32 protein-coding genes and 5 pseudogenes (1 of these 37 running past the window's edge) are annotated in these 57,671 nt (G+C 71.6%); 29 read left to right on the forward strand and 8 right to left on the reverse strand.

Going from position 1 to position 57,671, the window contains the following annotated elements; genetic code table 11:
• Window positions 1-118: 118 nt before the first annotated feature.
• Entirely contained in the window at window positions 119-4,105 is a 3,987-nt protein-coding gene (gene eccCa / locus ABZT12_RS32485; RefSeq protein ID WP_356391231.1) for a type VII secretion protein EccCa, read from the reverse strand.
• A 542-nt stretch (window positions 4,106-4,647) separates the two neighbouring features.
• Between eccCa and eccD the strand changes: the two genes are divergently transcribed.
• From eccD to ABZT12_RS32535, 10 genes are all read left to right on the forward strand, one after another.
• Window positions 4,648-6,042 (forward strand): type VII secretion integral membrane protein EccD, encoded by a 1,395-nt coding sequence (gene eccD / locus ABZT12_RS32490; protein ID WP_356391233.1) that lies wholly within the window; start codon window positions 4,648-4,650, stop codon window positions 6,040-6,042.
• 103 nt (window positions 6,043-6,145) lie between these two features.
• On the forward strand, window positions 6,146-7,717 hold the full coding sequence (eccB, locus tag ABZT12_RS32495; protein ID WP_356391235.1) for a type VII secretion protein EccB: 1,572 nt from the start codon (window positions 6,146-6,148) through the stop codon (window positions 7,715-7,717).
• 116 nt (window positions 7,718-7,833) lie between these two features.
• Window positions 7,834-8,178, forward strand: coding sequence for a hypothetical protein (locus ABZT12_RS32500; RefSeq protein ID WP_356391237.1), 345 nt, complete (start codon window positions 7,834-7,836; stop codon window positions 8,176-8,178).
• A gap of 50 nt (window positions 8,179-8,228) precedes the next feature.
• The gene (locus ABZT12_RS32505; protein ID WP_081546522.1) at window positions 8,229-8,534 is read left to right on the forward strand and encodes a WXG100 family type VII secretion target; all 306 of its coding nucleotides are present in this window, start codon (window positions 8,229-8,231) and stop codon (window positions 8,532-8,534) included.
• Between the two features lie 130 nt (window positions 8,535-8,664).
• Window positions 8,665-9,096, forward strand: coding sequence for a type VII secretion system-associated protein (locus ABZT12_RS32510; protein WP_356391239.1), 432 nt, complete (start codon window positions 8,665-8,667; stop codon window positions 9,094-9,096).
• 28 nt (window positions 9,097-9,124) lie between these two features.
• Window positions 9,125-11,806: an AAWKG family protein gene (locus ABZT12_RS32515; RefSeq protein WP_356391241.1), complete on the forward strand. Its 2,682-nt coding sequence runs from the start codon at window positions 9,125-9,127 to the stop codon at window positions 11,804-11,806.
• A 34-nt stretch (window positions 11,807-11,840) separates the two neighbouring features.
• Complete coding sequence (locus ABZT12_RS32520; protein WP_356391243.1) at window positions 11,841-12,290, forward strand: YbaB/EbfC family nucleoid-associated protein; 450 nt, start codon at window positions 11,841-11,843, stop codon at window positions 12,288-12,290.
• A gap of 57 nt (window positions 12,291-12,347) precedes the next feature.
• Window positions 12,348-12,683, forward strand: coding sequence for a hypothetical protein (locus ABZT12_RS32525; RefSeq protein WP_356391245.1), 336 nt, complete (start codon window positions 12,348-12,350; stop codon window positions 12,681-12,683).
• A gap of 16 nt (window positions 12,684-12,699) precedes the next feature.
• On the forward strand, window positions 12,700-25,599 hold the full coding sequence (locus ABZT12_RS32530) for a hypothetical protein (protein WP_356391247.1): 12,900 nt from the start codon (window positions 12,700-12,702) through the stop codon (window positions 25,597-25,599).
• A 129-nt stretch (window positions 25,600-25,728) separates the two neighbouring features.
• Complete coding sequence (locus tag ABZT12_RS32535) at window positions 25,729-26,892, forward strand: type VII secretion system-associated protein (RefSeq protein ID WP_356391249.1); 1,164 nt, start codon at window positions 25,729-25,731, stop codon at window positions 26,890-26,892.
• Between the two features lie 78 nt (window positions 26,893-26,970).
• Here the strand turns inward: ABZT12_RS32535 and ABZT12_RS32540 are convergent, their stop codons facing one another.
• Together ABZT12_RS32540 and ABZT12_RS32545 are read right to left on the reverse strand one after the other, a co-directional pair.
• Window positions 26,971-30,375, reverse strand: coding sequence for a right-handed parallel beta-helix repeat-containing protein (locus ABZT12_RS32540; protein ID WP_356391251.1), 3,405 nt, complete (start codon window positions 30,373-30,375; stop codon window positions 26,971-26,973).
• 529 nt (window positions 30,376-30,904) lie between these two features.
• On the reverse strand, window positions 30,905-31,444 hold the full coding sequence (locus ABZT12_RS32545) for an RICIN domain-containing protein (RefSeq protein WP_356391253.1): 540 nt from the start codon (window positions 31,442-31,444) through the stop codon (window positions 30,905-30,907).
• A 632-nt stretch (window positions 31,445-32,076) separates the two neighbouring features.
• Here ABZT12_RS32545 and ABZT12_RS32550 point away from each other — a divergent pair.
• The 4 genes and pseudogenes from ABZT12_RS32550 to ABZT12_RS32565 all read left to right on the forward strand — a co-directional run bounded on the left by ABZT12_RS32550 (window position 32,077) and on the right by ABZT12_RS32565 (window position 34,531).
• The gene (locus ABZT12_RS32550) at window positions 32,077-32,526 is read left to right on the forward strand and encodes a hypothetical protein (protein WP_356391255.1); all 450 of its coding nucleotides are present in this window, start codon (window positions 32,077-32,079) and stop codon (window positions 32,524-32,526) included.
• Window positions 32,527-32,593: 67 nt separating this feature from the next.
• Window positions 32,594-33,625: pseudogene (locus ABZT12_RS32555) on the forward strand (ISL3 family transposase); the annotation flags it as partial.
• 46 nt (window positions 33,626-33,671) lie between these two features.
• Window positions 33,672-34,007: pseudogene (locus tag ABZT12_RS32560) on the forward strand (hemerythrin domain-containing protein); the annotation flags it as partial.
• A 362-nt stretch (window positions 34,008-34,369) separates the two neighbouring features.
• Complete coding sequence (locus ABZT12_RS32565) at window positions 34,370-34,531, forward strand: hypothetical protein (RefSeq protein ID WP_356391257.1); 162 nt, start codon at window positions 34,370-34,372, stop codon at window positions 34,529-34,531.
• A 111-nt stretch (window positions 34,532-34,642) separates the two neighbouring features.
• Here ABZT12_RS32565 and ABZT12_RS32570 read toward each other — a convergent pair whose 3' ends face one another.
• Window positions 34,643-35,494, reverse strand: coding sequence for a LysR family transcriptional regulator (locus ABZT12_RS32570; RefSeq protein ID WP_356391259.1), 852 nt, complete (start codon window positions 35,492-35,494; stop codon window positions 34,643-34,645).
• Window positions 35,495-35,562: 68 nt separating this feature from the next.
• Between ABZT12_RS32570 and ABZT12_RS32575 the strand changes: the two genes are divergently transcribed.
• The 3 genes and pseudogenes from ABZT12_RS32575 to ABZT12_RS32585 all read left to right on the forward strand — a co-directional run.
• Window positions 35,563-36,456 carry an EamA family transporter gene (locus ABZT12_RS32575; RefSeq protein ID WP_356391261.1) on the forward strand — a complete coding sequence of 298 codons (894 nt, stop codon included), beginning with the start codon at window positions 35,563-35,565 and terminating at the stop codon, window positions 36,454-36,456.
• A 74-nt stretch (window positions 36,457-36,530) separates the two neighbouring features.
• Window positions 36,531-37,799 carry an alpha/beta fold hydrolase gene (locus tag ABZT12_RS32580; protein ID WP_356391263.1) on the forward strand — a complete coding sequence of 423 codons (1,269 nt, stop codon included), beginning with the start codon at window positions 36,531-36,533 and terminating at the stop codon, window positions 37,797-37,799.
• Window positions 37,706-37,960 (forward strand): annotated as a pseudogene (locus ABZT12_RS32585) (hypothetical protein); the annotation flags it as partial. The gene ABZT12_RS32580 and the pseudogene ABZT12_RS32585, both read left to right, overlap by 94 nt.
• Before the next feature lie 127 nt (window positions 37,961-38,087).
• Here the strand turns inward: ABZT12_RS32585 and ABZT12_RS32590 are convergent.
• Window positions 38,088-38,438 carry a DUF6233 domain-containing protein gene (locus ABZT12_RS32590; protein ID WP_356391265.1) on the reverse strand — a complete coding sequence of 117 codons (351 nt, stop codon included), beginning with the start codon at window positions 38,436-38,438 and terminating at the stop codon, window positions 38,088-38,090.
• 361 nt (window positions 38,439-38,799) lie between these two features.
• Here ABZT12_RS32590 and ABZT12_RS32595 point away from each other — a divergent pair, with 361 nt between their 5' ends.
• The 3 genes and pseudogenes from ABZT12_RS32595 to ABZT12_RS32605 all read left to right on the forward strand — a co-directional run bounded on the left by ABZT12_RS32595 (window position 38,800) and on the right by ABZT12_RS32605 (window position 40,986).
• Window positions 38,800-39,984, forward strand: a complete 1,185-nt coding sequence (locus tag ABZT12_RS32595) for a PP2C family protein-serine/threonine phosphatase (RefSeq protein ID WP_356391267.1) — start codon at window positions 38,800-38,802, stop codon at window positions 39,982-39,984.
• Between the two features lie 222 nt (window positions 39,985-40,206).
• Window positions 40,207-40,359 (forward strand): annotated as a pseudogene (locus ABZT12_RS32600) (aldehyde dehydrogenase); the annotation flags it as partial.
• A gap of 237 nt (window positions 40,360-40,596) precedes the next feature.
• On the forward strand, window positions 40,597-40,986 hold the full coding sequence (locus ABZT12_RS32605; RefSeq protein ID WP_356391269.1) for a transposase: 390 nt from the start codon (window positions 40,597-40,599) through the stop codon (window positions 40,984-40,986).
• 428 nt (window positions 40,987-41,414) lie between these two features.
• On the opposite strand, the gene ABZT12_RS32610 is transcribed toward ABZT12_RS32605, so the two are convergent.
• The gene (locus ABZT12_RS32610; RefSeq protein WP_356391271.1) at window positions 41,415-41,765 is read right to left on the reverse strand and encodes a putative quinol monooxygenase; all 351 of its coding nucleotides are present in this window, start codon (window positions 41,763-41,765) and stop codon (window positions 41,415-41,417) included.
• Window positions 41,766-41,925: 160 nt separating this feature from the next.
• On the opposite strand from ABZT12_RS32610, the gene ABZT12_RS32615 reads away from it, so the two are divergent.
• From ABZT12_RS32615 to ABZT12_RS32640, 6 genes are all read left to right on the forward strand, one after another.
• Window positions 41,926-42,300, forward strand: a complete 375-nt coding sequence (locus tag ABZT12_RS32615) for a MerR family transcriptional regulator (protein WP_356391273.1) — start codon at window positions 41,926-41,928, stop codon at window positions 42,298-42,300.
• A gap of 377 nt (window positions 42,301-42,677) precedes the next feature.
• Window positions 42,678-42,941 carry a TM2 domain-containing protein gene (locus ABZT12_RS32620; protein WP_356391275.1) on the forward strand — a complete coding sequence of 88 codons (264 nt, stop codon included), beginning with the start codon at window positions 42,678-42,680 and terminating at the stop codon, window positions 42,939-42,941.
• A 646-nt stretch (window positions 42,942-43,587) separates the two neighbouring features.
• A complete protein-coding gene (locus tag ABZT12_RS32625; protein ID WP_356391277.1) occupies window positions 43,588-45,180 on the forward strand; it encodes an alpha-galactosidase in 1,593 nt (530 codons plus the stop codon).
• Between the two features lie 24 nt (window positions 45,181-45,204).
• Window positions 45,205-46,683: a glycoside hydrolase family 76 protein gene (locus ABZT12_RS32630; protein ID WP_356391279.1), complete on the forward strand. Its 1,479-nt coding sequence runs from the start codon at window positions 45,205-45,207 to the stop codon at window positions 46,681-46,683.
• Window positions 46,684-47,124: 441 nt separating this feature from the next.
• Window positions 47,125-50,367 (forward strand): ABC transporter permease, encoded by a 3,243-nt coding sequence (locus ABZT12_RS32635; protein WP_356391281.1) that lies wholly within the window; start codon window positions 47,125-47,127, stop codon window positions 50,365-50,367.
• Window positions 50,368-50,432: 65 nt separating this feature from the next.
• Entirely contained in the window at window positions 50,433-53,246 is a 2,814-nt protein-coding gene (locus ABZT12_RS32640) for a hypothetical protein (protein ID WP_356391283.1), read from the forward strand.
• 72 nt (window positions 53,247-53,318) lie between these two features.
• On the opposite strand, the gene ABZT12_RS32645 is transcribed toward ABZT12_RS32640, so the two are convergent.
• Window positions 53,319-54,272: an ABC transporter ATP-binding protein gene (locus ABZT12_RS32645; protein WP_356391301.1), complete on the reverse strand. Its 954-nt coding sequence runs from the start codon at window positions 54,270-54,272 to the stop codon at window positions 53,319-53,321.
• Window positions 54,273-54,501: 229 nt separating this feature from the next.
• A complete protein-coding gene (locus ABZT12_RS32650) occupies window positions 54,502-55,233 on the reverse strand; it encodes an ABC transporter ATP-binding protein (protein WP_356391285.1) in 732 nt (243 codons plus the stop codon).
• A 380-nt stretch (window positions 55,234-55,613) separates the two neighbouring features.
• Here ABZT12_RS32650 and ABZT12_RS32655 point away from each other — a divergent pair, with 380 nt between their 5' ends.
• The 3 genes and pseudogenes from ABZT12_RS32655 to ABZT12_RS32665 all read left to right on the forward strand — a co-directional run.
• On the forward strand, window positions 55,614-55,931 hold the full coding sequence (locus tag ABZT12_RS32655; RefSeq protein ID WP_356391287.1) for a helix-turn-helix domain-containing protein: 318 nt from the start codon (window positions 55,614-55,616) through the stop codon (window positions 55,929-55,931).
• Window positions 55,932-56,230: 299 nt separating this feature from the next.
• The gene (locus ABZT12_RS32660) at window positions 56,231-56,626 is read left to right on the forward strand and encodes a hypothetical protein (RefSeq protein ID WP_356391289.1); all 396 of its coding nucleotides are present in this window, start codon (window positions 56,231-56,233) and stop codon (window positions 56,624-56,626) included.
• Between the two features lie 653 nt (window positions 56,627-57,279).
• A pseudogene (locus ABZT12_RS32665) lies at window positions 57,280-57,671 on the forward strand (right-handed parallel beta-helix repeat-containing protein) (its annotated part continues 694 nt past the right edge of the window); the annotation flags it as partial.

Raw genomic sequence — 57,671 nt, forward strand, 5'->3', positions numbered from 1 at the left:
GGTTGGGGCGGCCCCCCCCCCCCGCCCGGCCGCCCCACCCCCGGGGTGGGGGCGCGGGGGGGGGGAACAGGGCCCCCCGGGGGGGCCCCCGGCGGGGGGGCCGGGCCCCTCCGCGGTGTCAGTCCTCGCCCAGCAGAGCCGTCTGCACCTGGAACGTCTTGCGGCGGGTGATGCGCAGCGCCCGGCCCGGCACCAGGACTCGGGGCTTGACGCTGCCGAACAGATACCCCTCGGACGGCGGGCAGGACAGCAGCAGGCCCGGGGTGTTGATCTCCAGCATCCGGCGCAGGACCGAGTCGCCCAGGCCCCGTCCGGCGCCCGCGGCGGACCGTGTCACCACCAGGTGGAAACCGACCTCGTAGCCGAGCGCCAGGAAGTCCAGCAGCGGTTCGAAGGGGCTGCGCCCGAGCGGCGCGTTGATCAGGTCGTAGTCGTCGACGAGGACGAACAGGGTCGGCCCCTGCCACCAGTCCCGCAGCGGCATCCGGGACGGCGCGATGTCCGGACCCGGCATCCGGCTGCGCAGCGCGCGGGCCGCGCCGTCGGCCAGTTCCCGCAGTTGGTCCACGGAGACCGCGTGGCCGAGCCGGTACTCCTGCGGCACCGCCTCGACGAGTTCCCGGCGGTAGTCGACGACGAGGACCCGCACCTCGGCGGGGGTGTAGCGCTCGGTGATGCCCTTCGCGACCAGCCGGAGCAGGTTGGTCTTGCCGGTCTCGGCGTCACCGACGACGACCAGGTGGGGGTGCTCGGAGAAGTCGTGCCAGGCGGGCGCCAGCTTCTCCTCCTCCACACCGAGCGCGACGCGCAGATCGCCCTCGGCGGGCGGCAGTCCGGCGGCGGAGAGCCGTGCCGGCAGCATCCGCACGGGAGGCGCCGGTGGCCCCGCCCAGTGCTCGGCGACGGACCTGACGACCTGCGCGACGCCGTCCGCCAGGTCCTCCTGGTGCCGCACGCCGTCCAGCCGCGGCAGCGCGGCGAGGAAGTGCAGTTTGGTCTCGGGGGTCAGGCCGCGGCCCGGGACCCGGGGCACCGAGCGGGCCCGCCGGATGTCGATCACCGACTCCATCGGGTCACCCATCTTCAGTTCCAGGCGGGTGCCCACCTGATCCCTGACCTGAGCGGCGAGTTCGACCCACCGGGTGGTGGTGACGATGAGGTGCACACCGTAGTTCAGGCCGCGCAGCGCGAACTGCGACAGGGTGGCCACATGGTCGAGGAAGTCCTGCCGCAGGGTGCCCCAGCCGTCCACGACCAGGAACACGTCGCCGTACGGCTCGTCGGGGAACTCCCCGGCCGCCCGCCGCTTGCGGTACGTCGACATGGAGTCGATGCCGTGTTCCAGGAAGAACCGTTCGCGTTCGGCCAGCAGCGAGGCCACCGCCCCGACGGTCCGGCCGATCCGCTCCCCGTCGACATGGGCCGCGACACCGCCGACGTGGGGTAGCCCGGCGAGCCCGGTCAGGCTGCCACCGCCGAAGTCCAGACAGTAGAACTGGACTTCGCGCGGGGTGTGGGTGAGGGCGAGGGCGGTGATCAAGGTGCGCAGCAAGGTCGACTTGCCGCTCTGCGGGCCGCCCGCGATCGCCACATGGCCGCCCGCCCCGGACAGATCCACTTCCAGGTGGTCCCGGCGCTGCTCGAACGGCCGGTCCACGATGCCGATCGGGACCCGCAGACCGCCCCGCGCCACCGCCGACGCCCCCGACCCGCCGGCCGGGACCGTCAGGCCGCGCTCGGCGTCCGGCGCCGTCGGTGGCAGCAACTGGTCCAGGGTCGGCGGCAGTCCGAGCGGCGGCAGCCACACCTGGCGGGCCGCGGGACCCGAGTCGCGCAGCCGCTCCACGGCCGTGGCGAGCAGGCTCCGAGCGTTCGCCTCCTCGGCGGCGGCGGCCTCCGCCTCCGCCCGCACCACGGACTCGGGCAGCTGTCGCGGCGCGATCCAGCCGACGCTCCAGGGGGTGACCTGCCCGGCCACCTGCGCGCGGGCCAGGGCGCCGCGCCGACGCCGGTAGGTCCCGGAGACGTACGCGGCCCGGAACCGGGTCAGCGCCTCCACCCCGCTCTTGAGATAGCCGCTGCCCGGCTGGGAGGGGAGCTGGTAGGCGTCGGGCACGCCGAGCACACCCCGGCTCTCCATGGCGGAGAAGGTGCGCAGACCGATGCGGTAGGAGAGGTGGCTCTCCAACTGGTGCATCCTGCCTTCGTCCAGACGCTGGGAGGCCAGCAGCAGGTGGACGCCCAGGGACCGCCCGAGACGGCCGATCATGACGAACAGCTCCATGAACTCGCTGTGCGCCGCGAGCAGTTCGCTGAACTCGTCGACGACGACGAACAGGCTCGGCAGCGGCTCCAGCGGGGTGCCCGAGGCGCGCGCCTTCTCGTACTCCAGGGCGGAGGTGTAGTTGCCCGCGGCCCGCAGCAGTTCCTGACGGCGCATCAGTTCGCCGTGCAGGGCGTCCTGCATGCGGGAGACGAGCGCGACCTCGTCGGCCAGGTTGGTGATCACCGCGGAGGTGTGCGGGAGTTCCTCCAGGCCGAGGAAGGTCGCGCCGCCCTTGAAGTCGACGAGCACGAAGTTGAGGGTCTGTGAGGAGTGGGTCAGTGCCAGTCCGAGGACGAGGGTGCGCAGCAGTTCGCTCTTGCCGGAGCCGGTGGCGCCGATGAGCATGCCGTGCGGGCCCATGCCGCCCTGCGCGGACTCCTTGATGTCGAGTTCGACGGGCGCCCCGTCCGCGCCGACCGCGATCGGCACGCGCAGCCGCTCGGTGGCCCCGGAGCGGGCGGCCCAGTAGTCCGCCGGATCGTGCTGGTGCAGGTCGGCGATGCCGAGCAGTGAGGTCAACTGGACGTCGGAGGCGAGCGGTTCGGTACTGTCGGTGGCCAGACTCAGCCGGTACGGGGCGAGCAGCGCGGCCAGCGTCCGGGCCGCCGCCGGGCCCATCCGGTCGGGGCGGCCGAGGGTGGTGGTCTGCTCCTGGCGGCTGCGGTCGGTGCGCACCAGGCGCAGTTCGGGGTCGGTGAAGTCCAGGCGCAGTGTCGTACGGCCGGGCCGCCAGGTCAGCGCGCCCGACAGGTCGACGACGACACTGTTGCGGAAGCCCTGTCCGTCCAGCCGGTGCCCGGCGGGGACTTGGCCGCCGTCCACGACGATCACGGTGAACGGTTCCTCGCGCCCCGGCACCGCGTCCGGGTCGAAGGCGGGCCGCTCCTGGAACTCGGCGCCGAGCAGGTTCTCCAGTTCGGTGACCGACGGCGCGACGAGGCGGACCGGTCCCGCGCCGTCACGGTCGTGCCGGTGCTGGGAGTGCGGCAGCCACTTCAGCCACTCCCAGTCGGCCCGCCGCTCGTCGGACACGCACAGGGCCACCCACAGGTCCTCCGGGGCGTGGAACGCGGCGAGTTGGGCCACCAGGGCGCGGGCGGCCGACCGGATCCGGTGCTCGTCGCCTCGGGTCAGCACCTTCGACCAGGCGCGCAGATAGACCGCGACGGGCTGGTCGGGGACGGTCGAGTAGGCGCGGATGAACCGCCGCAGGGCGTTCGCGCTCAGTGGCTCCAGGTCCTCGACCGGCTTGGTGGAGACCGGGCTCAGCCGCACCCCGAGCCGCTGGTCGCCCACGGCGATCCGCACCTCGGCGAAGTCGTCGTCGGCGGGGCGGCGTTCCCACAGCCGGGTGGTGCGCACCATCGACCAGAGCACGGCGGGGTCGGGATGGCGCCAGACCAGAGCCTCCCGCTGCTCGGTCACCGCACGGCGGACCTTCTTGCGCACCTGCGCCAAGTACCGTAGGTAGTCCCGCCGTTCACCCTTCGTACGGCGCTTGCGCTCACCCCGGCCGCGCATCATCTGGCCGACCAGCATCGCCACCATGGACAGCATCATCATGCCCATGGCTATGTAGCTGAGGGCGGAGTTCTCGCCCGGCCGCAGGAACATCACCAGCATCGACGCGGACATCATGCCCATGGGCAGGAAGGTCCAGACGGCGGACGAGTCCGCCTGCGTCTCCGGCAGGGTGGGCGGCTCCTGGAGCGCCAGTTCGCCCTGGGGCATGTCGGGACCGCGACGGCGGGCCGGCCTGCGGAAGAGTTCGACGGACAACGGGATGACGCTCCTTCGGTGGGGGTCCGGAGGGTTCGGGTCCCTCGACGTGCTCCCGCCCTCGGACGGAGTACGGCGGACGCCGGGCGGACACCGGGCGAATCGCCGCACGGGCTCCGCCGCCCGGCCCTCGCCCCGCCGGCCGCCTCTCGCGGCCGGGAGCGTCTCCACGAACCCCACGGGGATCCTAGGCGGCCCCGAGTGCGTAAAAAGTGTTCGTCCCCGGAGGGGGAGCACGGCGGCCGTGACCGGCTCCGGCGGGACACGCACCGCCCTCCCCGGCCCCGCGACGGCGCCGGCACGGCCGTACGGTCCGGGCACAGCGACCCTCGTCGCCGGTCAGTTTTCCCTCACACAGGCCTGCCTACGATCGCCCCGGTGCTTGCGGGGCGGACGGCCGGACCGTCAGTAATCGGTGTCCCCGCCCGCCCCGCCCCGTCCGGATCCGCCCGCACGACGGGCCGTCGAAGAACTTCGGGACCCCAACAGCCCTGCGTGTCCCAAGAGTTGCTGAAGAAGAGCCGAAGAAGAAAGGCAGGAGTGTGAGCGACAACGCGCTGGCCGGTCTCTGCCGCGTGAACATACGGACGTCCGAACGGTCCGTCGATCTCGCCGTGCCCTCGGACGTCCCGATCGCCGATCTGCTGCCCGTCGTCATCGGCTACGCCGGCGACGACCTGGAGGAAACCGGACTCGAACACGGCGGCTGGGTGCTCCAGCGGCTCGGCGGCACACCGCTGGACCTGGAGGCCACCGCGCACTCCCTGCAACTCCGCGACGGCGACACCCTCTACCTGCGACCGCGCGTCGAGACCCTGCCCGAGGCGCACTTCGACGACCTGGTGGACGGCATGGCCGCCACCCTGCGCGAGCGCCCCCACCAGTGGTCCCAGGACGCGACCCGCTGGCTGCTGCGCGCCCTGCTGGTGTGCTCGGTGGCCGTCGCCCTGGCGATCCTCGTGCTGCCCGGCGCCCACGTCGCCGTACGCGCCGTCACCGAGGCGCTGATGGGCGTGGTCCTGCTCGCCGGGGCCGCCGCGGCCAGCCGTGCCATGGCCGACAACGGCACCGCCACCGCGCTCGCCGTGATGGCCGGACCCTGCCTGGGCGCCGCCGGCTGGCTGCTGCCCGTACTGGGCGCGGGGGACGGCTCCGCCTCGACCGGCAGCCGACTGCTGTCCGCCGCCGCGGCGTCGGCGGCGGGCTCGGGACTTGCCCTGATCCTGATCTCGGGGCCGGCCCGCTTCTTCCTCGCCTCGGCCGTGGTCGCGGTCGCCGTCTGGCTGGCCGGACTGCTCATGGTCCTCGCCGGACTGCCGGCCGCGCACGCCGCCGCGCTCATCGCCGTCGTCGCCACCCTGCTCGGCGCGAGCGTCCCCGCCGCGTCGTTCTGGCTGGCGGGACTCCGTATGCCTCCGCTGCCCACCAACGCCGAGGAACTCCAGCAGGGCATCGACCCCGAACCCGGCGAGCGCCTCGTCGTCCGCACGATCCGCGCCGAGGGCTGGATGACCGCGCTGTACGGAGCGGTGGGGGTGATCTGCGCGGGCGCCCTCACCGCCCTGGGCGGTGAGCCCACCACCCAGGCCCGCGTCACCACCCTCGTCCTCGCCCTGCTGCTCACCCTGCACAGCCGGGGCATCGGCAACGCCGTCCAACGCGTGTCGGTGCTGGTGCCCGGCCTGTGGGGCGCGGCCGTCCTGGTCCTCTCCCTCGCCCTGCGCTCCGGCACCACGGACCGGCTGCTGCTCGTCGTGCTGCTGTCCGGCCTGGCCGCCGCGCTGGCCACGCTCTGCTGGGCGCTGCCGGGCCGCCGCCTCGTCCCCCACTGGGGCAGAGCCGCGGAACTGCTGCACTCGGCGTCGGCGATCGCCCTGCTGCCCCTGGTCCTCTGGGTGCTCGGCGTCTACGGCCGGATGCGCGGCGTCCTCGGCTGACCGGCCGGAGCGCGTGGAGCGGTCCCTGGGCGCGCGCCATGTACCGGGTGCGCGCGGCAGGTGACGACGACAGAGCCAGAGACGAGAAGGAAGGGAGGATCCGGTGCAGTCCAAGCGCGACCAGGTCGAGGCGCACGTCTTCATGATGAGCCGCCTCACCTCCGGCATGCTGCTCACCGATCCGGACGCGCCGGAGAGCCCGATGGGCCGCACCAGCCGCGGTGCCGCCTGGGGGCTGCTGTTGGGCGCCCTGGGCGCCGCGGGCTGTGTCCTGTTCGGGGTGATGTCACCTGGCGGCGACGACTCCTGGAAGAGCGCCGACGCCGTCATCGTCCGCAAGGACACCGGCACCCGCTACATCTACCAGGACGGTGTCCTGCACCCGATCCGCAACTACGCCTCGGCGCGGCTGATCGGCGGCTCCGACCTCGCCACCCGCATGGTCTCCGGCGCCTCCCTGGACGGCACCCCGCGCGGAACCGCCGTCGGCATCACCGGCGCCCCGGACGACCTGCCCGCCGCCTCGGACGTCAACTCGGGCCCCTGGCTGGTGTGTTCCGGGAGGTACACGGCCGACGACGGCAAGCGGTCGGCCACTACCACCCTCGTCATCGGCTCCGAGCCGCCCGAGGGTGACGGGCTCACCACCGGACAGGCACTCCTGGTCATCTCCGCCGGCGGCGACCGGTTCCTGGTCTGGCACGGCCGCCGGCTGCCCCTCGACACCGTGCACGGCGCACAGCGCGCCCTCGGCTACGGTGACGCCACCGCCCGCAACGTCTCCGCCGAGTTCCTCAACAGCCTGCCCCTGGGACGGGAGTTGGCGCCCCTCGCGGTGCCGGGACGGGGCACGGCGGGCCCGTCGCTCGACGGCCACGCCACCCGCGTGGGCCAGGTGTTCACCGTGCAGGTCCCGGACGGCCCGGTCCGCTACTACCTGCTGACCGGGCAGGGTCTGCGCCCCGTCGACGCCACCCAGGCGGCGCTCGTACTGGGCGATCCCCGTACCAGGAAGGACAGTTACGGCGGTGAGCCGCCGGCCGCGGTGGCGCTGGCCACCGACACCCTCGACGCCCATCTCGCCCGCTCCGGCACCGGGGACACCGATTCCGCGCAGTGGCCCTCGGGCCCGCCCCGGCTGGTGGAGCCCGCCGGACGGCAGGACCTCTGCGTGAACGTGGAACCCACGGACGGCGGCCCGGTGACGAGCGTCGCCGTGGTCTCCACCCTGGAAGCCTCGCCCGCCGTGGCACCCGAGGGGGTGCAGGCCGCCTGCTCGCCCGTGGACGCCGTCGCGGTACGGCCGGGCGCCGGAGCCGTGGTGCGCGCGCTGGGTGCGGGGGGCGGGGAACTGGGCGACACCACGTACCTGGTGACCGACACGGGAGTGAAGTACCGCATGCCCTCGGGGCAGGCCGTCACGGATCTCGGCTACGGCGGGACGCGGCCGGCGGCCCTGCCCTCGACGCTCCTGGAGATGCTCCCGACCGGCCCCGACCTCGATCCCGACGCGGCCTCCGGAGCCACCGCCGCACACACCACACAGGCCGGGGGCTGCACCGGCGGCCCAGCGCGCGACGACGCCGCCGGGACGCCGAGGGGACCCGCCGACGGCACCCCCACCGGTCACGCCGCCACCTCCGCCTCCGGCCTCGCCGCGGGCGGGGAGGAGTGACCACCAGCGGCCCCCGAGCCACCCCGGCCCGTCCCGGACCGTCCCGCCGAGGCGGGACCGGGAGACAGCACGACCGACAGCATCCGACCGCCGCACCCAGTGGAAAGAGGTAACCCGTGAGCACACCGATCCAGCAGTCGTCGCAGTCGTCGACACTCCTCGGCATCAACGCCCTCACCAGCGCCCACGCGGGCATCCAGCGCTGCAAGACCGACGTGGACACCACCGCGGGCGGCCTGGCCACCAGTTACAGCTCCGCCTCCGAGGACGGCCGGGAGTTCCAGAAGCTGCTCCAGCAGTGGGACGGCCAGGCGCAGATCATCCTCAACAAGCTGCAAGGCCTGATCAACAACCTGAACACGACGATGCAGCACCACAACTCCACCCAGTCGGCCAACACCGACATGGTGCGCACCTCGCAGAGCACGTCGGACTCCGCCTACAGCCAGCTGACCGGCTGACCGGTCGACCGGCCGACCGGGAAACCACCCTTACGACCCGAGGAGTTGCCATGAGTGCCGACGGTGTCATCCACGTCGAGTACAACCACGTCGAGCAGGGCGTGGAGGACCTGATCCAGCAGACCAGGGCCATCGAGACCACGCTGGACAACCTGGAAGCCGAGCTGGGAGAGCTGAAGGCCACCTGGCAGGGCTCCGACGCCCAGGCCTACACCGACGCGCAGCGCGACTGGAACAACGCGGTCATCGCCATGGAGCAGCTGCTGATGTCCCACGCCACGCTGCTCGGTGAGGTCTCGAACAACTACCGGCAGACCGAGAACAGCCTCACCCAGATGTGGAGCGAGCTGTCCTGACCTGCGGGCCGGGCCGCACCGCCGGCGGTCGTGTCGCACGCCCGCCGTGCCGCACCGCCGTCCGGCGGGGCGTCCCGGCCACAGCGGCGCGTCAAGCAACCCGGCAAGCAACCCGGAAGGGAGAAGAGACATGGCAGACCTCACGCACCTCGACGCGAGCCAGCTGACCTCGTTCGTCGAACACGAACTGACGACCTTCAGCGGAGACCTCACGAAGATCCGCGACGACTCGGCCGACCAGCCGCCCATCGAGTCGCTGTTCACCATCCACTCGGCGCTCAGCGCCACCCCCGACAGACAGCTCGCCATCGGCCCCATGGGGACCGCCGGCACGGTGCACGGTGACACGCTGCGGACCAACACGGTCGCGCTGGCGAAGAACGTCGACCAGGTCTTCGTCAAGCAGAAGAAGCTCTTCAACGACATGGAGCGGGACCTCAGGGACACCGTGACGACCCTGCTCAACACCTCCGGGTCCTCGTTGCAGGCCCTGGCCACCGACCGGTTCATCTCGTCCATGGCCGACGTCGGCCAGGACCTCGGCGGCACCGGCTCCGCCTGACCCCCACCCACCAGGAGTTCCCAGCACCATGGCAGACGAAGGCAAGTGGGAGCAGGCGGTCTACCTGATGACCGGATGGAAGGTTCCGGCCAGGGGCACGGTCACCAGCGACCTCCAAGGCAAGGCCGGCCTCAACGGCGGCAGCGGTGACGACGGCGTCGACACCCCCTGGTTCTCCGTGACCATCTCCAACGTCGGGAAGACCGACGCGACGGCCGCCGCCCAGCGGCTGGCCGCGCAGGGCGGGAACTACGTGCTGTTCTTCGCGGGCACCGGCGACGCGGGTCCGATGGAGAACGCGAAGTCCCTCAACCTGTATGTCGCGAAGGTCACTTACGCGTGGCAGACCGGCAGCGGCGTGAGCGGGACCAACTTCCACAAGTACGCCAACGGTGTCGCGTCCGCCCTGGACCAGCTCCAGGCCTCCCCCTGGAAGACCACCGGTTTCTCCTTCGACGGACTGGCCGTGACGGAGACCGACTCCGTCGACCTGGGCACCTTCTCCTACCGGGCCAAGTCCCTCGACCGGGCGAAAGTGTTCTTCGAGGAGCACCAGACGCGGCTCGACGGCTGGGTCAACGCCATGGGACGGGACGACGCGGCCTGGCAGGGCAACGCGGCCGGCGTCTTCGTCAACCTCCTCGACACCCTGCGCAAGCAGTACAAGCACTACGACGAGCAGTTGGCGCCCAACGGCTTCAGCACCCAGAGCGCGAGCGTCGTCGACGGCTATGCCAGCAAGACCTTCCAGGGCAACGGTCTGATCGAGGCGGAGCACGCCCTGAGCACGGCCGTCAAGACGCTCAGGGACGCCTGGACGAAGTGGCACGGCGACCAGAGCGGCACCGTCACCGGAAAGGCGCCGGACGGCTCCGCCAACACCCCCGCCGGCCACTGGAACCCGGAGGACGTGATGCGTGACGTCCTCACCGAGATCAAGCAGTGGCTCGACACCAACAACGCCGGCAAGGTGGTCACCCACTCCAACACCTACGGCACCGCGTACGGCGGCACCGACTACTGGTACGACCTCATGGAGGGGTTCAAGGAGAACGTACCGGCGTACGGCAGCCTCACCGACCCCGCCAACTGGGCGAAGATCGGCCAGGAGGCCGTGGCCCGCTGGAACAACGGCGTCACCGCCCATCTGGACCCCGCGGCCGACACAGCGACGACCACCCTCAGCGGCGCCTGGTCGAAACTCATGAACACCGACTGGGACCCCGGCTACGGCTTCGAGGAGGCGCCGTCCGCGACCCTCACCACGACGGGCGGCGGCAACGACGGCAACAGCGACTCCGGCTTCGATGTCAGCGACATCGCGAACATGCTGAACAACCAGAACTCCTCCGTCAGCAACGCCCTCAACGACATCGCCTCGTCCACCAACGACGCGCTGAACGGCGTGGGCTCGTCCACCAGTGACGCGCTCAACGACCTGATGTCCGGGGGGAGTTCGGGCAGCACCGGCACCGGCGGCGGCAGCGTCGGCACCACCGACCTCAACAGCGACCTCAACGACATCCTCGGCACCGACGGCCTGTCGGGCGACGGGACGGGAACCGACAGCACCGGCGGCAGCGGCAGCACCACCGACCTGGGCAGCTCGCCCACCTACACCTCGCTGCTCAACAGCGCGCTCAACGGCACCGGTTCGTCCAGCTCCGGCAGCACGAAAATCAACGCGGACGGCAGCATCACCGTCACCAACCCCGACGGCAGTACGAGGACCACCAGCCCGGACGGCACCGAGGTCACCAAGTACCCCGACGGCAGCACCCTCACCACCGACCCGGACGGCCGGACCACCCTGGTCGACGCCGACGGCAGCACCTCCACGCAGAACGCCGACGGCTCCGTGACCACCACCTATCCGGACGGCAGCGAGGTCACCCTCGACCCCGACGGCTCCTACACCGTCCAGAACGCCGACGGCGGAGTCAGCGACCTCGACCTGAAGCCCGGCCAGACCGTCACCAACCCCGACGGCAGCACCACCTCCCTCAACTCCGACGGCAGCATCACCACGAAGTACCCCGACGGCCTGGTCAGCACCCTCGAACCGGACGGCACCTACACCGTCGACGCCCCCGGCACCGGCGGAGTCGACACCTCCTCGCTGTCCCCCGACGGCTCGGGCACGACGGTGACCTCCGGCACCGGCCTCAACAGCTCCGGCACCTCGACCGGCACCGGCCTGAACGGCGCACTCGACAACCTCCTCAACGGCACCGCGTCCCCCACCGACTCCCTCACCACCGCGACACAGGACGGCGACTTCCTCTACGACGACGTCCCCTACACCTCGTCGCTCTCCGGCGCGCTCGGCGGCGGAGTCTCGTCCGGTGCCGGCCTCACCGGGTCCTCCGGTCTCAACCCCGGAGCGCTCGCCGCCGCCTCCCGCATGGGGGGCCTCAACGGCGAGATGACCGCGGCCGAACGCGTCCGGTCCGGCTACGCCGACGCCGACGCGGGCAGCGGCATCGCGCGCACTGCCGCCGCCCGGTCGGCCACGACCACCGAACAAGCCGCGGCCCGGGCCACCACCAGCTCGGGGATGCCGTTCATGCCTCCCGGCGCCGGCGCGGGACAGGGCGGCCAAGCCACCCAGAGCGAGGGACGCAACCGCACCACCTGGCTGTCCGAGGACGAGGAGATCTGGGGCACCGACGAGGACACCGCCCCCGCGGTCCTGGGCCGCGACGACTGAGCGCCACCGAGCGCGGAACCGAAGGAGACAGACCATGGAATCCGTCGAGGAACGGCTCGCCAAGGCCATGCAGGCCCTGGAGTCCACCAGGGCGGCGGTCGCCGACGCCGAGCGGAGACTGCGCGAGGCGTCCGTCACCGTGACGTCCAAGGACCGCTCGGTGGAGGTCACCGTGGGCGCCCAGGGAGACGTGCGGAACCTGCGGTTCCACGACGGCACGTACCGGTCGATGGCCCCGGCACAGCTCTCCGCCGTACTGCTGGAGACGATCGGCCAGGCCCGCGCCCGGATGGCCCGCCAGGTGACCGACACCTACCGGCCGATCTCCGAGAGCGTGCCCCGGCTGCCGGGGATGCCGGGCGCGGAGATCGACTGGGAGCTGCTGTTCGGCTCCGCCGACGACGAGGACGGCGGCGCGGCCGCCCGACGTAAGCAGGCAGGCAGGCTGCGCGACGAGATCGTGGAGGACCCGGCGCAGCCGTGAGGCGGACCGGGCGGCCCCGGCAGACAGCGCGGGCCCGAGAGACGAAGGAGAAGCACCATGGCGAGCTCGTTCGAGGCAAACCCCTATCTGACCCGCAGGGGCGCCCAGCTACTGGCGGACATCGCTGACCACGCCCACGCCGTGGTCAGCGACCTGGAGCACTACCGGAACACGCTCACCGGCTGGGCGGGCGTCGACGACGACTACGCAGGGCAGGTCGGCCCGCAGATCAAGCGCAACTACCGGCAGACCCTCGGCTCCGGTCAGCAGGTGACCGAGGCCATCGTCTCCGTCGTCGGCAACACCGCCGGCTCCGCGAAGCACGTCGAGCGCGCACAGGACGAGGCGTACGACGGCATCGCGGCCGAAGAGGCCCAGTACGGCAGGCACTGAGAGCGGGATGTGAACCATGGGTGATCTGAGGGTCTCGGAGGCGATGAACGGTGTTCTGATCGCGTTGATCGGTACGGGGCTGCCGCAGGCGAGTGAGACGGGGGCGCGGGTCTCCAGCCAGAAGCTGGCCGAATTCGGGCGCCGGATGCGGGAGTTGGAGCAGGACATCGGCTACTCGGTGGCGCACATCGGTGACTCGTTGCCGGGCGACGCGGGCCGTGAGTACGTGCGGGCGATGTCGGTGCTGACGGGCGCGGACGGCGGGACGAACTACCTGCGGGAGTACGAGCGGAGTCTGCGGGACGTCGCGGCGGGCCACCGCGACCAGTCGCTGAACATCCAGGAGAGCAAGTGGCAGATCATCGCGGAGCTGATCCGTCTGGTGATCGAGCTGACGATCCTGGCGGCGACGGCGTGGATCAACCCGGCGGCGGCGGGTCAGGCCGCGGCGGCGAAGGCGCGGAGCTCAGCGGCCTTCCTGACGGCGCTCGACCTGTTCCTGCGGCGGACGCACCTGATGCCGAGTCTGAGCGAGGCGCTGGAGGAGGCCTTCCAGACGTTGGTGGTGCGGCTGGGGCTGATGGCATTCAACGGTCCGGACATGCGGCCGTCGGGGGTGGACTGGCGGGCGGTGTGGCAGAGCGCCGCCTTCGGTGGTGCGGCGGGCTGGCTGTCGGGCCCCCTGCGCAACCTTGCCAACCGTTTCAACGGGATGTTCGCGAAGAGCGGGAGCCGGGGGCTGTTCAAGGACCTGTCGGGGGACGTCACGTCGAAGTCCGGGCGGGACCTCCCGAGTGGCGGGAGCGGCACGGGCAATTCGCCCCATGCGTTCGGGGAGTGGCTTGCGTCGTCGCCGCGGCGGGTGTCGGAGTTCGTGGCGGACGGTCTGACGGAGGCGTTGCCCGAGACGCTGCTGGCGATGGCGTTCTTCGGGACGCCGTTCTCGTGGAGCGCGTTCGCGACGACGTTCTGGACCTCGGCCGTCAGTGAGCAGACGTCGGATGTGCTGGGCGAGGGCGTGACCCACGCGGTCGGGAACGTCCGCGGAGCCTACGACGACTCGGCGCTCCGGGCGAAGGACACCGGAGGCGTGACCGGCGCGGCGGTCCCCACCAGCTCACGTGGCACCTCCTCCACGACGGGCGGCACCATCACCGCCACCGGGAACGGCAAGACCCGCCAGGCCCTGGGCACCGACGTGAACGCCCTCGACGTCCTCGACCGGATCGGCGCACCCGGCGTGACCGCCCCGACCACCCCGACCACCGAAACCACCGGGACCACCGGGACCGGCACAGGCCGCACCGGTGTGACGGACACCGAGTCGGCGCACACCCCCCGTACGACGGGAGGCTCGGGCACCCGGCCCGTCACGGAGCGCGCCGTGCCCGACGAAAACCTGGGCACCGACCGACCCGACGTCGCCACGGAGCCGATGGCCGAGGACGGCACGGCGTCCGGCACGACCGCGCTGCCCACGACCACGACCTCTCCGGGCAGCTCGATCGGGACCAACACCCCTTCCACGAACGCGACTTCGCCCACGGCCGGCACCAACCGGGCCATGAACACGCCGGCGCCCGAGGCGAACCGCGCCGATACGGCCTCCCTCGACAGCCGTCGAGCGGCGGCCCCGGAAGCGGCCCGGACCGCCGGCGCACCGCCCGCCGACGCGAACCGCCCGTCCACCACGTCCTCCCCGGCCACCGGCCGCCGTAGCCCCGCCGCCGAGTCCGCGCGGACCACCGAGACCGCCCAAACCTCCACTCCCGCCGCGACCTCGGAGAAGGGCCGCGCGGAGGACCGTTCCGTGCCGCCCGTGGCCGGGACGGCACGGCCCACCACGGCCACCGGATCATCCCCGTCGAGCCGGCCCACGACCACCGGGTCGCCCACCCCCGACACCTCCGCGCAGCTGGAAGGCGTCACCCCGCGCGAAGAACTCTCCGCGGCCTGGGCGGCGAACGCGCCGGCACCGGACGACATCACCACCGCCCACAACATCGTCCGTACGCACCAGAGGCTGACGGAGTTCGAACCCGCCGAGCGGCCCTCCTTCGCCGACCTGGACGCGGGCCAGCTGGCCGTCTACGCGGTCGCCCTCGACCTGAGCACGCACGGTGACATCGATCGCGCGGAGACCCTCTCCCGGCGGCTCGCCCAGGGGCGGCCGAGGGCGGAACGCGGCTACCTGCCCGGCGGCACCCGACAGGGAGAGCACGGACGGCCGGGCGAAGGCACGTCCGGCGGAACGAACCGCCACGAGCGCGTCTTCGGGCCCCGGGGCCCCCGCTCGGCGTCGGGATCCAGCGCCGCTGGGTCCGTCGAGCCCGCCCGGCGCACCGCGACGATCACGACGACCGCGTCGAACACGACACCGGCGGCCGTCCCCACGGTCCCCACCGCCACCACGTCGACCTCGACCACCTCGACGACCGCCCCAACCTCGACCTCGACCTCGACGGACGCGGCACAGCCGCGCTCCCGTCGTCTCCCCCTCCCACCCCGAGCCACCGCGAACCAGCCGGGCACCCGGGCGACCGGTTCCATGGAGCAGGATCGGTCCGCGGAGTCCTCGCGGACCGGCGCGGGACAGCGCCCGGCCGTCTCGACCGCCTCCTCCCTGCCAGCCACGAACACCGGCACATCGGCCGACGCGGCGTCCGGCGGACGGACCCGGCCGAGGCAGCAGCCCAAGGGGGTTCGCGGCCCCGACGTGGCGGGCCGTGACCGGAGCGCGCCGGCGAGTGCCACCAGGCGCGGGCCGGACACCTCACTGCCGGGCCACGCTCGCCGCGAGGTGTTCCGCACGGTCGACGTCGACGACCGCCCGTTCGAGGTGCTGCGGGTGGAACCGGACGGCGACTGCTTCATGACCGCGACACTCGCCGGCCTCTCCCGCCAGCTGCCCGGCTCCCCGACGGCCAGCCTGACGGTACGGCAGCTGCGCGACCACGTGGGCGACTGGCTCGCCGGGAGCAGCGCGGCGGCGGTGGCGCGGCGCGCCGAACTCGACTCCGGCCCCTCTCCCGTCCGGGTGATCATCAACGACCTGAGCCTCCCGCAGCTGGAACACCTCCTCCAGCGCACGGCTCCCCAGCCCACCCCAGAACAACTGGCCGCGATCGACCGCGACTTGAGCCGGCCGCAGTTCGTGCGGGAGCTGCTGCGCCAGTTCCCCGACCCCGCCGACCGGGCGGTCATCGGTGACTTCACGGCGGGTATGGCCGCCGCCCTGCTGCCCGACTTCACGCCGGATCCCACGCAGATCCGCCCGGCGGACCGCCGGCGACTCGTCGCGGAGCTGCGGCTGACGTCCCTGCGGGAGCAGGCGGCCCGTGAACTCGCCGCGGTCACTCCCCGCAGCCAGGCCCTCTACACGTCCCTGATCAGCTCGTACCCGGGCCTCCAGCGCATGTTCCCCCAGCTCCAGGACCTACAGACGCTCACCCCGGGCGCGGTCGCCGAGAGCGCGGCGCGCAACGTCGACATGTGGACGACCCCGTTCTACGACCAGGTGCCGCAGCTCACCGCCCTGGCGCTGGATCTGAACATCACGCCGGTGCAGCCGGTCGAGGGCCTGGACGACCTCGCCTTCGCCAACCCGCTGAACCCGTCCGCCGCACGCTCCCTGCACGTCTTCTACGAGGGAGGCAACCACTACTCGGCGATGAACCCGGTCGACGGGCCGGTCCCGGTCGCGTCCCCGGTGATGATCACCGACAACGAGCTGACCGGTGACAGCCCCGTGGACGACCTGCCGCCCGCCGCGCCCTGGGCCCCGCCCGCGCGCCCCGGCCGGCCGACCGCGCTCACCGCCATGCTGCGCGACAAGGGAGCCAGCGACAACCTGCTCGCCCGGTTGAACGACCTGTCACCGGACGCCGCCGACCGGCTCGGCCGGATGGCCACCCGGACACGTGCCACAACCGATCCCGCCGCCACCGACCAGGGGCCGCCCCCGCCGCCCGGCGCGGTGCTCGGTGCCGGTGCCGCCGCCCGCAGGCGCCGCGACGCCGCCAAGGCGCGGAAGCCCTCCTTCCTGTCTGAACCCCTCGTCCTCACCTTCCCCCAACGCGTGACCGCCATCGGGGCGGACCAGGCACGGGAGCTGGACACCCTGGTCGAACTGGCCGCGGAACAGGCGCTGATCAACGTGGCGACGGGAGTGCCGCTGCCCGTGCTCGGCATCAACACGGAGCCCGCCCGACGAGCCCGGTTCGTGCTGCCCGGCACCGGGACGAGGGACGAGGGCGCGGCACGTGAGCAGTCCGCCGAACGCTATGTCCGCGACCGGCTCGCCGAGGTCCTGCGGAACAAGCAGCCCGCGTACCGCAGACACCCGGTCACCGCCGACGACTTCCGCATCGAGACGGGCGCCCGGGCCCGGAGCAGGTCGCAGGAGACGGCACCCTCCACCACCGCGCAGCCCCGCCCCGCGAACACCGTAAGGATCACGCTCGACTACAGCCCGCCGCTCAACCCGGCACAGGAGGAACTCGCCCCGGAGGTCCTGCACAACGAGTGGGCCTATCTGGCGGGGGCGGTCAACCCCCGGCGCGAGGCGGCCCTGCAGATCGCCCTCACCGTCGTCCGTACCCATCAGCGGGTGACGGGCTTCCAGGTGGAGGCGGAGCCCGAGTTCGGGGACCTGCCGCTCTCCCACCGCGCGGTGTACGCCGTCGCGGCCGCCCTCGTCCGTGACCCGAACGACGTCCCGGCCCTCGAAGAACTGGCCCGGACGCTCGCGGCCAACCAGCCCCCGCCGCAGCACACCCCCCGGCCGGGGCCGCCCGCGCAGGGCCGTTCGCGGTTCGAACGGCCGCCCGGTGACCAGGCGCTGCCCGCCCCGCCGCCCGTCTCCGGCGGCACCACGTTCGCCACCACCGGCCGGCAGCACGTGGCGTCGCCCGTCAGCGTGCCCACCCCGGTCCGGCCACTCGGGCACCCCCGTGTGCTGGCGCTGCCCCTGGCGGTGATGACGCCCGCCGAGCGTCGGGCGGCGCTCCTCGGCATGACCGACGACGAGCGGGCCTGGCTCGCCACGGACCGCCAACTGGTCAACGATCTGCGGAAATCGCTGACCCGCGGGGAGTTCGCGCGGACCGCCGCGGCCCTCATGGTCGACGTGGCGCCCGGCGTGGACCAGCCGGTCTCCGCGCGCCGGGAGGCGCACCGCCTGTTCGCCGCGCTGCTGCGGGACCCGGAGACGGCCGAGCGGGTCCTGACCAGCGGCGCGCGCGTCACCGTGATCCCCAAGGACGTCCCCCTGACCGCCGTGGCGCCGTTCACGGCCCTGTCCGGGCGGACGCTCTCCGGCGGCCGGGTCTGGGACGACGTACGCGGCACTTCGGGTAAGAACACCGCGATCAGTGAGGAGAACCTCCTCGGCGAGACCTCCCCGCTGCCGGACAGCGAGTACGCCGACGGCTACTCGACGGCCGCGCACGAGCTGGCCCACATCGTCCACACCTACGGACTCTCCACCGCGGACCGTGCGGCGATCGACCGGTCCTTCCGGAACAAGACCGCGAAGGGCCCCGACACCGAATGGCCGGACGGCATACGCCGCGACCTGCGCGGCCGGGTCACCGACAACTACTCCGCCACCGACCCCCACGAGTACTTCGCCCAGCTCAGCAACGCCTACCTCGGCGTCAACACGGGCACCGACGCGGCCACCGGACGCCCCCGCAACAACGGCACCGACTACGTCCGCGCCCACGAGGGCCCCCTGCGCGCCCTCCTGGAACGCCTCTACGGCACCCATCCGGTCCTCCTGCGGACAGGCCCCGCCAACCCGGTCCACACGAACCGCGAGGAGAACGAGAAGTACGAAGCCGTCCGCCACCTCTACCCCGACCTGCCCCCGCTGCGCGAGGAACCCCCGCCGGCCGACACCCCCGTCGGTGAACTGGTGCGCTGGAACGGCCCGTTGACCGAGGCACAGACCGAGAGCGTGCGGAAGCGGGTCGCCGAACTCGGGAGAACCTCCCGGCTGAGCGCCGTCCGTATCGTGCGGGACCGGCTGACGAAACGCGCCGCCCGGCTGGAGGGCACCCGGTTCCAGGACGAGGCCCGGCACCTCAAGGAATGGGTCACCGGGGAACTCGGTCACGCCTCGAACGGGACCGGGATGAAGTCCCCGCCCAGGACCGTCAACTTCTTCTGGGTCGGCCGCCCGCTCTCGCCCGCCGCCGTCGCCAACGTGCTGGCCTGGGCCGAGACCGCCCGCACACACGGCTGGACCGTACAGATGTGGACGGACACCACCCCGGTCGTCATGGCAGGCGACAGCGCGGAGAAGCCGTCGCTGAGCACCTGGAGCACCGAGACCGGCCAGGCCTTCGAGGAGGCCGGCATCAGGTTCCGCTCGGTCCGTGACCTGTTCCCGCCCGACCGGGCGCCCGCCGACGGCGACGACGGCTTCACCCTCGTCAACCAGCGCCTGAAGAAGCTGCGTTCCGTCTACGACCGGGCGCGCACGACCCCGGCGGCGTTCCCGGTCGCCTCGGACGCCGCGCGGCTCGGCATCATGCTGTACGAGGGCGGCACCTACGCGGACGTCGACCTCGAACCCGGCACGGTGGACCTGTTCTCCCAGCCGCGCAAGATGGGCCGCTCCGACATCCCGCTCATCGGCCCCATGTTCCGTGACCAGGCGAGCTTCCGGGAGCAGCGCGCTGAGTTCGCCGAGCAACTGCGGCTGCGTCCGGACGAGTTGAGCATGGTGGACGTCGCCTCGTACGCCATGACCCATGGGCGGTTCGGCAACGCCCTGATGTCGACCGTCCCCGAGTCGTCGTTCTTCCGACGCGTCATCGACGCGATCGACGAGTCCATCGTCACCTGGAACGCGGAGGAACTGGCGGCGGGCGGGGCGTTCCTGACCGGCCCCCTGACCTTCACCAGGGCCGCCTACGAACAGAGCGCCACCTACGGTCTCGGCGAGGTGGACGGGTCCGAGCACGGTGTCGCCATGGACCCCTTCGAGGTGGAGCGCTGGGCGCACAGCGGCTGGCTCACGGACGAGAGCGAGAACCAGGTCGACCGCGCCCCGGCCGGCGCCCCCGTCCCGGGCCAGCTGCCGCCCCCGCTCCCGGAGAGAAGCGTCTCCACGCTCTCCGGCGGGCGGACCCACGCCGGGCCGGCCGTCCGGACCGGGCCCGGCTCCGCCGTCCCGGCCGACCCGGACCTGGACCCGACGGCCGCCACGCACGAGCCCGACGACTCCGACGACAGCTATGACAGCGACGACAGCGACGACAGCGACGACGAAGTGACCTTCACGGTCGGGGCGCGCCGCTCGTCCACCGCACCCCCCGCCGCCCTCATCCCGCAGGCCGTGGCGCGAGCCCACCGGCAACTGCTCGCCGACGGCACGATCGCGGCTATGTCGCCACAGGACCGGGCGGAGCTGAAGGCCAACACCATGCTGATGGACGTCCTCGCCACCGAGTTCACTCCCGCCCAATTCGGCCGGTTCGCCGCGGAGTTGATGGTCGAGGTCCCGCCGGGCACGCACCGGCCGGTCTCGGCACGCGCGGTCGCGCACGACCTGATCTCCCGTATGCTGCCGAACCCGCGGATCGCCAGGACACTGCTGGGTCGCGGGGCGCGAGTGGTGGTACTGCCACGGGACACGCCGCTCACCGAGCTGCCGTTCGCCCACCACCTCCGGGGCGGGACGACCCGGGACGGCCGTCCCTGGGACACCGTCAGAGGCGCACGGATCGGAGCGCACGCCGTGATCCCCGAGGAGAACCTGCTCGGGGAGTACCAGAGGACGGCCCCCTACCCCGACGGGTTCTCGTCCGCCGTCCACGAGATGGCCCACCTCATCCACGTCATCGGCATGGACGACGCCTCGAAGCGGCTGATCGATGACGCCTATGTCGCCCGGCGCGCCGAGGGCCCCGACCGGTCCTGGCCGGACGGCATCCGCCGGGACGTGCTCGGCAACCCGGTGGACAACTACTCCTCCACGGACGTTTTCGAGTACTTCGCCCAGCTCAGCACCGTGTATTTCGGCGTGAACAAGGGGCTGGACAAGGCCACCAGACGGAAGAAGTCGAACGGCGCCACATGGGTGGTGGACCACGAGCACGGACTGCGCCCGCTGCTCGAAGACGTCTACGGGCCCGTCGACGTCGCCGGGATCACCGTCCCGGTCAACCCCGTCGACCGCACCGTCCTGGAGGAACAGGGGTACCAGGGCGTACGCGCCCTGTTCGGCGGGGAACCGGACCGCTTCGACGAGCGGAGCGGCCTGGCCGCCGTGAACGACGTACTGCGGCAGGACGCCACGAGACCCCCGGACTCCGGACGCCTCCTGCGCGAACTGCCGCGAGCCACACCGCGGGAGCGAGCGGACCTGCTCCTCGGTATGGCCCCGGAGCACCGGCGGTGGCTGTCCCTGCACCACGAACTGGTCGACGACCTAGCGCGGTCGCTGTCCGCCCGGGAGTTCGCGGCCACGGCGGCGCTGCTCATGGTCGACGTCCCGGAGAACGCGCGGGACGCGGAGGAGACAGGAGCCCGGGCCCGGACGGTGCTCAGCCGCCTGCTGGCCGACCCGGGGGTGACGGCCCGGCTCCTGAAGGGCGGCGCTCACGTCACGGTGCTCCCGGACGCGGTGGCCCTGACCGACCTGCCGCAGTTCAAGCATCTCCGGGGGCTGCCGCCCGTCGCAGGACACCACTACGAGAACGTCACGACGCTTCAGGGAGTGCTCGGTACGGTCGTCCCCCAGGCGCTCCTGTTCGGCTCGGGAACGCCGGGTTCACCGGCAGAACTCGCGCGGGGCCTGGGCGAGGTGGCGGGCGCCCTGGCCCGCGCCGTCCATCTGTACGGGCTCACCTCCGAGGACCGTCTCCTGGTGGACGCCGCCTTCGACGCGAGGAAGGCCCTCGGACAGGACGCGCCATGGCCGGACGGGATCCGCCGCGGCCTGGACGGGCTGCCCACGGAGAACACCTCCTCGGAGAACACGAACGGCTACTTCGCCCAACTGACGAGGACCTATCTGCGGATGAACCGGGGCACCGACCCGGGGACCCTGCGACAGCGGGAGAACGGTGCCGCCTGGGTCGCGGCGAACGAACCCGGCCTCATGCCCCTGCTGAAGCGTCTGTACGGACCGCAGCACGACTTCTCCGCCGGCGGAACCGTCCCGGCGGCCGTCGCACAGCAGCCCCGCCCGTCCGCCACCGCCGGGCGGGACGCCGAACGATCACGTACCGCCGTGGCGGAGGAGAACGCGAGCCACCGCGGCGTGAGCGCCCTCTCCGGCGACCGGTTCGCCGACTCAGCACCGCGGCCCGCCCCCGTACCGTCCGCGATCTTCGTGCCCTCCGCGGTCTCCGCGACGCCGGGCACCCCGACCCACGCCGGGGCGCTGGGGGAGGACAGCAGCACCACGGCGGACGTCTCCGGCGGCACCGTCTTCGTCGCCGGAGCCACGTACCCGGAGGAGAAGCCCCTGACCGTCCGCTTCCCGCAGGGTTCGCGCACGATGGCGGACGGCGAGCACGGAGCGCTGCGCGGGCTGGCCCGGCGGGTGGCACGGGAGGCGCTGCGCGACCACGCCGCCGGACGGACACCACGGGCGATCCGGGTACGCGGCCGGGGCAACGGCTCGGCCGACTCCGGAGCCACCGGAAAGACGAGGGCGAAGAACACCGCACGGACCCTGGAGGCCTATCTCGCGGCCGAGTTGCGGACCCTTCAGACGGACGTCCGCCGCCCGCTCACCACCGGCGACCTCACTCTCCTGCACGGCTACGAGGACACCGCCGACCGACGCCGCATGGACCCGGCCGAGCGCCGCACCGCGATCGTCACCCTCGGCGACGAGGGACCCGACGGCGTCGAGTGGACTCCGCTGAGGGAGTCCGGTCGACGGGACCGTCACGAACTCGCCGAGACGCCGACGCGCGTCCTGTTCGGCAGGGGCGACAAGACCGTGTCGGACCGTGGCCGTCAGGACATACAGGATCTGGTGGACCGGATCGCCGTACGGGCCCTGCGCGAGCGCGGGCGGGGGGACGGGCCGACCGTGATCCGGGTGGCGGGCCGCGGCAACGGGCGGACCACGGCCGCGGCGACCGGAGCACTGCGGGCGGTGAACACGGGGGCCGCGCTGGAACAGGCCCTGGCCCGCAGGCTGGCGGAACTCCAGAGCGGAGCGGCCGACCCGCTGACGATCGACGACTTCACGATCGAGAGCGTCTACGACGATGCCCCCAGGGAGCTGTACGAGGACCCCCTGACCCATCGCCTGGCGACCATCACCGTCGACTGGCCGGCCCGGAAGGACGACGAGACCCAGGACCGCGACGAGGCCACGCACGAGGAGGAAGCCCCGCCCTCGGACACCGCCGAGGCAGTGGCGATCCGCGAGAGGCAGCGGGAAGAAGAAACCGGGGAGGAGACCGGGGAGAAGGCCGCGGAAGAGACCAGGAAGGAAGGAACTACGGAGGAGACGGAGCCCCGCGACGCGACCGACCGGGACTCCGCCGTCGGTTTCGACGCCATGCGCAGGCACCTGGCCGACCAGTGGTCACAGGGCGCCCCGAGCCCGGACGACATCACGATGGCCCACAACATCGTCCGGACGCATCAGAAGCTGACGCCTTTCGCAACGGAGACCGAGCCCTCCTTCGCCACCCTGGACCCGGGGCAGCTGGCCGTCTACACGGTCGCCCTGGACCTGCGGACGTACGACGACGAGGACCACGCCGAGGAACTGTCCAGACAACTGGCCCAGGGCCGGCCCAGAGCCGAGCGCGGCTACCTGCCTGGCGGTAGCGGCAAGGGGCCCGGCCGGCAGTCGAAACGACCCCATACGTCGGGCACTTCGAGCGCGAGGGCAGGCAGCACGAGGGGCACACACAGTGGTGGTGCCGCCAACTCCTCGATGGCGAGTGGATTCGGCGGTCACGGCTCGGGCTGGGGACAGGCGTCGGCTCACGCGCCGTACGGAGCCGTGGAGGCCGGCTCACCGGGCAGGAACTGGAATGCGTTGTCCGATGAAGAAGCGGTCAAGTATTTCGCGCGTGCGCCGAAGGAATTCCTCGACAACAACCTGGTGCTCTCGCGCTTGGACGAGGGGATGCAGGCGCGGTCGTCGAACTCCCCTTCCGATGTGGCCAGGTTCATCAATTGGATGAACGGTCAGGACCGGCACTGGTTCGTACTGACCAGGGACCCTCGACGGTCGGCGACAGAGGGTCAGCCGGTGTACCTGTTGACTCCGGCGGTGGAGAAATACGCGGAGCAGTTCCACGGCATGGACGCGGAGTTGCGGACGCTACTGAGGAATTTCCGCGTTCCCTCGCTGCGCGCCCCGGAAACGTACGTGACGGCGCACTTCGTTCCCTATATGACGGGATCCGCGGTGAATCCCGAGAGGAGTGTCGGCCACACCCAGATACCGGTGCTGGGGAGTGGGGCCGCCGGCGGCGCCGATTTCGTGTTCACTCCCTCGATGAACGGCTGTGCCCTGGTGGTGACCGAGAGCGAAGTGTGGGGCAACTTCACCGTGTGGCACTACCAGTCGCCGAACAGCGCCAGCAACGTGGAAGCGGCCGAGCAGTTCCGCCGTACGAAGCGGACTTTCGAATGGTTCGGGCACGAGCAGTACATGGGCACGATGGACGGAGCGATGCCCGAAGCCACGAACCTTATGTGGCGTGGGCGGGACGGATGGCAGATCCTCAGCCAGGACAATCACACGCCGTTCTTCAGCGGGAATTCGGCGACCCTCCTGAGGGTCCAGGCGAAGCCACTTTCCACCGGCCGCGGGTGGATCGACGTGGCCACGATCTACCGGTCGCTGGCGAACGACCTCCTGGGCGCGGTCAGAAAGGGCGATGGAGAGCACGTTCGACAGCTGGTCCGGGACGAGACGAATCTCAATCTCATCTCCGCCTACGAATTGGTGAGGACCCAGGCGGAGTCCGACGAGGCGGTCCTGCGGAACACCTCCACCCCGCAGACGCTGATGCTTGCCGCCCAAACGATTCAGGCCGGTCATCGAACGACGGACGAGAGCGTCGCTCACCTTCTGGGGCAGCAAAGGCTCAAGGAGGGCAAGTCGAAGTCAAAAATCTTCGGCCATCGGAAGAAGGCGGACGACTCGCAGCAGGGGCATCGTGATGCGGTACGGCAGCTCATTGCCGAGGCGTCCGACGGGAGGTGGCTCGGCAGCCTCTCACGGGAGGCCGCCACCATGGCGAACCAGACCTTGTCCCTGCCCTCCCCGGGTACAGCCTTCGACAACGACTACCCCCCCACTCCCGGCGGGGCGGCGGTGCAGATGGTCAGAACCGGTGACCCCACCTCCGCTGACGAGTACTGGCCCGGACCGGCCCCGACCTTCGCCTTCTCGCCCCCCTCCGTGCCGTCACACGGCTACTCACCGGCAGGGACGACTCAGCAGGGCTGGGCGAGGTCTCCGCAGGCCTATCCCCGACCAGGGTGGGGAGCGGCAGGGGGCAGCAACTTCGTTCCGGTCATGGGGAGTTCGGGCGGTCGGGTTTCGGGAGGGACGGTCTACACGGGCTATTCGGCCGCGATGCCGCCTGGTTCCGCCTCCGGTTTCGGGCTCGGTCCGGTTCCCGGGGGTTCGAGTGGTCCGAGCTCCGGGGCACCGGTGCACACGGCGTACTCCGCTGCGGTGCCTTCCGGCTATGGATACGGATACGGATACGGATACGGGTACGGCTACGGTCCTGGGCCGGTTCCGGGGGGTTCGGGCGCTCCGGTTTCCGGAGGAGTGGCGTACACGGGGTACCCCGGCGTCATGCCCCCCGGCCACCACTTCGGTGCACCACCGCAACAGCAGGACGACGAGCCGACAGGGCCCTACGACGAGGATTCGCCCGTGATCCCCTCCCGCGGACCCAACTGGTGAGTGACTGCCGGGACTTGCGAGCGGCCCGCGACCTCGGCAACCCCTTCCCCCGGGTGCCGCTCCTCGGCCGGCTCGATCGAGGACGACTGACGAACCCCCACCGCGACGATCACCGTAAGGACACAGTCGATGACGAACAATGCCGCACCGGCCGAGGACGCGGCCCTGCCGCAGGACGGCCTCCCGGCCCCGCTCGCCCCGCCCGGCCCCACCCCGCAGGACCCGTCCCCCGACCCGGCCGAGGCACCCGGGGAACCCGAGGACACCCGGCCGCCGGTGCTCAGCCGTCCGGTCACCGCCGATGACCTGGCCCAGGGCGATCACGAGACCGGTGACAACCCCGAGATCGCGGGAGCGATGCCCCCGCCGCCGCGCCACGTGGTCGAGGCCGCCGAGGACACCCCCGGGCACTGGTTCGCGCTGGCCGACCCCGCCTGGACCGGGGCCTGGCCGCCACCGGCGTGGACCGTGGTGGGGGAGTGGCGCGCGGACGACCTCGGCCAGCTCGTCGAGTGGCGGCACAACCCGGACTACGTGCGTTCCCCGGCGGCCCGAGGCTGGTCGCGGCCGACCGACGCGATCGATGCCGCCGTCCAGCGGGCCGCCGCGGGCTACGGCCAGGACGACGAGGTGCCCGAACTGCTGGCCGGGGCCGAGGTGGCTGTCTTGGTGGGGCCCGGCGGGGAGCCGGTGGCGGCGGTCGCCCCGGACGGCACCCCGGTGGTCCTCGCCTTCACCTCGGAGGCACATCTGACGAACGCGGGACGCCTCGCGTACGAGATCCTCGACGTGCCCGCGCTCGCCGACCGGTTGCCCGAGGGCCATCAGATCTATCTCAACGCCTCCGCGTCGGTGTCCATGTGCGTCGAACCGGAGGCCCTCGCGCGGGCGATCGAGCGCGCCCGCCAAGAGACCGACGCTCCCGGGGCCGGTGAGCAGGAGCCCGCCGCCGAGCCGGACGGGGGGCTCGACGCCGGGCTCGGCGAGGGGCTCAGCGAGGGGCCGGACGAGCAACCTGAGACCAAGCCGGAGGATAGGCCGGAGCCGGAGGGAGGGCCGGAATCTGTGCCGGACGAGGTCATCGCCGCGGCGACCCGCGTCGACACCAGCGGCTCCACGCCCGCGTCCGCACTCGCCCCGGCGTCCGCGGCCACGGCCCTCGACCCGGAGACCCGCTCCGACGGGACCCCCGAGCCGTCCGACGTTCCCGCGCCCGTTCCCGCCCCCGCTCCGGCCACTCCGACGCTCGCCGAGAGCGCGGCGGCGGCGCTGATGGCGACCGCCGATCACTGACGGCGGGCCCTGCTCGCAGCACGCTGAACGCCGTGGCCCCCCGAACGAGGGGCCACGGCGTTCAGCGTGCTGTCTGCTTCAGTGCCCCGGCAAGGCGCCGGCGGGGAACGGCGTCCCGGCGGACGGCGCCCGCACCGACCCGTCGGCCAACTCCCCCTCCGCCCCAGGCAGGTCCTCCGGCAGCAGCGTCTGAAGGTCCTCCAGCCCCGGTGTGGCCATCGAGCCGAGGCGGCGGGCCTGGCTGGTGGTCATCGACTGGAGCAGCTGACGTGCCGTACGGGCGTTGCCGAAGGAGCGGTCACGGGGGAGGGCGGCGAGGTGCCCGCGCAGGGCCTCGACGGTCTCGGGTCCGCAGGTGTAGCCCGCGTCGGACGCCTGGGTGCGGACGATGGTGACCAGTTCCTCCGTGGTGTAGTCCTCGAACCGCACGTGCCGGGAGAACCGCGAGCCGAGCCCCGGGTTGGAGGCGAGGAAGCGGCGCATCTCCTCGGTGTAGCCGGCGACGATGACCACCACGTCGTCCCGGTGGTCCTCCATCAGCTTGAGCAGGGTGTCGACCGCTTCCCTGCCGAAGTCGGAGGGCGCGTTCTCGGGCGTCAGCGTGTATGCCTCGTCGATGAACAGCACACCCCCCAGGGCCTGTTGGAAGATCTCCCGGGTCAACTGGGCGGTGTGGCCGACATACCGGCCCACCAGATCGGCGCGGGCCACCTCGACGAGCTGGCCGCGCGGCAGTACGCCGAGGGAGTGCAGCAGGTCCGCGTAGAGCCGGGCCACGGTGGTCTTGCCGGTGCCGGGCGGGCCCGCGAAGACCAGATGATGGCTGAGCTTGGGGGCCGGCAGGCCGACGGCCTCCCGTTGCCGGGCCGCCGCCAGCACGCTCACCAGGTCGCCGACCTCCCGCTTGACCGCGTGCAGGCCCACCATGGCGTCCAGCCCCGCGAGCAGGGTCTGCGAATCGGGTGCCGCGTCCTGTGCCGCACCGGACCCGTCCGCACAGACGTCGGCGGGCAGCAGCAGCGCCAGATCGCTCTCCGCCGGGTCCACCATCGACGCGAGCCGTACGGCCTGCCGGTCGATCATCTCCTCGAACACCCGGCGTGCCTCACGGCCGTTGCCGAACGAGGCGTCGCGGGGCATCCGCCGGTAGAGCCCGGCGAGGGCCTCCCGGGTGGTCGGGTGCAACTCGTACCGGTGGGCCGCGCACATGTTCTCCGTGATGGTGACCATGTCCGTGTCGGAGTAGTCGAGGAACTCGATGCTGCGCGTGAAACGCGAGGCCAGGCCCGCGTTCGCGCCGAGGAACGCCTCCATGTCCGCGGTGTACCCGGCGACCACCACGACGACGTCGTCCCGGTGGTCCTCCATCAGCTTCACCAGGGTGTCGATCGCCTCACGGCCGAAGTCGGCGCCGGAACCCTTGCTGTCGGAGAGGAGCGTGTACGCCTCGTCGACGAACAGCACCCCGCCGAGCGCCTCCTTGAATGCCTCCGTCGTCTTGATGGCCGTACCGCCGATGACCTGGGCCACCAGGTCGGCCCGCGAGACCTCGACCAGGTGGCCGGAGCGGAGCACGCCGAGCGAGGCGAGGATGCCGCCGTAGAGCCGGGCCACGGTGGTCTTGCCGGTGCCTGGCGGGCCCGCGAAGACGAGGTGGCGGCTCATCGGCGGCACCGGCATGCCCAGCTTCGCGCGCCGCTGGGCCAGCTGGTTGAGGTGGACCAGGGTGGAGACCTGCTGCTTGACGCCTTCCAGGCCGACGAGCGCCTCCAGTTCGGCCATCGGCCCCGAGACGGGGGCGCCCTTGGCGGCCCCGCCCGGCACGCTTCCGGCACCGGGGCCCGCCGGTGTCTCCCGGCCGCTCCCGTCGGAGACCCGCGTGCCCCAGGCGTCCGGGGTGGCGTTGTCGAGGCTGGACAGGTCCTCGACGGAGAGCCGTTCGCCGGTGCGGGTCTGGCGCAGCCCGGAGCCCCGGTTGTCGCGCACGGTACACCCGGTCGCGGAGACCGCCTCCGCGGTGTCCACCCGGATGCCGTCACCGAGTCCGCCGGACGCCTCGCACTGCCCGATGACGGCCCTGGCGCCCGGGGACAGCAGGATCCCGTGGGCTCCGGAGCCGGTGATCCGGCAGCGGGTCGCGGCCAGTTCCGCCCCTTCGGAGACCACGATCCCGGAGCCCGCGCTCTCCTCGACGGCGGTGTCCCGTACGGTCACCCGGCCGCCGGACGCCACGGTCACGCCCGTCTCGCCCGGCGTGAGCAGCCGGCCGTCGCCGAGGTAGAGGCTGCCGCCCTCGCCGATCAGCACAGCGGAACCCTTCGCGCCCTCGATCCGGCAGCCCTCCAGCCTGCCGCGTCCCCCGTCGTCCACCTCCACGCCGTGCCCGCCCGGGGAGGAGATCAGGGCCCGGTGCAACAGGGGGTTGGCCCCCGAGCGCACGGCCACGGCGACCCCCGCCGCGTCCGCCACCTCCAGCCGGTCGAACTCGGGGGCGGAGTCCTCCGTGATCAGTACGGCGGCCCGCGGGTCGGCGCAGTCGCGCACCGAGGCCCGGTCGAACACCGGCGTCGCGCCACCGCTCACCCGGATCGCGGACCCGGCCGCGGACAGGAACTCGCACTCCTCGAACGTCCCCCGCGCCCGCTCGTCGACCACGAGCCCGGCCTCGGCGGTCCGGACCGTACGGCAGCGGCGCAGCGTGGGATCGCTGCCCGAGGACACCACGATGCCGGCCGCCGAGGTCTCGGTGACGGTGACGTCCTCCAGGACGTTGCGCGCGGCCGAGGTGACATAGACGCCGGTGGTGACGTCCCGTACGGCGGTGCGGAGCACCGTGGTGCAGCTGAGCGCCTCCAGGGCGATGCCGGGCTTGTCGGTGGAGGAGATCTCGCAGTCCTCGACCGAGCCCCGCGCCTCGCCGTTGGCCAGGACGCCGTTGCCCCGCGCGTCCCGCAGCCGGCAGCCCCGGACGGTCGTGCGGGAGCGCTCGCCGAGAACGATCGCCGAAGACCCCAGGTGTTCGATCTGGCAGTCCTCGACGACACTTCCGCCCGGCGCGATGTCCACCACACCGGCGCCCGCCGGATTGGTGACGCGGCAGCCCCGCATGGCCAGCGAACCCCCCATCCGGGCCAGTACGGCGGCCCAGCCGGAGCCCACCACCGTGCAACGCTCCATGGCGACCTGGCCACGCGGCGCGTCGACCACCGGTACGTCGTCGTCGCCCCCGCGCAGCAGGAGGCCGGTGAGCATGACCTCCTCGGCCAAGAGGGTCACCGCGCTTCCGTGGCGCGGGCAGATCTCGACGCTGTCCCGCTCGCCCTCGGCGACGATCGTCACCCTGGTCCGGATACTGAGGTTCTCGGCATAGCGCCCGGGGGCCACACTGACCACGGCGCCCGTGCGTGCCTGCGCCAGGGCCTCGCCGATCGTACGGTAGCCGTCCGGGCGTTCCGGGCAGACCATGAGCACCTGCCGTGACACTGTCCAACCTCTCTGAGCCACGTACGCGCGTGCGCGGACGACGCGGCACCGACGACTGTGGTTCACATCCCCGGGCCGGTCGCGGCGCCGGGTCGTTGGATCGTAGGCAGAGAGGTGTGCGTAAGAACTGACCTCGCGGAGTGGGAGCGGAGCCGAGGGGCGGCAACGGAGCGTCCGGCCGGAGTGCCGGGCCCGGCACTCCGGCGGAGCGTCCCGTCGTCCCGCCGTCTCAGTCGCGGGCGGTGGTGAGCACGGTCCGGTGGCTCCGCCCTCCTCAACGCGCACAGCACCGTGGTCGACGGCACCGCCTTCTACCAGGACGCCGCAAACGCCTGGGTGTTCTGGCTCGGCGCCCTCGTCACCCTCCCGTCCCTGACGCTCTCCCTGTTCATCCCCCGACTCCGCGACCCGAGTCCGACGACGCGCCGCGGGGCTAACGGCGGCGAACTCCGTCGCGGGTATCCCGAGGGAGCTCGCCGCAGCTTGTCCAGCGCCCAGTCGCTATCGGGCGGAACTATGGCGACAGGCTCTAACCCTGGCGCCAGAGCTGGTTGTTGACGGCACCCAGGCAGTCGTAGATCTGGATCGTCGTTCCGTTCGTCGCCTGACCGTCCCGGAGATCGAGGCAGAAGGTGTGCCCTCCGGAGTGGTTCGCGCTGACCACCGTGAGGAAGCCGGGGACGTTCGGAGAGACCACCAGCTGCCACCGCTCGGAGACATCGCCGCCGCAGACGTGGTGCTTGACGGTCTGTGTATTCACCGAGTTCGCGAAGTCCAGGCACAGGTTGCTCTGGACATTCCGCAGGTTGAAGAAGCCGCCGCCGACCGACACCGGCAGCCAGTTCTGGTTGGGATCGGTGTTGTTGGCGAGGCAGTCATTCTCCACCACTGGGGCGTTGTCCAGCAGCGAGCCACCGGCGACCTCGGCACACTTGTTGGTCCCCCTGTTGATGAGTGTGAAGGCGGCCCCGATATTGAGCGGCCGTACGACATCTGTCGGCCCGCCGGCCGCTTGAGCACTGCCGCCCATGGCCAGGCCGGCCGCGAGGACCATCAGCCCGGCCAGCATTGCGCTGACTGTTCCGCGTCTCTTCATGTACTTCCCCCAGGTGATCGGGAGCGTGGCAACAAGTGCTGCCGGCGCTGTGACCGGGGTTGGTGGAAGTCCCCTGCCCAACACCGGCCCAGGAGTTCCAAACCCTCGGCAGACAGCGTGGGAACGCGGTGCACCGGTTGTCGCGTCCTGGTCCGCTCAGCGGAACGGGGCAGGAGAGGTGCCGAACGCACAAGAACTGAGGGGTGCCGAGCGCGTCGGACCGGATCTCCGCGGGGAGATGGCCGTCATCCTCGCGAACAAGACTTGAGCCGGGGCAGCTCGCCAATGACGCGGGGCGATGTCACGGGTTCGTGATCTGTGCATCTGTTCGGCCGGGCGACGCCTACTTCCCCCGGCGCAGAACAGTGAACGAGCGGATCGTCGCTCTCGCCCCCACCACCGCTGAAGGTCACATACGGACGACGGATCAAGTAACGGAAAATATCGGGGTGTCAGGAACCTGGTCAGCTCCTTCTGATCAGGCTCTCGGCCGCGGCGATGATGGCCTCCTCCGGATTCCGTGCGGTCCACTGGAGAACGCGACGCGCCTTCTCGTTCGAGGTCCTCTTCGCGTAACCCAGGTCGGGGACGAAGGCCCCAATTGCTTGGCAACTGCCCTCTCGCCCCGACTGGTCGCCGGCGCCAACCGGCTCCAGGACGTCTTCCTCGATCCGGGCGAGCGCGACCTGCTCATCGACTGGGACGCGGTCACGGAAGGCATAGTGGCATCGTTCCGTCAGTCGATCGGAACGGGACTCGACGATCAACGCAGCATCGACCTCGTCGGCCAACTCTCCCTCGCCAGCCCGCGCTTCCGCCACCTTTGGGGACGCCACGACATCGGCGGCCGAAACGGCACGGTCATGCGCCTGCGGCATCCTCTCCTCGGAGAGCTGCGCCTCAATCGCGAAAAGCTGATCGTTGGCGAAGCCCAGAACCTGACCATGGCCATCTACCACGCGGACCCGGGCACCGAGGACGCGGGGAAACTCGCCCTGCTCACCTCAAGCACGGCCACCACGACGCAGGACACCGCAGCGTCCAGCAGACGGTGAGGGAGTGTCCGATCAACGGCCCTGTCTCGCTTTCGGTGGTGACGGAGCGTTGTGATGGGTTGTTGACATTCATGTGAAGGATGTCAACGAGCTTGTGCAAACGGTCTTTTCGGGCCTGTCCCCGCTGGTTATCGAGGATGTAGTCGACGAAGGTGTGCGGATCGTGGTGCGGGCACGAACTCCGCGGGACACTGCGGTCTGCCCGGTGTGCGGGTCCCCGTCGGAACGCGTGCACGGCTATCACTGGCGGACAGTCGCGGACGTGCCGGTCGATGAAAGACGGGTGGTGGCCTGTGTGCGGGTGCGGGTGCGGGTGCGGCGTCCGGTGTGGCCCACCCGCGGCTGTCGCCACACCTTGCGCGGACAGGTGCCCGGTGTCCTGGACCGCTGTCAGCGGCGCACGACCCGCCTGACCAGGCAAGTCGAGGCCGTGGTCAAGGAGTTAGCGGGCCGGGCCGGGGCACGTCTGCCCGCGATATTGGCGGTGAGCCTGTCTCGTCACACGGCCCTGCGCGTCCTGCTGCGGATCCCGTTGCCTGCCGGGCGGGTGCCCCGTGTGATCGGCGTCGACGACTTCGCACTGCGCCGCCGGCACCGCTACGCCACCGTGATCATCGACGCCGAGACTCATGAACGGACCGACGTGCTGCCCGGCCGCACGGCCGACACTCTGGAAGCGTGGCTGCGCGAGCATCCGCGCATCGAGATCGTATGCCGTGACGGCTCGGCCACCTACGCTGAGGCCATCCATCGTGCCCTGCCTGACGCGGTGCAGGTCGCGGACCGGTGGCATGTGTGGCACAACCTGTGCGAAGCCGCCCTGAGTGAGGTCAAGGCGCACAGCACCTGTTGGGCCACCGTGCTGGACGCACCCATCTACGACGGACCCCGCGCCCAGACCACCCTGGAACGCTGGCACCAGGTCCGCGGCCTGCTCGACCAGGGCGTCGGCCTGCTCGAATGCGCCCGCCGTCTCCAACTGGCCCTGAACACCGTCAAACGCTACGCCCGCGCCGACCGTCCCGAGCGCATGCTCCGCGTCCCCAAGTACCGCGCCGGCCTCGTCGACCCCTACCGCGAACACCTGCGCAAACGACGGGGTCTTGGTGTTGACGCCCTCGGTGGGGCCGTTGCTGTACGGACCTCTCGCCGAGTAACGGGCGGCCAAGAAAACCCTCGCCGCCCTAGACGACATGGACACCGAAGACCCCGACTTCCTGCCCCGACTGCGAGCGCTACGGGCCGACGTACAGCAGCATGCCCGGGCGGAGGAACGCTACGAGTTCACCCACATCCGCCGCAGCACCGACGTCACCAACCTCGCCGCGATGGCCAAGGCGGTGAAGGCCGCCGAAGCCATGGCCCCCACCCGGCCGCACCCCGGCGTCGAATCGGGAGCGGCGAACCTGACGCTCGGGCCGGTCGCCGCACTCATGGACCGCACCAAGGACGCCGTACGCAAGGCCATGGGCAACGGCTGAACAGCACCCGCCATCCTCAGACACTCCGCCCCCTGGCGGGTCCTGTGCGCCACCTCGTCCGGGCACCATGACATCCGGTGCCCGGACGAAGCAGCCGCTCACCGCCCATGCCCATACCCTCAAGGCCTCCGCTTGTGGCGAGGTGTTCTTGCGCGCCAGGCCCTGCCGACCGACCGGCGCGGGATGCCCGCCTGGTCGCGTCGTCGGACTGCGCCTGCCCGTTCACGACCGTGAGGACCGGGTGTTGTGTGCGTCGGCCCCCACCTCGTCCTGAAGGTCGGGATGCCGGGCCGACGCTGCCCAGTCACGCAGTCGACCGCACCTCCGCCGTCGCCTACGGCGCTTACGTCCGCGCACAGGCCGTGTCCTACGGCGCGAAGGGCGCCGTCAGGGCCTGCGACGTCCACGGGGACGGCTACGGGGTCGCCGTCCGCTACTACCGCAGGATCACCCTCTTCGCGGCGTGTGTGGTCATTGACAGCATCGACTACCGCACCTCCCAGTACGCGGACACCGGCCGGTAGCCCGCCCGCTCCCACGGGACGCCCCGCCGACGTGCTCCACTCCGGACAGCAGCCGTGCATCCAGGCGGGCGCAGCGGGCGGGTGTGAAGGGGAAGCCGCGGAGGTGGCCGGTCATGTGCGGTAAAGCTCGGCAAGAAGCTCGCGTACGGCGCGGGTGGCCGGGTGGGGGTCGTCGCGCCACCAGACCAGTCGTACGGCGATCGGTTCGGCGTCGCGTACCGGCAGGTAGACGATGCCGGGCCTTGGATATTGGTCAACGACGGACTGGGCGGTAACCCCCACGCAGCGACCGGTGGCGATGACCGTGAGCCAGTCGTCGATCTCGCGGCTCTCCTGCGTCACCGGGCGCGCGTCCGCAGGCCACAATTCCGCGTTGGTCGACCCGGTGCGCTGGTCAACGAGCAGAACGCGGCTGCTGAGATCGGCCAGACGCACCGAGCGCCGCCGCGCAAGGGGGTCGGAGGCGGCCATCGCGCACCAGCGTGTTTCCAGACCCACGATGGCGCCCTCGAAGCGGCGGTCCTCCAGCGGCCTACGCATGACCGCAAGGTCCGCGGTGCCCTCGGCCAGGCCGGCGCTCGGGGAGTTGATGCGAAGCAGGTGCAGCCGCGTTTCCGGGTGCGATTCCCGCCACCGGTGTTGAAACGCGGGTGTGAGTCGGCCGAGTGCCGACCAGGCGTGGCCGATTCGCAGTTCGACGTGGCCCGACGTCGCTACCTGTACCAAATTGTCGACCTCGGTCAGCACGCGCCGGGCGTGCGCCACGACGCGTAGTCCGATCGCGGTCGGCGAGGTTGCGCGGGACGTACGCCGCAGCAGCCGTACGCCGAGGCGCTTCTCGAGCGCCGAAAGTGTGCGGGAGACCGCAGCCTGCGAGACACCCAGAGCGATCGCGGCGTCGGTGAACGTGCCCTCGTCCACGATCGCGACGAGGCAGCGCAACTGACGCAGCTCGACATCCATAACCAAATCGTATAGTTGGCGCGCTCCCTGCATTTTGCGCACGGTCCGGCGCGGCACAGGATCGACGCATGCAAGCAGCGCCCACTCGCCCGGCAGACCGCGCCGTCCTGCCCACGAAGCCCGGCGCCGTGCCCATAGCCGGGGTCTGCGCGATGCTCGCCAGCGGCCTTTCCACCCAACTCGGCGCCGCGATGGGGTCGTTGGCCTTCCCGGTGCTCGGCCCTGTCGGCGTCGTCGCGGTCCGCCAGTACGTCGCGGCGGCGGTGCTGCTCATCCTCGGTCGGCCCCGCCTCCGGTCCTTCACTCGGCGCCAGTGGGGGCCGGTGCTGCTGCTCGCGGCCGACTTCGGTGTGACGAACCTGTCGCTCTACACCGCGATCGACCGGATCGGTCTAGGCCTGGCGGTGACCCTGGAGTTCCTCGGCCCCCTCGCGATCGCGCTGGCCGGCTCGCGCAGACGCGTGGACCTGGGCTGCGCCGTACTCGCCGTGGCGGGAGTCGTCGTACTGATGCGCCCGCGCCCCACCGCCGACTACCTCGGCATGGGGCTCGGTCTGCTCGCCGCTGCCGGTTGGGCCGCTTACATCCTTCTCAACCGCTCGATCGGGCAGCGCATCCCCGGGGCACAGGGCACGGCCGCCGCAGCGATGCTGTCCGCCTTGGTCTTCCTGCCCATCGGAGCCGGCGTCGCGGTGCACCATACGCCTTCCGCCAGGGCGCTCGGTGCGGCTGTCGCGGCCGGAATCCTCTCCTCCGCTCTGCCGTTCCTCGCGGACCTGTTCACGCTGCGCCGCGTTCCCGCAGAGGCGTTCGGACTGTTCATGAGCGTCAACCCGGTGCTCGCCGCAGCCGTCGGTGCGCTCGTTCTGGGACAGAAACTCGACGTGGCCGCCTGGTTGAGCATCGCGGCGATCATCGCGGCCAACGCCATCAGCATCCTCGTACAGCCCAGGCACGCTTGACGCCGCGACGGTGCTTGACGTACGCCGAAGCAGCGCCCGTATCAAGATCACTCCATTACCGCAAAGGAGCTTCCATGCCCGGTGTCACGCTGACCGATCATCTCTTCTCCGTCCCCCTCGCCCATGATCGGCCGGACGGCGAGCACATCGAGATCTACGCTCGCGAGGTTGTGGCCACCGGACGCGAGCGCGAGCAGCTTCCCTGGCTGCTGTTTTTGCAAGGCGGCCCCGGCATGCTGCCGCCGCGTCCGGTCGGCCGGGACTCCTGGCTGGACCGCGCACTCGACGACTACCGCGTCCTCCTGCTCGACCAGCGCGGCACGGGCCGCTCCAGTCCGATCACCCGTCAAACGCTCCCGGCCCGTGGCGAGCCCGCCGCGCAGGCCGACTACCTCACCCATTTCCGCGCCGACGCCATTGTCCGCGACGCCGAACTGATCAGGCGCGAACTGACCGACGAACCGTGGTCGGTGCTCGGCCAGAGCTTCGGCGGCATGTGCACCGTCACCTACCTCTCGCTCGCGCCCGAAGGCCTGCGCGAGGCAATCATCACCGGCGGCCTTCCCGGTCTGCGCGTCACCGCCGACGAGGTCTACCGCGCCGCCTATCCGCGCGTGCAGCGCAAGAACACCGCGTACTACCGCCGGTACCCGCAGGACGCCGCCTCGGTCCGCCGCATCGCCGCGCACCTGATCGAGCGCCCGGCACCCATGCCGGACGGCTCCTTGCTCACCGTCGAGGCCTTCCAGTCGCTCGGGCTGATGCTCGGCATGAGCGACGGCGCGGACGTCCTGCACTACCTTCTCGAAGACACTTGGGCCGGAGCGGAGCTGTCCGACAGCTTCCTCGCCCGCGCCGCGGCCTTCCTCAGCTACGCCCAACTGCCGCTGAACCCCCTCATGCACGAACTCTCTTACGCCCAGCGCGGCACCGGCGCGACGAACTGGGCGGCTCAGCGAGTGCGCGGCGAGTTCCCCCAGTTCGACGCGCGCACGGCGTTGGCCGGGGAGGACCCGATGCTGTTCACCGGCGAGATGACCTACCCGTGCCACTTCGACCAACCCTGTCTCGCCCCCCTGCGCGAGCCCGCCGAGATGCTGTTCGCCCGCGATGACTGGCCCGACCTCTACGAGCCTCAGCGCTTGGCCGCGAACGACGTCCCCGTGGCCGCCGCCGTCTACCTCGACGACATGTATGTCGATGCCCCTTACTCGCTGCAGACCGCCGAGACCATCAGGGGCCTACGGCTGTGGGCGACCAACGAGTACGAGCACGACGGGCTTCGCGCCAGTGGCGGACGCGTCCTCGACCGCCTGCTGCGCATGCTGCACGACCAGATCTGAGGCGGAGCGACGGGAAGGCCGATCTCACGCATGACACGGACGACGCGACGCATGTCTCCGGGCGGCAGGTCCCCGCCCTGGCGCTACCCGCGCTCGGCGCGCTGCTCGCCGAGCCGCTGTTGGTGCTCGCCGACAGCGCCATCGTCGGGCACCTGGGCTCAATGCCGTTGCGTTACGGGCTTGCGGGTTGGGGTCTTGTAGTCGCGGGCTCGTCGGCAGATGAGCGAGAGCCGGCCGGCCGTGGAACCGCTCGGCTGCCCAGCGCTTCGGGAGGGGTGATTTGCCTGCTCACGAACGGGCGCTGAGTGACTCCCAGAGCTGGCAGGCGAAGGTGGACCAGGCTCGGCGGCTTGGTGTTGCCGCGGACGTCGGCAGTGGGGATGCCGGACTTGCGGCAGCTCGCAGTCCCGTGGTGAGCGGGCCCCGGGCTTCGCTGCTGTCGGCGGGACGGTGGCGCTTGCCGAAGGCGTAGCAGCCGCCGGCATGGACCTTGGTGGGCGGGGCCCCGTTGCCGATACCCGGCTCGACGACCCGCTCCGGCCCGGCGGGGCGGCGCTGCCACCCGCGTTCGGTCTCGGCCTCCCGCTGCTGGCGGCCCGCGATTTTGTCGTCAATCCGGTGCAGCCAGGGGCGTGCCACACGCGGAGCGACTTGAGACGTTCCAGGTCGGGAGTGTGGCTGAGCACCTCAGTTTGCGCCGTGCGTCAAGTACGGTGGGCCGGGGTACGCGGTCCCCGCCAGCGGGGTGGGAGACTCGCGGGCATCGCCGTCCTGGCTGCTGACTGGGCCCCGCCGTGGGGCCGGGGTGAGCTGGGCGCGCCGGTGCCGTTCCCTTCGGGCTTCACGTCCTGTGGTTCCCGGCAGCACATGCGTTTGTCGGTGCGCGGGCCTGTGGGGTCTTGCGCTGATGGGAATGGGTCATGGCAGAAGAGTGGAATGCCGGCGGCGGGCCGGGGCTGGGGCCTGGGCTGCGGATACGGGTGTGGTGAGGGCGCGGGGCTTGGCGCGGGCGCTGACCGGCCTGCTGGAGGCCAGCCATACGGCGCCTTTCGAGCAGTTGCCCCGCCTGCTCCACACCGCCGCGAAGGAGGCCGGTGCGGGCGGGGCGCGGCTGTTCGTGGCGGATCTGCAGGAGGAGGTGCTGCGTGAGGTCACCGGCATCGGTCTGAGCGCCGGCAAGGGCGGCGAGGAGTACCCGATCGAGGGCACGCTGCCCGGTCGCGCCTACCAGACCGCTGAGGTCACGGCGCCGGCCCGCGGCGGGGCATGCTGGGTCCCGGTGCGGGACGGCGCAGAACGCCTGGGGGTCCTGCTCGTCGAGCCCGGCGATGGGGACGGGGGCAGGCCAGATGAGGAGGTGATGCGGGCGCTGGCGTCGATGGCCGGGCTGCTGCTGGTCTCCAAGCGAGCCAACAGCGACTCCCACGCCCGGCTGATCCGCATCCGGCCGATGGGGGTACCGGCGGAACTGCAGTGGAGCATGATGCCGCCGCGGACGTTCTCCGACCGGCGGGTCACGGTCAGCGCCTTCATGGAACCGGCCTACCAGGTGGCCGGGGACGCCTACGAGTACGCGGTGGCCGATGACATCCTGCACCTGGCGGTCTTCGACGCGATGGGTCACGACACCTCCGCCGGCTTGACCGTGGCTCTGGCGATGGCCGCCTGCCGCAGCCACCGCCGTATCGGCGCCAGCATCCCCGAAGCCAGCGCGGCCATCGAGGACACCCTGATCGAGCAGTTCGGGCACAGCCGCTACGCCACTGGCATCCTCGCCGACCTGGAGCTGGACACCGGCAGGTTCAGCTGGGTCAACCGTGGTCACCCGCTGCCGGTGCTGATCCGGGGCGGACGCTGGGCCAGCACGCTGCACTGCCCGCCGGCCGGGCCGATGGGCAGCGGGTTCAACCTGCCGATCAAGCAGAGCACCGAGCAGTTGGAGCCTGGCGACCGGCTGTTGCTGTTCAGCGACGGCATCACCGAAGCCCGTGCCACGGACGGCCGTGAGTTCGGCGTGGAACGCTTCACCGACTTCATCATCCGCCACCACGCCGACAACCTCCCCGTGGACGAGACGCTGCGTCGTCTCATGCATGCCGTCATGGACTACCACCAGGGACGACTGCACGACGACGCCACCGTTCTGTTCTGTGAATGGCACGGCCCGCGCGCCTCGGCAGAATAAGACCGAGGGTGGGTATCCGTGCCGCCGTCAGGCGGGCGTATGGCCAAACCTGCCCCTGCACCCACGTGGAGAGGACCTGCCACCAGCATCGTGACTGCCTGCGCAAACGCGCTGAGGAGGAGTCGGGAGCGGATGCTGGGGTCCTGGCCCGCGCTCACCACATGGATCGGGACGGTGACCAGACCGTAGCTGATGGCGCCGGGCCAGCTGGCTCGGGGCGTGCAGGCACCGGTCAAGCGGTACAGCCGCGTGCTGCGCGACCTGCTCGCCGGCGGCAAGGCCGAACCGTCCTTCCTGGTTTCGCACGAACTTCCGCTCCACGATGCGCCCGGCGCGTACGAGAACTTCGACAAGCGCAGCCCGGGATGGACATAGGTGGTCCTGCACCCGGAGTCCGTGCCCGCGTAGACCGGGACCCCGGGTCGGACCGATCCGGGCCAGAAGCACCCGCCAGTCCGGCAAAGGCACCGCCTTCCACCGCGAAGCGTTCACCATCGACCGGGACGCCAAGCAGGTCACCTGCCCACGGGGCAAGGTCAGCCGCCGGTGGTCGACACCGCCCTCCCTCGCCCCCTACGTCAACGCCGAGTTCTCCCCGGACGACTGCCGCCAGTGCCCGGGAAGAGCGCCTGCACCCGCACCGACGCGCGGAAGGTCTCCTGTGTGCCCCGTGATCTCCACGACATCCAGTCCGAGTCACGGACCGAGCGGCAGACCCAGGAATGGCTCTCGCGCTACTCGCTACGGGCCGCCATCGAGAGCACGATCAGCGAGTTCGTCAACGGCCACGGCATGCGCCAGTGTCGCTGTCGCAGCGAGGACAAGGTTCACGTCCAGCACGTCCTGACCGCCATCGCGGTCAACCTCGAACGCATCGATGTCCACCTGCCACCGACTCCCGCTCGCCGACCCCGGAACCCAACCGCACTCCAGGGTTTCCTCGACTGGCAGCACATCCCCCGGCCCCGGTCCTGGCGCGCCGCCACCCACCCCGCAGGCTGACTTGACCGTTCTCAAGACGGCGACCCCCGTCTTGGCCCAGTGCCGCTCGGTGGAGTCCACCCGATGGGCTCCATTCTGGTGCGCTCCACCGAGTGAACTCCGGATGACGATGGACTTCACTAAGCTTCCGACCGCCTAAAGCTGCAGATCACCGACCGCTTGAGTGAAAGGGCGCCGTGGCGGACTCTCGAAGGCAGGAGGCCCGAGATGCGGAACAAGCGCCCCCGTGGGCCGCAGCCGCACTGGAGCCCAAGCGGGAGGCCCTGCGGGTGCTGGTAGCGGCCGACACCGCGTCCTCGACCGCTACCGCGACCACCTGTGCGTCTCGCTCCGCCAGCTCTTCCACGTGCTCCTGAGCGACGGCGTGCTGGAGAAGACGGAGCGCGACTACGGCCTCGGGGAACATCCGTACAGCCGTTTGCAGTGGGTCAGGAGAGGGGGTGCAGCCAGTGGGCCTCCAGTTCCCCCTCGGCCAGGTCCGCGACGGCGGCGAAGTACGTCTGCATGAACGGCTGCGAAACGTGCGCCAGCAGGTGGGCGCCGGAGGACCAGCGCTCGTAGAAGGCGAAGGCGCCCGGCTGGTCCGGCGTGGTGTGCACCACGTACTGGTCGCATCCGTCCTCCTTGCGGGTGAGGCCGATGATCGCCTGGATCTCGCCCAGCATCCGGCCCTCCTCGCCCGCCTTGGCCCGGGCGTATCCATATACCGCGACCGGCGTGTCCGAGGCGAGGATGGCGGCGGGGATGAGGCCGTCGGGTGTGGTGTCGTCAGTGCTCATGAAGGTCCTACTCCGTAGTGGTCGGTTCCGCCGGTGTTCATGTCCGGCTGCTGGAGTGTAAAAGTTGACGTTGACGTCAAAGGCAAGTCGGGCGACGAGCCCCGGGACGGCCCGGCGGCAACCGGGGCCCGGCGGCATGTGGAGCGGAGGGAGCGACGGGATGCGTATCGGCGAGGTGGCATCGGCCGCGGGAGTGAGCACGCGGGCGCTGCGCTACTACGAGCAGCAGCAACTCATCGTGTCGAGCCGCAGCGCGGGCGGGCAGCGCCTCTACGCGCCAGACACGGTCGAGCGGGTGCGGTGGATCCAGCTCCTCTACGCCGCCGGGCTGAGCAGCCGGACGATCGTGGAGTTCCTGCCGTGCGTGCACACCGGTATCGCCGGCCCGGAGATGATCGCCCGGCTTCGCGCGGAGCGGGACCGCCTCGACGAGCACATGCGGGACCTTGCCGCCACGCGAGCCCGACTGGACTCTGTCCTCGCCGTCGCCGAGTTCGGCGCGACACGGCCGGCCGGCGAGGCCGCGGGGGTCTGAGGCTCGACCAGCACACGTCGGCCTTGGCCCGGTGCCCAGGCCGAGGCTGGCTTTATCGGCGTCTCACACAGCGGTTGTTGACGACCGCGGATGGCACCTGCTTCGCCGGGATGTCGTTGTCGACAAGAACGGGAGTCACCTGCCGGTACCCGGCGACGGACGTTTTGCGCTGCCAGTTGACGAAGAATTCCCCCGCAAGCCCGGACAGCACGTGTGCCGTTCCGGGGGAGGAGCGGATTGAACCCTCCGGGGGCCCACCTTCACGAAGGATCATGTGAACCGTTGGCCGTCCCGCCACGTCATGAGGTCGGGACGACGGCACCCCGCGAGGGGGCGTCGCCCCCGATGTCGTAGACCCGTGACAGGAAGGCAGTCGCATGACCACTCACCCCGCCGAAGCTCCGTACGGTGTCGACCCGTTGGGCCGACCCTACTCCGACAAGTCGAAGATCGTGGCGGGTGTCCTCCAGATCCTGCTGGGGGGCCTTGGCATCGGCCGGTTCTACGTGGGCTCCATAGGGATCGGCATCGCCCAGCTGCTCACCTTCGGGGGCCTCGGCATCTGGGCGCTGATCGACGGCATCCTCTTCCTCACCAGCAACAACCGGACGGACAGGGAGGGGCGCATCCTGCGTGGCTGACGAGTCCTGACAGCGCGAGGACCGAACCGGCCACGGACGTCCGCCGTGACAGGGCGGTGGCCCGCTGCGGTCTCGTTGACGTCCCGAGCCTGGAACTCCCTTTTGGGCGAACCCTTTTGTCGCTGGTTGCTTGACACCGGCCGGCGTCTCCTGGCAGCACCGGGAAGACGCCGTTCCCCGGCAGTTGCTTCCTTCCCCTCTCATGAGCAGGACACGATGAGAACTGGCCTCGGGCTATCGCAGTTCCACAAGCGGGCACCTTAGATCTCCGAGGCCACGTCGCTCGGTTCGGGTGCGGACACGGCGCTGGACGACAGGATCCGGGGGCCACGACGGTGCGACGCGCCCCTGCGCGCACGGTATTGCCCCGAACGGCGTCCGTGGGACGGAGCTTCCTCAACGCTGCTGTGCGGGGGAGGTAGGAAGCGGATCTCGGTCCGCCGGGCCTAAACACCGTTGCAACACCGGCGCGGCCCGGCAATCCGGTACGGACCATTGACGTCCGAGACTGCCCGGTGGGATGTTCTCGATGGTTACGTGGTCAAGATGCTCCGCCCCGCAATTGACAACGATGTCCGGCACTTGAGTTCGTTCGGCCCCACACGGCGAAACGGGAGACATCGACATGACTGTCCTGCCACCCCTCATGAGACGTCCGAGTGCCGCCCTCACCATGGTTCTCCTGCTGGTTCTCGCTCCGGCCCTGATTCTGCTCCCCGCCGCTCCGCCCGCGCAGGCCCTGGAGAACGGGCTGGCCAGGACGCCCCCGATGGGGTGGAACGACTGGAACGCCTTCGGCTGCGACGTCACCGAGCAACTGGTCAAGGAGACCGCTGACTCCCTCGCATCCTCGGGTCTGAGGGACGCCGGGTATCAGTACGTGAACATCGACGACTGCTGGATGTCGTCGGCCCGCAACAGCGCCGGTCAACTGGTGCCCGACCCGGTCAAGTTCCCCGACGGCATCAGCGGTACCGCCTCCTACGTCCACGGCAAGGGCCTCAAACTCGGCATCTACGAGAGTGCCGGCACCGCCACCTGTCAGGGGTACCCCGGAAGCCTCGGCCATGAGCAGACGGATGCCAACAGCTTCGCCGCCTGGGGCGTGGACTACCTCAAGTACGACAACTGCAACCACCAGAACGTGCCCGACCGGCAGCGCTACACCGCCATGCGCGACGCCCTCGCCAACACCGGCCGCCCGATCGCCTACAGCCTCTGCAACTGGGGCCTCGCCGACGTGTGGACGTGGGGCGCGGGGGTCGGCAACAGCTGGCGTACCACCGACGACATCAACGTCAACTTCTCCACGGTGGTGTCGATCTACAAGGCCAACGTCAGGCTCGCCCCGTACGCCGAGCCCGGCGCCTGGAACGACCCCGACATGCTCGAAGTCGGCAACGGCATGTCGTTCACCGAGGATCGCTCCCACTTCTCCCTCTGGTCGGAGATGGCCGCGCCACTGATCGCCGGAAACGACATGCGCAGGGCATCCGCCGCCACACTCTCCCTCTACGGCGACAAGGACGTCATCGCCGCGGACCAGGACCCCCTGGGCAAGCAGGGCACCGAGGTGTCCTCCTCAGGCGGCCTGCACGTACTGGCCAAGCCGCTGGCCGGTGGGGACGTGTCGGTGGTGCTCTTCAACGAGAACGCGTCAGCCGCCACCATCACCACCTCGGCCACCGCCGTCGGACTTCCCGCGGCATCCTCCTACCGGCTCGACAACCTCTGGTCCCATGCCGTCAGCAGCACCGGTGGAACGATCTCGGCCGGCGTCCCCGCCCACGGCTCCGTGATGTACCGGGTCTCCGTCGGCAGCGGCACCAGCGTCGGCACCACTCACCCCCTGGTGGGCGCCTCGTCCAACCGCTGTCTGGACGCCTACGACAACCGGACCGCCCCCGGCACCAAGATCGAGATCTGGGACTGCGGCGGCGGCGCCAACCAGGCGGTGACCGTCACCGTCACCGGTGAACTCCGGCTCTACGGCGGCACCCAGTGCCTGGACGCCTACAACAGCGGTACGGCGGCGGGCACCAAGGTGCAGCTCTACACCTGCAACGGGGGCGCCAACCAGAAGTGGAGCCTCAACCCCGACGGCACCGTCACCGGTACCCAGTCCGGCCTCTGTCTTGACGTCACGGGCGGCGACCAGGCAGCCGGCAACGTCAACGGCACCGCGCTCGAACTCTGGACCTGCAACGGCGGCGCCAACCAGCAGTGGCGCCTGAGCTGACCGACCGACCCTGACGGAGCTGACATGCAGTCAAACAGCGCTATCGCACGCCTGCTTGGGACCGGTCTGCTCGCCACCGCGCTGACCGTGGCACTCCTGATCCCGTCCTCCCCAAGGGCCGAAGCGTCGACCACGACGGTTCAGTCGACCGTCTGCAACAAGTACTGCGACGCGCGGGACCCCGCGCTCAGCGGCCAGGACCGCACCCCCGTCACCGCCACGCTCTTCTCGCGCACGTTCGTGCTCCACTTCGACGACGCCGACGCCATGGGATGGGCGTCGGTGGGCAATGGCAGCCCGGGGGACGAGGTGTGGATGGACCGTTCGTTCGACGGCGGGCGCACCTGGTCCTCGGGCAGCAGGATCGGCGACACCACGATTCCGGCGGGACGGGCCGGCTGGCGGACCCTGATGTACAACGTCGACGACTGGGCCGGCTACGGCATCGGTGCCCTGCGCGCCTGCGGCAAGGCCGGCGACCGCGCCGACATCGTCTGCACGCCCTGGGCCCGCTCCACCTGGAACGCCGCCGACCGGCGCACCGCGGCGGCCACCGCGCAGATGCAGTTCTACGACTACGGCAGCGGCCTCTTCGACACCACCGGCTGGTGGAACTCCGCCAACGCGCTGCACGCCGTCATCGACAACGCCCGGGTCACCGGCATGAAGAGCTACACCTACGCCATCGGCCGCACCTACGATCTGCAACTCAACGCCCAGGCGGGGCAGTTCCGCAACGACTACATCGACGACACCGGATGGTGGGGCCTCACCTGGATCGCTGCCTACGACCTGACCGGCGACAGCCGCTACCTGGCCACCGCCCGGGCCGACGCCGACCACATGGCGTCCTACTGGGACGGCACGTGCGGCGGCGGCGTGTGGTGGAGCACCGCGAAAACGGTGAAGAACGCCATCCCCAACTCCCTCTACATCGAGCTCGACGCAGCCCTGCACAACCGCATTCCGGGGGACACGACCTACCTCCAGCGGGCGCGGGCGGACTGGAGCTGGTTCCAGGGCACCGGCATGGTCAACTCCGACTCCACGGTCGGCGACGGCATCAGCCTGAGCACCTGCAAGAACGCCAACGCCACGGTGTGGAGCTACAACCAGGGCCAGTTGGTGGGCGGTCTGACCGAGCTGTACAAGGCCACGGCCGACTCCTCCGTACTGGCCGCCGCTCGTCGGATCGCCGACGCCAATACCGCCTCCAGCAGGCTCAACACCTCGGCGGGCATCCTCAAGGACCCCTGTGAGAGCGGGGATTGCGGTGCCGACGGACCCTCCTTCAAGGGCGCCGACGTACGCGGCCTGGCAAAACTCAACGCGGTCCTCTCCGACCACCCCTACACGGCGTACCTCGGCAGGCAGGCCGCGCAGGCATACGCCTCCGACCGCAACGCGCTCGACCAGTACGGCCTGCGCTGGTACGGCCCCCTGGACACGACCGACGCGGCCCGCCAACAGAGCGCCCTCGACGTGCTGGACGCCGCCTCCTGAGGTCCCGTGGCGGGGTGGCATCCGCTGTGGTGGGTCACGTCCGGTGGTGCGCTGTACAGGCGGTGGCGGTCATGGGCGCTGGTGTATCCCTTCGGACACCCCTCGCTACCGGGCATGAGCGGTCGAGGTGTCGAACTGTCTGCGTCAGTGGTCGCTTTCCGTCAACTACCGGGCATCGGGGAGACGTTGTGGGGCGAGGTCGCATCCCGGCCTGACGGCCCGCCGCTACGGTGCGGTGGGCGTCGAAGACCAGCGCTTCTTGCCCAGTTGGGGGAACGACTGGTAGGACTGGGGGCGCCGTCACCGTCACATGTTCGAGTCGCGGGGGTTCATGTGGTCGCCACGGCCTTCACGTCTGTACAGCGGCGACGCCCGAACGCTCCGCGCCCGGTCCGGCGGCGGCTGCCCGCCGCTGTACGCGGGGCCGCACGGCACCGGCTGGTGCTGGCCGCTGTCGCGGTGACCGTCCTGCTGTGTGCGACGGCGCTGGCCACGCTCGCGGCGCTGGCCCAGAGTTCGGTGCAGGCCGGAGCCGTGCGCCGACTGGCGGCCGACCCCGGCGCCCAGGCCAATGTCAACGCGTCCTTCAGCGCCGGAGGGATGGCCGCCGCCGACCGGGACGTGCGGGCCGCCGGCGGCCGGGTGTTCGCCGGGGTACCGCAGCGGACCTACGTCGGGCTGCTGGGCACCTCGCCGGTCTCGGTGACGGCGGTCGACGGAGTCACCGGCCCACCGCACAATCCCGGAGGCAGCGGGCTGCACGCGGTCGCGGTGCAGGACGCGGGACGCTTCGGGAAGCTGGTCGCCGGGCGCTGGCCGGCCGGCACGGCCCACGCTCCGGCCCGGGCGTTCACCTCGCTGCCCGACGTCCCGGTCGCCACCGGGTCCACCACCCCGGTCGACACCGCGGTGCCCGACGCGCTGGCCAAGCGCCTCGGCGTCACAGCCGGCTCCAGCCTCCAGGTACGGGACGCCTTCAACCGCGCCATGACGCTCCGGATCACCGGCGTCTTCCGGGCCACCGGTGCCGTCGGGTTCTGGCCCACGATGGCCGGCGACCTCAGCCCGGGCGAGAACGCCGACCAGCATCTGCTGGTCGTCCCGCCGTCGGCCCTCAACGGCAGCGCCGTCCTGAACGGTCACCTGACAGCCCACTGGAGCATCCAGCCCGACCTCTCCCGTCTCGACGCGGACAGCCTCGCCGGGCTGCGCGACCGGCTGCGCGCCTTCGCCGGCAGCCAGAGCCAGGTGTCGGTGTTCCGCGGGGGACAGCCGTCGCTGGAGGACCTGACGGTGGCCTCCGGTCTGCCGGGGGCGATCGACGCTCTGACGGTCCCGATGGTGGCGGCCCGGTCCTCGCTGTATCTGCCCGGCGTCATGCTGGCGGTGCTCGCCCTGGCCACTCTGGTGCTGGCCGCCCGCCAGTTGACCGTGCGGCGGCGCGACGAGCTGGCCCTCCAACGGGCCAGAGGCGCCGGCACCCCTCGGCTGCTGGGCGGCGCGGCGGCCGAGTGGGTGCTCACCGGCGTACCGGCCACCGCCGTAGCCCCTTTCCTGGCCGGGGTGTTGTATCCCGGCGGCCGGGGCGCCCTCGCGTGGGTCGCGGTGGGTCTGACCCTCCTGGTGCACGCGGCGGCGGTGCTGCTGCCCGTGTTGCCGTCGACGCGGTCGGGGCCGGCCCGCGGCGCCCGCGCCGCCGCCGCGCAACGGCTGAGCGCCGATCTGGCGCTGCTGGCCGTCGCGGCCCTGGGCTATGCGGAGTTGCGGCGCCACCACTCGCTGATCGCCGGCGTCGGATCCGGGAGCGCGTCCGTGGACCCGGTGCTCGTCCTGGTGCCGACCCTGGTGGCCGGCGCCGCCGCGCTCCTGCTGCTACGGCTGCTGCCCTTGACCTCGTTGCTGCTGGACGCGTTCGGCCGTCGTGGCCGGGGCCTCGTTCTCCCGCTCGGCGGCTGGCACCTGAGCCGGCGGGCCGCCCGCAACGCGGGACCGGTGGTCCTGATGTGCCTGGCCGTGTCGGTGAGCGTCTTCGCCACCACCGCCCTGGCCTGTCTGAGCGGCCTGGCATCGGCGGAGGCCGCGTTCACCGTCGGCGCCGACGTGCGGATCACGCCGTCGGCCGACGACAGCTTCCCCTCCACCGTGCTGGGCGGCGCCTATCACGCGCTGCCCGGGGTGACCGCCGTGACACCGGTGACGCGGTCGACGGTCAACCTGCCCGGCGGCGCCACCGAAGACCTCATCGGCACGGTCGGGGGACCCGCTCCCCGCACCCCGGCAGTGGTCGTCGACGGGATACCGCTGCCCGGGCGCCCGACCGCGCTGCTCCTGGACGAACGGCTGCGGAGCGACGGCAGCCGGGCGGCGCCCAGTCTGGAACTGACCTTGCAGGACGCCTCCGGCCTCGTCAGCACGGTCGGGGCCCGTCTCCCCGCGGCCGACGGCGCCAGACACACCGTAGTGACCCCACTCCACGTGACGCAGAGCGGCGGCCACCCGCGGGCGTATCCGCTGACAGTGACCGCCATCAGCGTCCTCCCCGAGCCGGGCGTGGCTCCCGTCCGGCTGGACCTGGAACTGGTCCGGCTCGGTGTCCGCGGCACCACCGACAGAGCGAACACCTGGGTGCCCCCGCTGCCCGGCGGCCAGGTCTGGGCCGACGGCACGGACCACGCCGCCGACCACACCGCGGGGGCCTGCAGAGGCGAACCGGACGGCGGCTACCTTCCCGGCAGCCCCGGGGTGTGCTCGATCGCACGCGGTCACTCCGCGGCGCTCAGGACCACCATCAGCACCGGCATGCGGGCCTCCGCCGAAGGAGCCTACGGCGGCCTCTCCGACAGCGACTACGCCACCCAGTCCGGCAGCGAGGTACGGCTCGTGGCGGGGCCGGCCGACGGTCCGGCACCGCTTCCGGTGCGCGCCGACGCCTCCGCACTGCGCGACGCGCGCCTGCACGTGGGCAGCACCACCGCACTGAAACTCAGCGTCGGCCAGGTCACCGCCGTGATCGTGGGCCGGGCGGGCCCCTTGCCCGGACTGGGCCGCGGACAGGGGCACCTGATCGTCGATCAGCGCCAACTCGCCTCCGCCACCACGCTGGCCGGTGCCGACCAGGCGGACCCCGCGTTCTGGTGGCTCAGCAGCACCGACAGCGCGCGTACGGCCGCTGCCGCCGAGGCACAACCCGCGCTCGGCCGTGTCACCACCACCGCGCGCACCGCCGCGGCCCTGCGGGCCGACCCGATGCGCAGCGGCCTGCGGCGCGTGCTGGAACTGGTCCGGTACCTGGCCCCCGGCTTCGCCGTCATCGCCTTCACCGTGCACGCGGTGGTCTCCACCAGGCAGCGCCGCAAGGAGTTCGCCCTGCTCCGTGCGATCGGCGTCCGTGCCAGGAGTCTCTCCGCGCTGCTGGGCTTCGAGCAACTGGGCCTGGCGCTCTTCGCGGTGGTGCCGGGAGCGCTCATGGGCGTGGCCCTGGCCGCCGCGGTGCTGCCGCTGGTCACCGTCGACGACAGCGGACAGGCCCCCTATCCGCCACTGCCGCAGGTCATCCCCTGGGCCACCGTGGCGCTGACCGCGGTGGCCACCGCCCTGGCCATCAGCGCGGTCGTGCTGTCGCTGGCCCGGCTGCTGGCCCGAGTCGACCTGGTACGCGTGCTGCGAGCGGGGGAAGACCGTTGAGGCTGATGGCCGGACACGACCGGGAAGGGCGGACGGTGACGCGAGCCGCCGGCAGGGGCACCGCGGTGACTCGGCGCCTGGTACGCCGGGAGACCCGCGGCGACCTGCCGCTGCTGGCCTGCCTCGCGGTGCTGGTCCTGATGCTGACGGCGCTGTGCGCCTGGGCCCCCGCCCTCGCGGGCCGACAGGAGGACCTGGCACTGCGTCAACGCGTGGACGCCACGCAGGCCCAGGCACCCCTGATCAGCCTGAGCGCCACACCGGAGATCTTCACCACCAGTCCGCCATCTGTCGACATCGCCACCCTGCTCGGCGCCGGCCACACCCTCACCGAACAACTCAGCGGCCCCGCCGCCCGCCACCTGCCCGTCGCCGGAAGCGGATACGACTACGACCCGGCGTCCCTGAGCACGCCGAAGCCACCGGGACCGGCCGACACCAGTACCCAACTCACCGTCAGCTACCTGCCGTCCGCGCGAACCCATCTGCGCTACGTCAGCGGACGCGCCCCGGCCGATCACACACCGTTGGGCACCGCGCCCCAGATCGGCCTGTCGCAGGCCACCGCGCGGGCGCTGGGCCTCCGGGCCGGCAGTCGGCTGACGCTCGACTTCGCCAAGACCCCCGCGGTGCAGAGCGCCCCGCCCCGCGCGCGCTTGGTGGTGAGCGGGGTCTACCGCGCCACGGCGCCGACGGACGACTTCTGGAGCGGTCGGGAGGCGTTGGAGAGGCCGTCGCGCTACCCGGCGGCGCGCTCCGCCGGTACGGTGCTCGCCGCGCGCGGCCTCGTCGGCGTCGACGCCGCCGACCTGCTGGCCGGTGCGGGTGTGGGCGGCCCCCGGGTGACCTGGCAGCTGCGGGCCGACCTGTCCGGACCGGCCCTCGACCGGGCCCGCGCACTCAAGGGGCCACTGTCCCACTACAGCGAGGACCTGAGCGCCGCCCTGTGCCAGGGGAGCGACCCGATCACCGACGACATCAGCTGCCGGGTCGGCACCGCGGCCACCGGACCTCTGCTGGTCACCGACTTCCTGACGCCCCTGCTCGCCGAGTTCACCGCTCAGGACGACCAGGCCAGGGCGCTGGCCGCGTTCGCCGTCGACGCGCTGGCCGCGGTCACCCTGGCCACCGTCGCCGTCGCCGTACGGCTGCTGCTGCGCCGGCGCCGGACGCACCTGCGGCTCCAGCGCGCGCGGGGGGCGTCCACCGCGCGGCTGGTGGTGCTGCGCTGCGCCGTGGCCTGGCCGGTGGTGCTGGTCGCCGCGCCGCTCGGCTGGGCGGCCGGACAGGCCCTCGCTCCCACCGACACGTCCGGGTCGCCGCAACCGGTACCCGCCGTCCTCGCCACCACGGTGGTGCTGCTGACGGTGCCGCTGATGACCTGGCTCGCGGTGCGCGAACCGCGCAGGCCTGGCCGGCTGCGGCGGTCGCGCCGAAACACCGTCGCCGGCCGACGCCTGGTCCTGGAGCTGACGGTGCTGCTCGCGACGGCGGCGGGTGTGGTCGCGCTGCGCACGCAGGGCCCCGACGGGATTCTGGGTGCCGTGCCCGTGCTGGTGGCGCTGGCCGTCGTACTGGTACTGCTGCGCCTCTACCCGCTCGTGCTGAGGCTGGTGCTGCGCCGTTCCCGGCGCGGCCGGGGAGCGGTGGGCTTCATCGGCGCGGCCCGCGCCGCGCACGACGCCCCGGCGACGGGACTCGCCCTCTTCGTCCTGGTACTGACGCTGGGTACGGCCGTCTTCGGCGGCCTCGTGCACCGTACGATCGGCGACGGCCTGGCCACGGGCGCGGCCTGGACCACCGGTGCGGACGCGAGCGCGACCGTGGCCGGGAACGTGTCGCCCGCCGCGACGGCGTCCTCGTCCGGGGCCGCGGGAGTACGCTCCGCCCTCCAGCACCTGCGCACCCTGGACCTGGCCGGCCAGGCCGACGGCGCGGTGGTCTCCGGGGTCGCCGTGATCACCGCGGATCCCCGTCAACTGGCCGCCGTCGCACCGGAGTCGCCGCTGGCCGACGCCCTGCTGTCGAAGCTCGCCGCCCGGTCGGCGACCCGGACCGGCGCGAGCGCCGCGCTGCCGTCGTTCCTCTCGCCCGGCCTGCGCGGGCGAGAGCGCACGGGGGGTTTCACCTCCACCGTCGTGGCCCCCGGCAAGGCCCCGGTGAACCTGACCATCGAACCGGTCGGCACCCTCACCGCCGCGGAGCTGCGCGACCCGCTCCTGGGGCCCGTCACGGCGCAGATACCCGCCGGGACACCGCTGCTGATCACCAGCGCCGCCACCGAACACCTGCTGCCCCGCCAGTCCTCGGGAACCACGCTCCTGCTCCTCAAGGGCGACGGCAGCGCCGCCGCCGAACCCGCGGCGCTGCGTTCGGCGGCGGCCAAGGCGCTCGGACCGTCGGCCCGGATCAGCGTCCGTTCACAGACGCTGAACGCCCTGCGCGCGGACGGCCTGACACGGGGACTCACCACGGTCTACTCCACCAGCTCGGCCTTGGCCGCGCTGTCCGGCCTGCTCGCACTCGCCCTGGAACTGACCCTCACCTCCCACGAGCGCGGCCGTACGACCTCGTTCCTGCGCACGCTCGGACTCGGCGCCAAGGAAGCCGCGGCGCTGAACTTCCTCCAACTGCTGCCGCTGGCGGTGGCCACCGCGGTGGGCGGCACCCTGCTCGGGCTGCTCGAACCGCGGCTGATGGCGCGGACACTGGATCTACGGCAGTTCACCGGCGGTCCGGCCCAACCGGCGCTGCGGACCGACTACTCGCTGACCCTGGCCCTGGTCGCCGGCGTGACCGTGCTGATCCTGGCCGCCGCGGCAGGCGAGACCGTCCTCGCCCGCCGACGCCGCCTGGGAGCCGTCCTGCGCCTGCCGTGAGAGCTTCGCGGGCGAGGCTCCGCGGTCGGAGGCTGCCGCGAACGGCCCGCTCACCGCGCAGCCCGCACCCTTCTATCCCTTCGCGCCCTTCGTGTCGGACTTCGCCCGCCGCGCGGCTTCGTCGGGCCACACACCGATGTGGTCGCTCTCCAGGGCCAGCCGTACCCGCTTGCGCAGGTGCAGGCGTTCGGTGAACTCGCCCGGCAGTTGGAGCCGGCCGCTGCCGTCCAGCACGGCGTACTCCTCGGCGGTGAGCACCTCGACGCCGTCCTCACCGGTGGCGACCCGGCGTATCACCTCGGTCGAGGTACGGCCGTTGCGGATCAGCACGGTGCGCTGGACCTGCTCGGACACCAAGGTGTCGTGCGTGACCACGAGCACGGTGACGCCCAGCTCCTCGTTGGCCCGGCGCAGCGCGGCGAAGACCTCGTCGCTGGTGGCGGTGTCGAGTTCGCCAGTGGGTTCGTCGGCGAACAGCACCCGGGGCTCGTTGGCGTTGGCGACTGCGACGGCGACCCGCTGCTGCTCGCCGCCGGACAGCGTGTCGGGGGTGCGGTCCCGGCAGTGGCCGACGGACAACAGGTCCAGCAGTTCCTCCGCCCGGGCCCGGCGCCGGGAACGCTTGACCCCGGTGTAGGTCATCGGGAGCATCACGTTCTCGGCGGCCGAGAGGTAGGGCATCAGGTTGCGGGACGTCTGCTGCCAGACGAAGCCCACGGTGCTCCGCCGGTACCGGAGCCGGTCGCGGCGCTTCATCGCCAGCAGGTCGTGGCCGTCGACCTCGGCGGCGCCCGCGGTGGGCAGGTCCTGGCCCGAGAGTATGCCCAGCAGGGTGGACTTGCCCGAGCCGGAGGCGCCGATCACCGCGATCATCTCGCCCCGGGCCACGGCCAGGTCGAGACCCTGGAGGGCCTGCACTTCGACGCCCTCGGTCCGGTAGATCCGCACCAGGTTCTCGCAGACGATCAGCCCCTCCTCGCGTCGCGGCGCGGAGGCCGCGGCGGCCCGCCGGCCCAACTCGGCCAAGTCCGGTGCCACGGTCGGCTGTTGAGGGGCTGCCACGCGGTCTCCCGAGGAGGTGAGGACTGGACGGGGTGCAGGCTGCGAAGAGCACCGCCGGACAGTCGCCAGGGTAATGCGCGAGTGCGGACGAGGGGCCGGATCGGCCGGGTCGGCGGCGCGGCGGGCCGAGCACCAGGCGCGGGCTGTCGCCGTCCGGCGCGGGCTTTCGCCGCCGGCTCCGGGGGCGCCGGGGTCAGGTGTCGCCGATCACGCGGCCGTCGCGGAGTTCGAGCACCCGGTCGGCGAGCATCAGGAGTTGGGTGTCGTGGGTGGCGACGAGGGCGGTGACGGATTCACTGCGGACGACGGCGCGCAGCAGGTTCATCACGGTGAGGCCGGTGTCGGCGTCGAGCTGGCCGGTGGGTTCGTCGGCGATGATCAGGGCGGGATTGTTGGCGAGCGCGCGTGCGATCGCGACCCGCTGCTGCTGGCCCCCGGACAGCTCGCCGGGACGCTGCTCGGCGTGGTCGGAGAGGCCGACCAGGGAGAGCAGGAGGCCGACGCGGGCGTCACGCTCGCGGGCCGGAACCTTGCGCAGGCGCAACGGAACGCCGACGTTCTCGGCGGCGGTCAGGATCGGCAGGAGACCGAAGGACTGGAACACGAAGCCGATACGGTCGCGGCGCAGCGCCAGCAGGTCGTCGTCGCCGAGCCCGGCCAGGTCCGTGCCGTCCACGGTGATCCGGCCGCCGTCCGGGGTGTCCAGTCCGCCGACCAGGTTGAGCACCGTCGTCTTGCCGGAGCCGGAACGGCCTCTGAGGGCGACGAGTTCGCCGCGCGGCACGGCGAAGGAGACACCGCGCAGGGCGTGCACGGCGGTGTCGCCGCTGCCGTAGGTGCGGCGCAGGTCCTCGACCACCACCATGTCGCCGGCAGGCGCCCTGACGTCCGCAACCGCGCCTCGATCACTGAACAGCTCGCTCATGTTCCCTTCCCCCCGCCCGGCCGGGACGGTCCTGATCCGCACCGTACGGTACGCCGGGCCCCACCGGAAGGTAGGCCGGCCACGGGCCCTGCCGGGCAGGGCGTTGGACCGGCCGTACGCCAACTCCCGTAACCCGATGGTCCGTTGGCGCGCTGACCAGACCCGGTCAGAGGCACGGCCACAGGCCACGGCCATTGAGGCCGGGTACGCGGTCGGCTACGGCGCCCGGACCATCGGGTCGGGTGCTGACGCCCACCGCGCCGGCGGCCACGTCCTGACCGAAGTGCGGCGGGTGGGACACCGGAAGCCGGAGGTGTCGCCTGCACCGGAATGGCACTCGTGACGATCGACAGCCGGGCCGAGGATACGAGGGGGGTGGCATGGTGACGAAGTTCGACGGTCCCGGCCTGCGGGAGCGCGAGAAGGACGAGACACGGCGGTCGCTGCGGGACGCGGCGGCCGAGCTGTTCGCCGAACGCGCCTTCCCGCGGACCACGGTGGCCGACGTCACGGCTGCCGCGAACGTGTCCGAGCGGACGCTCTTCCGGTACTTCGACAGCAGGGAGGCGCTCCTGCTGCCGGACAGCGTCGATTTGTTCGCCGAGAACGAGGAGGCGTTCCGGGCTGGGCCCGCGGGTGAGGCCCCCTGGAAGCAGGGGCGTACGCAGGCAGGTGGTACGGACTTCAGGCTGGACTGACGGCTCTCCTCACGCTCGCGGCCGGGCATCAGCGGGTCGCGATGGCGGGGGTGGGGATGGCACCGCGACGGGAGTTGGCGGCAACGAGACGACACCTGTCCGGCAACGACGTTGTCCCGCAGGGCGGTTGTGCCGCCGAGACGCCCGTGACCCGGAGGGCGAAGGGTCGGCCGACGGCGGATTTCCCTGTCAGCGGGCGCTTCGCCTGACGAGCAGTCAGGAATGACTTCAGTCGTTGCATGTCGGCAAGTCCGGGTACCCGACTGGTCGGCAGACCGATGGACGAGTATGGGAGTGACATGGCGAAGACGAAGGCAGCCGGTACCACGCAGCCGAAGGCCGCCGCGGCGGCAGGCCGGGCCGCGAAGGGTGGCAAGTCGAAGAGCAGCAGGACGGCCGCTGCGAGCGCGCTGTCGCAGACCTCCGGCAAGGCGGGCGCGGCCGACGCGAAGACGACCAAGTCCGAGTCGGCCGCCGCAGCGGGCAAGACCATGGGGGCCAAGAAGCGGTCGAAGTCCGAGAAGAGGGCCGCGGCCAGCGCTCTGGCCCAGTCTCCGGCCAAGTCCCCGCGCAGGCCGGGCAAGAAGACGCTCACCGCCGCGGCCAAGGTGTTGGCCGACAAGAAGTCGACCAAGGCGGAGCGTTCCGAGGCGGCGAGTACGCTCGCGCAGGCTGCGGCGTTCGCCCTCAAGTAGCGTGATCACCGCTCAGCGGACTCCTCGACGCCCCGATGCGGCCGTCGGCCGGAAGCTGTCCTGTCGGCCGCGGTCGACGGCAGCCAGGGTCGCGGCCCGCCTCTCCGAGGCGGCCGCCGCCGTCTGAAGCGCGCGCGTGAAGTACGAAAGCCCTGGAGTACGAAGGCCCTGGCGCCCACCGGCGCCAGGGCCTCGCCTCCCGCCTCACACTCCGATCTGGGCCGGGCACTCAGCTGCCGTTCGGTCCCAGCCCTTGTCCGTTCCCTGCGTCGGCGCGGCAGTGGTTGCGGGCCGACGGATACCGACCGACACCGGCGAGGCGAAGCCCTACCTCGCATCCGTCCAGAACGCCTTCTTGCCGGACTACGCCCCCGGAGTCGTTCTCCTCGGTCCGCAAGGACGATCAGAACGCGGCGTCCGGCAATCGTTCGTCAATGTGAACAGGAATCACCTACTCACCTATTGACGCGTTCACGGCAAGCGCTTACGGTCGTCCGCGAGGCATCGAGAAAGCGCTTTCCCTCTGCATGGTACCCCCGGTTATGGACGAACCTGGAGGAAGAACGATGCAAGTGAGGCCCATCATCGCGTGTGTCAGCCTGCTGTCCGGCGCGCTCGTCGCGCTGTCCGGCACCCCGGCCCAGGCCGCGAGCGCCACCCAGTACGTGTCGCCGAGTGGCACCGACAGCGCGGCCGGCACCCAGTCCGCCCCGACGACGCTCGCGACGGCGATCAGCCGTATCGCATCCGGCGGCACGATCTACCTGCGGGGCGGCACGTACAGCTACTCCTCGACGATCACGATCCCCGCGGGCAGCGACGGCACATCGAGCGCCCGCACCACCCTGTCCGCCTACCCGGGCGAGACCCCCGTGCTGAACTTCGCGGCGCAGAGCGAGAGTTCGTCGAACCGCGGGCTCCAGCTGAACGCCAACTACTGGCACCTGTACGGCCTCACCGTCCAGCATGCCGGAGACAACGGGATCTACGTCGGCGGCAGCAACAATGTCATCGAGCGCACGGTGACCGCGTACAACCGCGACAC

The organism is Streptomyces sp. NPDC005423, assembly GCF_040606415.1.
Taxonomy (GTDB): Bacteria; Actinomycetota; Actinomycetes; order Streptomycetales; family Streptomycetaceae; genus Streptomyces.

Bases quoted from the DNA above. Each gene is read 5' to 3' on its own strand.
- ABZT12_RS32545 (WP_356391253.1), bottom strand. From the start codon at position 31,444: ATGCTGGCCGGGCTGATGGTCCTCGCGGCCGGCCTGGCCATGGGCGGC.
- ABZT12_RS32520 (WP_356391243.1), top strand. From the start codon at position 11,841: ATGGAATCCGTCGAGGAACGGCTCGCCAAGGCCATGCAGGCCCTGGAG.
- ABZT12_RS32570 (WP_356391259.1), bottom strand. From the start codon at position 35,494: ATGGATGTCGAGCTGCGTCAGTTGCGCTGCCTCGTCGCGATCGTGGAC.
- ABZT12_RS32655 (WP_356391287.1), top strand. From the start codon at position 55,614: ATGGTGACGAAGTTCGACGGTCCCGGCCTGCGGGAGCGCGAGAAGGAC.
- ABZT12_RS32510 (WP_356391239.1), top strand. From the start codon at position 8,665: ATGGCAGACCTCACGCACCTCGACGCGAGCCAGCTGACCTCGTTCGTC.
- ABZT12_RS32615 (WP_356391273.1), top strand. From the start codon at position 41,926: ATGCGTATCGGCGAGGTGGCATCGGCCGCGGGAGTGAGCACGCGGGCG.
- ABZT12_RS32525 (WP_356391245.1), top strand. From the start codon at position 12,348: ATGGCGAGCTCGTTCGAGGCAAACCCCTATCTGACCCGCAGGGGCGCC.
- ABZT12_RS32650 (WP_356391285.1), bottom strand. From the start codon at position 55,233: ATGAGCGAGCTGTTCAGTGATCGAGGCGCGGTTGCGGACGTCAGGGCG.
- ABZT12_RS32515 (WP_356391241.1), top strand. From the start codon at position 9,125: ATGGCAGACGAAGGCAAGTGGGAGCAGGCGGTCTACCTGATGACCGGA.
- ABZT12_RS32630 (WP_356391279.1), top strand. From the start codon at position 45,205: ATGCAGTCAAACAGCGCTATCGCACGCCTGCTTGGGACCGGTCTGCTC.
- ABZT12_RS32530 (WP_356391247.1), top strand. From the start codon at position 12,700: ATGGGTGATCTGAGGGTCTCGGAGGCGATGAACGGTGTTCTGATCGCG.
- ABZT12_RS32625 (WP_356391277.1), top strand. From the start codon at position 43,588: ATGAGACGTCCGAGTGCCGCCCTCACCATGGTTCTCCTGCTGGTTCTC.
- ABZT12_RS32610 (WP_356391271.1), bottom strand. From the start codon at position 41,765: ATGAGCACTGACGACACCACACCCGACGGCCTCATCCCCGCCGCCATC.
- ABZT12_RS32575 (WP_356391261.1), top strand. From the start codon at position 35,563: ATGCAAGCAGCGCCCACTCGCCCGGCAGACCGCGCCGTCCTGCCCACG.
- ABZT12_RS32660 (WP_356391289.1), top strand. From the start codon at position 56,231: ATGGCGAAGACGAAGGCAGCCGGTACCACGCAGCCGAAGGCCGCCGCG.
- ABZT12_RS32580 (WP_356391263.1), top strand. From the start codon at position 36,531: ATGCCCGGTGTCACGCTGACCGATCATCTCTTCTCCGTCCCCCTCGCC.
- ABZT12_RS32505 (WP_081546522.1), top strand. From the start codon at position 8,229: ATGAGTGCCGACGGTGTCATCCACGTCGAGTACAACCACGTCGAGCAG.
- ABZT12_RS32620 (WP_356391275.1), top strand. From the start codon at position 42,678: ATGACCACTCACCCCGCCGAAGCTCCGTACGGTGTCGACCCGTTGGGC.
- ABZT12_RS32535 (WP_356391249.1), top strand. From the start codon at position 25,729: ATGACGAACAATGCCGCACCGGCCGAGGACGCGGCCCTGCCGCAGGAC.